The following is a 57,671-nucleotide window of genomic DNA, read 5'->3' on the forward strand; positions in this document are numbered from 1 at the left end:
ATGCCGGTGGTGTCACAATCCATCACCAGACCAATGGTGCCGGTCGGGGCAATCACAGAGGTCTGCGCGTTGCGATAGCCGTTTTTCTCGCCCAGTGTCAGGGCTTCGTCCCAGCTTGATTTGGCCAGCTCGACCAGCATTTGATCCGGACAATTGGCGATGTCCAGCGCCACAGGTTTGACCGCGAGGCCTTCGTAACCGTCGGTTTTGCCATAGGCGGCCCGGCGGTGGTTTCGGATCACGCGCAGCATATGCTGGCTGTTGCGGGTGTAGCCCGCAAAGGTGCCGAGTTCTCCGGCCATTTCGGCGGAGGTGGCATAGGCCACGCCGGTCAGGATCGCCGTCAGTGCCCCGGTCAGAGCGCGGCCTTCCACGCTGTCATAGCTGTAGCCCATATTCATGAGCAGGCCGCCGATGTTGGCATAGCCCAGCCCCAAGGTGCGGAAATCATAGGAGCGTTGGGCAATCTCCTTGGAGGGGAATTGCGCCATGGTCACGGAGATTTCCAGCGTGACGGTCCAGAGCCGGGTGGCATGGATATAGTCATCTGCCTGAAATTGACCATCCTTGAGGAAGGTCAGCAGGTTCATGGAGGCCAGGTTGCAGGCGGTGTCATCCAGGAACATGTATTCAGAGCAGGGGTTGGAGCCGCGAATCTCACCGTCTTCGGGGCAGGTGTGCCATGCATTGACCGTGTCATGGTACTGGATGCCCGGATCTGCACAGGCCCAAGCGGCATGGCCCACATCTTCCCAGAGTTTGCGCGCCTTGATGGTTTTGGCAACCTGACCATCCGTGCGGCGGATCAACTCCCAGTCGTCGTCGTTTTCAACGGCTTTCAGGAAGGCGTCGGTGACACGGATGGAGTTGTTTGAGTTCTGTCCCGCAACAGACGCATAGGCTTCGCTGTCCCAGTCTGTATCATAGGTCGGGAATTCGATGCTGGCGTAGCCCTGTTTGGCGTAGTCCAGCACACGCTTCACATAAGTCTCTGGAATGGCGACTTTCTTTGCAGCGCGGATCGCGGATTTCAGAGCTGGGTTTGTGTGCGTATCATAGGCGTCATGCTCTGCACCGTCCCATGATTTGATGGCGTCAAAGATGCCGTTGAGCTTCTCTTCGTGCATTTTGGAGCCGGCCACGATGGAGGCGACCTTCTGCTCTTCTTTGACTTTCCAGTTGATGTATTCTTCGATGTCCGGGTGATCGGCGTCCACGATCACCATTTTGGCGGCCCGCCGTGTGGTGCCGCCGGATTTGATGGCCCCTGCGGCGCGGTCGCCGATTTTGAGAAAGCCCATCAGGCCCGAGGACTGGCCGCCGCCGGAGAGGGATTCGCCTTCTGCACGCAGAGAGGAGAAGTTTGTGCCGGTTCCAGAGCCATATTTGAACAGCCGCGCCTCGCGCACCCAGAGATCCATGATGCCACCGTCGCCCACCAGATCATCGGAAACGGATTGAATGAAGCAGGCGTGAGGTTGCGGGTGCTCGTAAGCAGACTTGGATTTGGTCAGCTTTCCGGTTTTGAAATCGACGTAGTGGTGCCCCTGACTTGGCCCATCAATGCCGTAGGCCCAATGGATGCCGGTATTGAACCACTGTGGGCTGTTTGGCGCGGCGCGTTGGGTGGCCAGCATGTAGCGCATTTCGTCAAAATAGGCGCGTGCGTCTTCTTCTGAAGAGAAATATCCGGCTTTCCAGCCCCAGTAGGTCCAGGCACCGGCAAGGCGGTCAAAGACCTGTTTTGAGGAGGTTTCACCACCCAGTGCAACATCGTCATTGGCTGGAACGGAACGCCACAGAAACTCAGGCACGCCCTTTTCGCGAATTGTGCGCAGTTTGGCGGGCACGCCGGCTTTGCGGAAGTATTTTTGGGCAATCACATCAGAGGCCACTTGGGACCAACTGGCTGGCACTTCGACGTTTTCGAGACGGAAGACGATGGTGCCATCCGGATTGCGAATTTCGGATTCTGTGGTCACAAAATTCAAATCGGCGTAGGCGTCTTGTCCTGTCTTGGTAAAACGTCTTTGAATTTTCATTCCACTGTCCCGTCCACAGTTCCAAACTTTTCAATTTTGTCCCTGTCGCACATTCTGTGCGGCCAGAAATGCGGCTCTCGAACGTTCTTATGTCGCTCTGCAAATATCAGAGCGGCGCGTCAGACAAGGGTGAACCGCGCGGCGAACACGTGAACCGTGCCTCCGAGTGAGAGCCTTGGGTGGCTTGTTGTGGTTTTGTCCCCGTCCGGCGAAAAGTCACTATATGTAGTGTTGATCGTCGGCTGCACCCACAAATTGGCGTAATCGGACATACAGGGTCAACGAATTTATTTACCGAAAATCAGGAATTTTTGTGTTGACCTAAAGCCTGAGCATGACGACTCGGGTCGTGATTCCGATTCCTCCACAGGTCGATTGGAGTGCCCATTTTTTGCCATAATTTATAACTGTCTGATCTTTATGTACTTCTGATCAGAGGTGGCCGTATCGCTCAGGTTTATCCACAAGATTTGGTAGGACAGCGCATATGGCTGTGGAAAATATTGCGGTAATCTTCTGTGAACCTTTTGCAACGCTATTAGATTCTCAATCCCATAAAAAAGGCCGCCTTTGGCGACCTTTATTAAATTAACTTTTTGAAAAGCCAATGATTTAAGCTGCGGTGTTTTTGTTCGCAGCTTTTCGCGGGCCTGATTTCGGCGGTTTGGCGTTGGTGTCAATGAACTCCAACACAAGAGGGCGGATGTTGTTGCGCCAGCTCTTGCCCGCAAAAATGCCGTAGTGGCCCGCGCCTGGTTCCACATGGCTCGCCTTTTTGCTGTCCGGAAGCCCCGTGCAAAGATCAAGAGCTGCGATGCACTGGCCCGGTGCGGTGATGTCATCTTTGGCGCCTTCCACGGTTTTCACAGCAACCGTGGTGATTTTGCCAATGTCGACTTTGCGTCCGGCCACCACAAATTCATTGTTGGCGATTTCGCCATTTTTGAAGATGCGTTCCACCGTGGAGAGGTAGAATTCGGCGGTCATGTCCATCACCGCGAGATATTCATCATAGAACCGGTTGTGCGCGTCGTGATCAGAAGCCTCACCACGGGTGACGCGCATGATCTGATCGGTGAATGCTTTGGAGTGGCGGTCTGCGTTCATCGACATAAAGGACGACAGTTGCAGCAGGCCGGGGTAAACCATGCGGCCAACGCCGGGATATTTGAAACCGACCCGCTGAATCATGGTCTGTTCAAGATGCCCCATGGTGACGCGATGGCCAAAATCCGTGACTTCGGTTGCGGCGGCATTGGGATCAATTGGTCCGCCGATCAATGTGAGCGAGCGCGGCTGCGCTTTGGGGTCTTCCTCGGCCAGATACGCGGTGGCGGCAAGGGTAAGTGGGGCAGGCTGGCAGATAGCAATCACATGTGTATCTGGGCCCATCGCCTTCATAAAGTCGACAAGATAGAGCGTATAGTCTTCGATATCGAATTTACCCTCGCTCACAGGGATGTCGCGTGCGTTATGCCAATCGGTGATATAGACCTCACAATCAGCGATCAGGCTTTTGACTGTGGAACGCAGCAGCGTGGCGTAGTGGCCAGACATTGGCGCAACCAGCAGCACTTTGCGCGTCATTGGCTTGCGCCCGGAGACTTCAAAGTGGATCAGATCCCCGAAAGCGCGTTCCACAACTGTATTGATATTGACGATGTGGTCTTTACCGTCTTCGCAGGTAAAGCTGTCGATGCCCCAGTCAGGCTTCACGATCATACGTTGAAAGGAACGTTCTGCGACTTCGCCCCATGCGGCCATCCATTGCAAAGCGGGATTGGGCATCATGGCCATGGCAGGGTATGATGCCATCGCGGTTGCGGTTGCACCCAGCCATTGGTTGGTGTTGCGCATCGTTTCCATCAAATCATACGTGGCCATGTATCGCATGGGCGTGTTCCTTACGTTAGGGTATCCACTCACTAATTTCCCGAGTACACTTAAGTGGGGATCGAATTTTTCATGCTGCGTAGCAGCGAGGATAGGGCGATTGAGTTAATATGACAACAAATGAGACGGAAGCGGGCGAAAAAACGGATCGTCTGAACGCCAATCTGGCAAGAGTTGAAGAGTTGTCATTGCGACTTGCTGACGTCATGGGGCGTCACAAACCTCTGAGAAATCAATTGAATGGACCGGAGCCTGAGGTTTTCCTGAATGCGGCCACTGCCTATTGGAAAGGCCTGATGCATGATCCCGGCAAAATGCTGGAAATGCAGCTCGATCTCTGGAGTAAATCCGTCAAAAGCTTTGTTGATGCGCAAAACCTGATGTTGAGAGGGCAATTTTCTGCGCCGCAGGATGACACGCCAACGGATCGGCGATTCTCTCATCCGCTGTGGCAGACGCACCCTTATTTCAACCTGCTGAAACAACAGTATATGCGCAACGCGCGGGCCATTGAGGCCGCAGTGGATGCACTGGAAGGCCTTGGGGGCAAAGACAAACAGCGCATTGAGTATTTTTCCCGCCAGATCATCGATATGATGGCGCCCACGAATTTTCTGGGCACCAATCCTGAGGTGTTGGAAAAGGCTGTAGCCACCGAAGGGCAAAGCCTTGTGGATGGTCTTGAAAACCTGATCGCCGATCTCGAAGCCAATGATGGTGAATTGCTGGTAAAATTGGCGGATGAGAGCGCTTTTGAAGTTGGGCGCAACATTGCAACCGCCCCCGGTAAAGTGGTCTTTCGCAACCGCATGTTTGAGCTGTTGCAGTTTTCACCAACCACGGAGACTGTGCATGAGATCCCGCTGGTGATCTTTCCTCCCTGGATCAATAAGTACTATATTCTCGACCTCAAAGAACAAAACAGCCTGATCCGGTGGTGTGTGGCGCAGGGATACACTGTTTTTGTGGTCAGTTGGGTCAATCCAGACCGCTCTTACGCGGATGTTGGATTGGATGACTATATTGAAGAGGGCTTCCTTGAGGCTATTGCGCAGGTGAAAGCCGTCTGTGATGTGCCGCAGGTGAATGCCGTTGGGTATTGTATCGCGGGCACCACCTTGCATCTGACGTTGTCATTGATGAAGCAGCGCGGCGATACATCTGTGAAATCAGCGACGTTCTTTACAACGCTGACGGATTTCTCTGATCAGGGGGAGTTCACCCCGTTTTTGCAGAACGATTTTATCGACGGCATCGACGAAGAAGTCGCGGAAGAAGGGATTCTGCGCTCTTTCATTATGCAGCGCACGTTCAGCTTTTTGCGGTCAAACGACCTGATTTATGGCCCTGCGATCAAGAGCTATATGATGGGAGAGGCACCGCCTGCCTTTGATCTTCTGTATTGGAACGGCGACGGTTCTGGCTTGCCGGGGAAAATGGCGCATCAGTATCTGAGAGAGCTCTGCCAAGATAATAAGTTTGTCGGCGAGGGGATTTCGCTGTGTGGCACCACGTTGAAAATCAGCGATGTGGATTTGCCGATCTGTGCGGTGACCTGTGAGACGGACCATATCGCGCGGTGGAAAGATTGCTTCCACGGTTTCCAGCAAACCAAGAGCCGCTCCAAGACCTTCATCGTGTCTCAATCCGGGCATATCGCGGGGATCGTCAATCCGCCGAGCAAGAAGAAATATGGTCACTATACCAATACCAAATCATCGGGCACCGCGGATGACTGGATGGAGGGGGCTACATTTCATGAAGGTTCCTGGTGGCCTCGGTGGGACACATGGCTGTCAAAAAAATCTGGTAAAAAGATAGAGGCTCGGGAGCCGGGGCAGGGGGCGCTTCCGGCACTATGCGACGCACCCGGCACTTACGTGATTGAAAAAGCCACTAAATAACAGAGGCTTGAAATTTTTTCTGCGGTGCAGCAAGAAAATTCTTGAAATGCCGCATCGCAGCAATCATATTGTTTTCAGAGACTAGAAACACAGCCCAATGTCTTCTGAACCCGGGCTGCCCTTTATTTAAGGAACTGGAACGATGACTAAAGCAGCACAAGACGTGACCGCGATGTTCAAAGACGTACTGGGCGCCTTCCCAGTTGACACTTCTGCATTTGAAGATGCTTTCAAAAACTCCGCAGCTCTGAATGAGAAGCTGACAGCGGTTGCGCTGGGCGCGGCTGAGAAATCTTCTGAGATCTCTTCCAAGTGGACCAAAGACACGCTGTCCAAGTTGAGCGACATGTCCAAAGCCAAGGAAGAGCCTGCCGACTACGCCAAAGCGATGACCGACTTTGCTTCTGCACAGGCTGAAGTCGCGGCGGAAAACATGGCGGCCTTTGCTGAGGTGGCAAAGAAAGTTCAGATGGAAACTGTAGAGCTGCTGATGTCTGCAGGCAAAGAAGTCACCGAAGAGGCGACTGCTGCTGTGAAAAAGGCCACCGATGAAGTGACCGCAGCGGCCAAAAAAGCCACGACCAAATAAGACGACGACGCAATTCTTGCGCTCCCTCTCCTCCCCGGAGCGCAGATTGCGGGGGCAGGCATCACGCCTGCCCTTTCTTTTTGTTCTGCGCTCGCATAGGCTTTTCTGCAGCGCATAAATAATGGGGAGACTGACGTGGCTGAAGACAATAAACCACTGCTCATCAAACGTTACGCCAGCCGGCGACTCTACAACACAGAGACCAGTGATTATGTTACGCTGGAAGACATCGCTGGTTTTATCCGGTCTGGCCGCGAGGTTCAGATTGTCGACTTGAAGAGTGGGGATGATCTCACACGGCAGTATCTTTTGCAGATCATTGCGGAGCATGAAAGCAGGGGAGAGAATGTCCTGCCGGTCAATGTGCTCAATGATCTTGTGAGGGCTTATACCACCCAAGCCACATCTATGGTGCCGCAGTTTTTGCAGACCTCTTTTGACATGCTCCGAGAGAGCCAGGAGAAGGTCATGGAAAGCATGGGCGGTGGCATGAAGATGCCCGGGCTGGAGGCGATGCAGGCGCAGCAGGAAGCCTTCATGAAAGCGATGACTGGCGGCATGGCATGGCCCGGAAGTTCGTCTCCTGCGGCTGAACCGGAGCGGGACGGTGGAGAGGCGGAAGATCTGGATGAGATCAAGAAGCAGCTTGCGGAGCTTCAGGATAAACTGTCAAAGTTGAAATGACACCCAGCACAGCCAATTCCGGCTGTGCTTTTGTTTGTGGCGCTTCCTGTGAAGTGCGCAGACCACACCGGGCAAGGGTCAGTCGTGTGAGGCGCTGTTTGCCCGTATCCTTCAAAGATCGGAGGTGCCGAGATGGCGAAAAAAGCGTCAACCAGCGCAACACGTAAATCCACGTCGAGCCGCGCAAAAACCAGTACAACCCGCACGCGCAGCACAGCAACGCGCAAAACCAGCGCGACTCTGCAAGGGCAGGCGGAGGAGCCGTTGGAGCAGACGCAGACGCCCGATGTGCCCGTAGCCGAGGCCGCGCTCCGTAAACGTGCGTTTATTGAGGCGGTGGTGCTGCGCTCAGGTGTGAAGAAGCGAGATGCAAAACCAGCTGTAGAAGCGGCGTTGGCCATTCTGGGGGAGACTCTTGAAAAGGGGCAGGAGCTTAATCTGCCGGAACTTGGGAAGGTGAAAATCCAGAATCAGAAATCGGTAGAGGGTGCACATGTCATAAACATGCGTCTGCGGCGAAAGTTGGCATCGGCCGAAGACGCAAATGCAGAAAGTGACACAGGGGGCCTTGCGGAGGCTGCGGAGTGAGGATAGAAGCCGCGTCACCGGGTGATTAGCTCAGTGGTAGAGCGCTTCGTTCACATCGAAGATGTCAGGAGTTCAAATCTCTTATCACCCACCATAATTCTAACGGGCGCTCCCTTAAGTGGTTGAGTGCCCGTTTCTTTTTCTGGTTTTGTTACGTTTTGCACAGTGTCTGTCGCCGGTATCCGCTGGGCGGCGGCGGGCGCTTTGGGGGCTGTGATCACAGTGTTTGAAATGTCTCACCCATGGCCCGCGGAAAACCGATGTGGGGACATGCCATAGGCCTCCCGGAACCGCTTGGAAAAGTTGCCCACGGATTCGTAGCCACAGGCTGTGGCCACTTCCACAACCGCCATATCGGTTTCCGCCAAGAGGATTCGTGCCTTTTGAAGGCGCAGCTCCTGCAGGAATCGCTTGGGGGTGGTATTGAGGTGCTGCTTAAACAGGCGCTCCATTTGGCGGCGGGAGACGCCCATGTCCCGCGTCACGCTGTCCAGATCGACGGTCTCTTCCAGGTTTTCTTCAAAATAGGAAATGATGCGCACGAGTTTGTCGTTGCGATTGCCAATCAGGGCCGCGGTGGAGCTTTGCTGCCTGTCTGTTTCAGACCGCTGAACAGTGTGCAGGCACATATTCAAGACGGCACGGGCCAATTGAGCCCCATGTCGGTCGTAAATCAGCTTGAGAAACAAATCCATGGGCGCCACGCCGCCGCCAGAGGTCATGATGCGATCATCAATGGCATAGAGCTGCTCCAGCGGAGAGAGATTCGGGAACTGCTCACGAAAGGGGGGGATGTTTTCCCAGTGCAGCGTGAAACTCCGCCCTTCAAGGATACCTGCCTTTGCCAATGTGTAAGCGCCGGTGCACAGACCGCCCACACGCCTGCCCACGCGCCATTGCAGCCGAATCCAATCCGCCATCCTTTGACTGGCTGCGCGCTCTGGCTGTACGCCGGAGCAGATAAACACCGCCGCGTTGGCAGGGGTTTCCCCCAGAGGGGAATCAATACCGATTTCAATGCCGTTGGAACAGCGGACGTTTTCTCCGGTCTCAGACATCGTCGCCCAGCTGTAGAGATTCTGCCCGGTCAGTTGGTTGGCGATGCGCAGAGTCTCTATCGCTGAAGTGAAGGCCAGCATCGACAGGTTGGGCTGCAAGGCAAAGATAATGGGGTCTGGCGTTGTTACAGCGTCCACAGGAACATGGGCGACGCCCTTGGGAATGATAGGATCTTGCATGAGACCTCCGAGCAGAAATCGAGCGCCAATTTAGGGGAGAATGCAGGGGATGCAAAGAAAGTTCAAAAATGGGGTTGCATGCCCCGGCCAGAGGGGCTAAATCCCCGCTCACCGGGTCGTTAGCTCAGTTGGTAGAGCGCTTCGTTTACACCGAAGATGTCGGGAGTTCGAGCCTCTCACGACCCACCATAAAACTTCTTGAAAACATCAAAGTTCTACCAACGCCAAGCGCTGTTTGCGAAGTGTTCTTCTGTTCGTTGAACCTGACGTTTAGGCCCAGAAACGGGGTGAAGTCCTTCAATTTTGTGGTGGCTGACACGTGGGCTGGTGCGTGCGCGCATGTGTTTGTGTGTGATGGCCAAATTACGTTGCCTGCGGGCTGATGTGCGAACAAAAAAGAGCGGCCAAAACAGCCGCTCTTTAAGGTCGTCGTTTCTAAAGATCAGATTAGCTTGCTGGTGCGCATACGAGAGCGCCGGAGTCGGTGGTGGTGAGGTCGTAGCCACCTGGGCAGCTGGCATTGCCTGCTTTGTCAAAAGACGGCTGCGCGTAAACTGGGGTCGGCTCTTCCTGTTGGGAGCAAGCAGCCAAAGCCAGACCAGCAACACACAGGGCAGCGTAAAGAGGTTTCATCAGGGTTCTTCCTTCAAAAAGCATATGATTCAAGTGAGCTCATCTAATCACAGAAATGTCATACTGCAAAGTAAACTCACTGCGGTTCAATCTCATGAAAATAAGGGCTCCACAAAGGCTTTGAAAAAATCTTCCATTTTCCTGCGGATATCCGCTTGACGCGCCTGAGCGCTCAGCATAAACCCCACCACACGCTGAGGGGCACACGCCAAACAGCGAGCAGCGAGCGGTTGTAGCTCAGTTGGTTAGAGTACCGGCCTGTCACGCCGGGGGTCGCGGGTTCGAGCCCCGTCAACCGCGCCACCGCTGCCAGCCCAGACCTTGGGCGCCTTAGGGTAAATGGTCATGCCGAAAGGCGAAGATATATGCGCGGTTGTAGCTCAGTTGGTTAGAGTACCGGCCTGTCACGCCGGGGGTCGCGGGTTCGAGCCCCGTCAACCGCGCCACTTCTTCCCCCCTCCTTGAAAGACTGATGGAAATGTTTCCCTTCGGGGCGACCTATTTTAATGCGCGTGTCGTACGGTAGAAAAACGCGCCCGAAGGCGCGTTTTGATTTTGCAGATCTTTCAGGGGGTTATCGCGTCAGGGCGTCTAAGATTCGTGCCCACGAGCGGGTGCCTTTGTGAAAGCTGTTCATGTCGTATTTTTCGTTGGGCGAGTGAATTTGATCGTCATCACATCCAAAGCCAATCAACATCGAATCCATGTTGAGCATATCTTTGAAGAAGCCTGCGATTGGGATTGAACCGCCGCAGCCGACATAGGCCGCAGGATCAGGCCACTCATCGCTGAGGGCGAGGCGGGCCTTCTCAAAGGCAGGATCGGTGATGGACATTTGGGACGCGGAGGAGCCCTTTTCCGTGCGATACTCGACGGTGAACCCCTCGGGCAGCGCGCTTTCCAGATAGGTGCGGAAGGCTGTTCGGATCTTGTCTGGATCCTGCTGACCGACCAAGCGGAAAGACAGTTTGGCGGAGGCTTGAGAGGGCAGGACGGTCTTAAACCCATCCCCGGTATATCCGCCCCAAACACCGTTTACATCGCAGGTTGGGCGCGCCCAGATTTGCTCCAGAGGCGTGCGGTCCTGCTCTCCTGCTGGTGCTTTAAGCCCCACATCGCCCAAATAGCTGGCATGATCAAAATTCAGACCCTGCCATTGCGCACGAATGTCTTCTGGCAACTCTTCGACGCCGTCATAGAAACCCGGCACTGTCACGGCACCGGTGTCATCATGCAGACCTGCGAGGATTTTCGACAGGATGCGGATCGGATTCATCGCAATGCCGCCATACATGCCGGAATGCAGATCGCGGCTTGGCCCTGTGATAGTGAAATCTTCAGCGAGCAATCCGCGCAGCATGGTGGTGATTGCGGGCACTTTGCTCTGAAACAATCCGGTGTCGCAGATCAGGGCAATATCGCAGCTGAGTTCTTCGGCGTTTTCCTGGAGGAAAGGAACGAGGCTGGGGGAGCCTGATTCTTCTTCGCCTTCAAAGAGGAATGTGATCTTGCAGGGCAGGGCGCCATGTTCTGCTTTCCAGGCGCGGCAGGCTTCCACAAAGGTCATCAGTTGGCCTTTGTCATCAGAGGAGCCGCGACCACGGATGACTTTACCCGCAGCGGTGTCTTCCAGTGCCGGATCAAACGGATCGCGGTCCCACAGCTCCAGCGGGTCAACTGGCTGTACGTCATAGTGGCCATAAAACAGGATATGAGGCACGTCGTCTGCTGGGCCATCCACGTGACCAACCACCATTGGATGACCTGTGGTGAGGCGTTTTTCTGCTGCGATTCCGATGCTTTGTAGTTCCTGAACAAGCCAGTCCGCCGCAGCTTCGACATCTTTGTCAAAAGCGGGGTCTGTCGAAATCGATTTGATCCGCATCAGATCAAAGAGACGCTCAACGGCGTCTGGCATATTCTGATCAATGCGGGTGAGTACGGAATCGAGCGACATAAGGTCTCCTTTGGGTGCGACGATTTGCGGGAACCGTAACACTGACATTTGAAGTGTCCAGACTCGTGCTTTTCGGTATTGATCGATATCAATGTAGGACGGACTGACCATTTGGTAGCCATTGCCCAACGCGCAACAGAAGACTAAAAGAGCTCGGATACTTTTTGAAAGTGTCGCGACGCCAGGTCGCTCAGACCGGGAAGAAGGAAAGCCACTGTGGACTATACTGCAAAGCTAGATGACGCACTCGATCGTTTGCACGAAGAGGGGCGCTACCGGACGTTTATCGACATTGAGCGCACGCAGGGGCACTTTCCACACGCAACTTGGACCCGTCCTGACGGCACGCAGCGCCCCATTACGGTTTGGTGTGGCAATGACTATCTTGGCATGGGGCAGCATCCGGTTGTTCTGGAAGCCATGCATGAAGCTGTGGATGCGACCGGTGCAGGGTCTGGTGGAACGCGGAATATCTCGGGGACGACCATTTATCATAAGCGGCTTGAGGCGGAGTTGGCGGATCTGCATGGGAAAGAATCAGCCCTGCTTTTCACCAGCGCCTATATCGCAAATGATGCAACTTTAAGTACTTTGCCAAAACTCTTCCCCGGATTGATCATCTATTCGGATGCGCTCAACCACGCCTCTATGATTGAAGGCGTGCGCCGCAATGGTGGGGCAAAGCGCATTTTCAAGCACAATGATGTGGCCCATCTGCGCAGCCTGCTTGAGGCGGATGATCCGGCGGCACCGAAACTGATTGCCTTTGAATCTGTATACTCCATGGATGGTGATTTCGGGCCGATTGAAGAGATCTGCGATCTGGCGGATGAATTTGGTGCGCTGACCTATATTGATGAGGTGCATGCGGTGGGCATGTATGGCCCGCGCGGTGGTGGCGTGACAGAGCGTGATAACCTCGCGCACCGCATTGACATCATCAACGGCACCTTGGCCAAAGCCTATGGTGTGATGGGGGGCTATATCGCCGCATCTGAGAAAATGTGTGATGCTGTAAGGTCTTATGCGCCCGGCTTCATCTTTACAACCTCCTTGCCGCCAGCGGTTGCGGCCGGTGCGGCGGCCTCTGTTGCGCATCTGAAAACCGATCAGGCCCTGCGCGAACGTCATCAGACACAGGCGCAAATTCTGAAACTGCGACTGAAGGGGCTTGGCCTGCCGATCATTGATCATGGCAGCCATATCGTGCCGGTGATTGTCGGAAATCCAGTGCACACCAAAGTGCTTTCGGACCATCTTCTGGAAGATTACGGCATCTATGTTCAGCCGATCAATTTCCCGACAGTCCCACGCGGCACAGAGCGTCTGCGCTTCACGCCGTCGCCAGTTCACGGACCTCGTGAGATGGACGCACTTGTGAAGGCAATTGATGCGCTGTGGAGCCATTGTGCGCTGAATCGTGCCGATCTGGCGGGCTAGCTCTCGTTAAGGTTATCGAATCCCCTAGATATGGTATAGTTCTCCCTAACAAGGACTGGTTCGAATCGGGGATGACGAAGAACCGGCAGGGCGACATGGGGCAAGTGAGATGATCGGGCGCAAATCCAAGCGCGATACCATTGAGGTAGATGAAGGCCCGAAAGGGTATGATGACTTCACCATAAGTCTCGGCGATATGATGCGCGGTGAACGCGCCACCCTTGGCAAATCTCTATTGGATGTGCAGCGTGAATTGCGCATCCGTGCGAGCTACGTCTCTGCCATTGAAAACTGTGATCCCTCCGCCTTTGAAACCCCCGGATTCATCGCAGGCTATGTGCGGTCTTACGCCCGTTATCTGGGCATGGACCCGGATCTGGCTTTTGAGATCTTCTGTAAAGAGAGCGGTTTCAGCACGGCTCACGGCATGTCCGCCGAAGCGTCTGGAACGCGCAAGACCGAGCGGGTCGCGCCGGTGGCAAGCAACGCCGATCCATTTTCATCGGCCAATGCGCCGTTCACCCCCATTCAGGAATCCCTGTTGTCGCGCATTGAGATGCGGGCGGTTGGATCCTCGCTTGTGCTTGTGGCACTGATCGGGGCGATTGGGTATGGCGGCTGGTCTGTTCTCAATGAAATTCAACGTGTTACCCTTGCTCCTGTAGATCAGACACCGGTTGTCTTGAGTGATCTGGATCCGGTTGAAAGCGCCACCACACGCGCTGATGACACAGAGAGCGAAGCCGTTGCTGTGACCGCAGCAGGGGCGGGCCTTTTTGCCCCTGCGGAGGCGCTTGATCGTCTGTATCGTCCGCAGGCGCTGGACGTGCCTGTGCTGGTGGCGCGCGATGCTCCGATCTCCCAACTGAACCCGGACAACATTGGTGTTTTCACGCCGCAGATTCCTGACGTTGTGGCGCTGGCCCCGACAGAGGATAAGCTGCCGGTGCCCAAAGTCGTAGAAGATGACGCGCCTGAGTTGGTTGTCATGGCAGTGCGTCCGGCCTGGGTGCGCGTGCGCGCGGCTGATGGCTCGGTCTTGCTTGAGAAAATCCTTGATGCGGGTGAGGAATACGTCCTGCCTGCGACGGAAGAGGTGCCGACCCTGCGGGCGGGCATGTCCGGCTCTGTCTATTTCAAGGTGAATGGCGAGCTGTATGGGCCGGCGGGTGAGGGGACGAGCACCGTGAGAGATCTGGCGCTGGCCAGTGACATGGTGAAAGAGAATTTTGCTGTCGCCAACCTTGATGATGATCCGGAGCTGGCACGCATTGTCGCGCTTGCGGCGGCGGCATCGGTGGTCACGGCGGAAGAGTGATCTAACTTCCAGTCTGGACAATGGCTTGTGGTCGCCTTTCTATCCTGTAGGGGAGGCCTCTTGCGTTGTTGCGTGTTGAGCTGCCGAGGCGCTTGACACAAAAAAACGATGCGCAGCTGTCTCTGGGGTAATGATCTCAGATGGGCCAAATTTCACATCTTTATGGCGTCTGTAATCCGTCGGTATTGCGGAGGTGCAAAATCACGGCTCTTGCGGGTTATCGCAACGTACGTTGCGCGCGCCAACCCCAACAAAAAGACCGCGGCAGTGTTGGTGCCGCGGTCTGGGTTTACTGTGTCTGCATGGCGGAGAGGTTACCCGCGCTTTTCTTCCACGATGGCGCGCATGCCTTCCAGCGGGAGGTAGCCCCGCAGCATTTCATCTTCCATCACGAAAGATGGCGTGCCGGTGATGCCCATATCAAGGGCGAGCGCGCGCGTGGTGCGGATTTCCGTGGTCACCTCATGGCTGTTCATATGGGCGAGTAGCGCTTCGGCATCAAAGCCAAGGCCCTTGGACAGTTTGGTCAGGGACTTTGCCGTGACATCGCCACGCATTTTGATCAGGGCGTCATGTGCGAGTTTATAGGACTCCGCCCCCAAGAGCTGTTTGACTGCGATGGCGTAGCGCGCGCTTTGCTCAGACGCTTCGCCCAAAATAGGGTATTCTTTGACGATGAAGCGGATGTTGCCATCTGTTTCGATCAGCTCGGCCACCTCATCATGGGCTTTGCGACAATAGCCGCAGCGATAGTCGATGAACTCCACCAAGGTGATGTCCCCATCCGGGTTGCCGCCTTCCCAGCTGTAACCATCGTTAAAGAGGCGGTCTTTGTTGTCGGCCACAAGCGCGAGATCGTTGTTGGCCTGTTGTGCTTCACGGCGCTGTTCCAGAATGGCGACGGCTTCCATGATCACTTCGGGGTTGTCCAGAAGATAGGCCCGCACCTCGTCGCGAAAGGCGCTGCGCTCATCCGCTGACAGGCTGTCGATGTCAAAGGCGAGGGCGGAGGTGGTGGTGAGGGACAGGACCAGGGCGGCCGGGGCGAAGAAACGCATTATGGGGAACTCCATCATTTTCTCTTTTGAACGCGCTCTGCAGCGCTGACAATGTCTGCGGCCCGGCGCGCGGCGCTGGACCCTTTGGGAAGGCGCGCAAGGGCGCGCCGGGCGTGGATGTCGGCATCGTTGAGCCGGTTGGCCAGCGCATAGCGCTCTGCCGTCGCCAGAGAGGCGAGGCCGTGCTGACCGGTTTGTGCATAGGCGGAGCCAAGATCACGCAGCACCTTGGCATCCCGGAAATCCAGAGAGCGCGCCTTTTCCAGATAGGTGAGCGCCTCTTTGGGGCGGTTGACCGTCAGAAGTGCCCGGCCCAGACCGCCCAGAATGAGCGCGTTGCGTGGCGCCAGATCTGCGGAGGTGCGATAGGCTTTCACCGCGTTTTGAAACTGACGGTTTTCCAGCAGGATCTGCCCTTTGAGTTCATAATAGTAGGCATCCTTGGGGCGCAGCGCGAGGGCCTGATTGATGTGGGAGAGCGCCTTGGCGGCGTTTTGCTGGCGGTGGTAGGCCACCGAAAGGCGCATGTGCCGGATGTCTTCGGTTGTGCTCTCATCGGCGCGCTGGAACGTCCATTTGGTGGGCCGCAGGAAGGCCGTTGCCTTGGAGCGTGCCCGATCATACCAGTAATCCAGTTCCGGCTGTTTGCGGGATTTTCCCCCATAGGCGGTTACGAAGCCCTGCATGGCGCGCAGGCGGTCACGGGTGAGCGGGTGGCTGCGCATGTAGGGATCCTGACGGGAGACATTGAGCAGCTCCTGTCCGGCGAAGATTTGCTGCACCTGCACGGCGCCGATCGGATCAATGCCGGCGGCGGCCATGTAGCGCACGGAGGATTGGTCTGCGGAGGCCTCTTCGGCGCGGGTATGGGCGAGAAATTGCCGCAGGGCAGAATTTTGCGTGCCAAGGGCCACCGCGGCCCCCACGTCACCGCGCCCTGAGGCGGCGGCGGCGGCCAGAGCAAGGGCCAGACCGAGGCCGGAGGCGCTGCGGGCCGAATCAAGATTGGCCATGCGGCGGGTGATGTGCCCATTGGCGATATGGGCGGCTTCGTGGGCGATCACGGATTGCAGCATTTCCGGTGAGGTCATGCGCATGAGCATGCCGGTGTTGATGAAAATATGGCTGTGATCGACCACAAAAGCGTTCAGCCTTTCGTCGTTGACCAGCAGTATTTTAACGCTGTCTCCAAGGCCCGCGGCGTTTAGAATGGGCGCGGCCATCTTGCGCAGGGCATGTTCGATATCGGGGTCACGGGCCAGCGGCACAGCGCTGGCAAAAGGGGCGGAGAGAAACAGAACAAGCGCCGTCAGCAAAGCGACGGCGCGGGCGTGAAAACGGGTGATTGACGGCGCTGCCATTTCGCGGTGAAACCTCATGGTCGACACTAGGGAGCAATTTGATGCGGAACTCAAGACGTGGGGCGGTTGATCCCTTCATTGTGATGGATGTGATGGAAGCGGCGCGCCAGGCGGAAGAGGCGGGGCGTCACATCATCCATATGGAGGTGGGGCAGCCCGGCACGGCGGCACCGGAAGCCGCGCGCAAAGCGCTCACGGAGGCGATGACGCAGGATGCCATGGGCTACACGGTGGCGCTGGGATTGCCAGCGCTGCGGGCGCGGATCGCGCAGCTCTATGGGGAGTGGTACAATGTGGACCTTGATCCGGCGCGGGTGATTGTCACGCCGGGCTCATCAGGGGCGTTTCTGCTGGCGTTTTCGGCGCTGTTTGATGCCGGGGAACGCGTGGCGATTGGGGCACCGGGATATCCGAGCTATCGTCAGATTCTGAAGGCTCTGAGCCTGCAGCCGCTGGATGTGCAGACCGCGCCGCAAAACCGCTTGCAACCGGTGCCTGAGGATCTGCGGGCGCTGGATTTTGAAGGGCTGATGGTGGCCTCACCGGCCAATCCGACCGGCACGATGCTCAACAAGGATGCCATGGGCGCGCTGATTGATCTGTGCCGCGACAAAGAGGCCGCCTTTATCAGCGATGAGATTTACCATGGCATCGAATATGAAGCCAAAGCTGTCACGGCGCTTGAGCTTACCGATGAGTGTTATGTGATCAACAGTTTCTCCAAATATTTCAGCATGACCGGCTGGCGTGTGGGATGGATGGTGGTGCCCGAAGATCACGTGCGCAAGGTGGAGCGGCTGGCACAGAACATGTTCATCTGTGCCCCCCATGCCAGTCAGGTGGCGGCTCTTGCGGCGATGGATTGCCATGACGAGCTGGAGGCGAATATGGCGGTGTATCGCGCCAATCGCACCCTGATGGCGGAAGGGCTGCCCAAGGCGGGTTTCACCAAATTTGCGCCGCCGGATGGGGCGTTTTATTTCTATGTCGATGTGCGTGATTTCACCAATGACAGCCGGACCTTTGCGCGAGAGATCCTGGAAGAGGCGGGCGTGGCGGTGACGCCGGGGCTCGATTTTGACCCGGTGCGGGGCCATCAGACTCTGCGGTTCTCCTATGCGCGCAGCACGCAGGACATGGAGGATGGTCTCGCAAGGTTGCAAAAGTTCATGGCGGCGCGCGGCTTTGTCTGAGGCTTGGGGATAAAAAGAAAGAGAGGGGCCAGCCCCTCCGGCACAGCGGTGCTGTGCCTCCTCCCCGGGATATTTGGGTCAAGAGGAAGCCCTGGGGCGTGGCGGCGCGTGCCGGGGTGATGTAGGCTGGGCAAAAAGCAGGTGAGGCAGCAGGATGCGCAGGGATTTTTTGGCAGGTGTGGTGGCGCTCTGGGCGGCGTGTGGCGCTGTTTTGGGGGCGGAGCAGGCCATTGCGCAACAGTTGGGGGCGCAACAGACAGGGGGGCAACAGGGCGGCGCGCAGCAGGATGCGGCGTTTTCGGCTCTCGCGCGGGTGGAGATCGCCGACAGCGGTCTGTCTGAAGGCTGGCGCGGGGCGGCACAGCTGCGTCTGGCCTTGTCGCAGGGGGTGCCCTGGCGGGTGTTCACGCTGGATGCGCCACGTCGGGTTGTACTGGACTTTCGCGAAGTGGACTGGGGCGCGCTGACGGCAGCGGATCTTGGTGCGGCAGAGGGCATTTCTGCGGTGCGTTTTGGCACCTATCGCCCGGGCTGGAGCCGTATGGTGCTTGATCTGGAAGCAGCCATGACAGTGGAGGCGGCGGAGATGGCCATTGATGAGGGGCGGGGGACGGCGGTTTTGTCGCTCACCCTTGCGCCCGGCAATGCGGCTGATTTTGCCGCCGCTGCGGGCGCGCCTTATGATCCGCGTTGGGATTTGCCCGCGCCTGCGGTGGCGGCGCCAGAAGAAAAGACCGATTGGGCCGCCACCGTGGTGGTGATTGATCCGGGCCATGGCGGTATTGACCCCGGTGCGGAACGGGGCACGGTACAGGAAAAAGACCTGATGCTGTCTTTTGCTCGGGAGCTGCGAGATGTGCTGCGCCGGACCGGAGGGTTTGAGGTCGTTTTGACACGGGATGCGGATGTGTTTGTTTCGCTGGAGGGCCGCGTGGCGATTGCGCACCAGCATCAGGCGGATGTGTTTATCTCGCTGCATGCGGACAGTGTGAGCCAGGGCAATGCCAAAGGTGCAACCTTCTATACGCTGTCAGAGGAGGCCAGCGATGCGGCCTCGGCCCTGCTGGCGGAGCGCCATGATCGAGCGGATATCATTTCGGGTGTGGATCTGTCTGGAGCCGATGATGAGGTGACCGATGTGCTTTTGGATCTGGCGCGTATGGAAACGGAGCCGCGCACCTTCAAGCTGGCGCAGTCTCTGGTGGGGGGATTGAAAGACAGCACAGTCAGATTGAACAGCAAGCCTCTGAGAGAAGGGGCTTTTTCCGTTTTGAAGGCGGCGGATGTGCCCTCTGTTCTTGTGGAGCTTGGGTTTATGTCTTCCAAGCAGGATCTGGCCAATCTCAAAGATCCCGGTTGGCGGGCGGCCATGGCGGCGGGGCTGCGTGATGGGCTTGTGGCCTGGGTTGCGGAAGATAAGGCCACGCGGGCTTTGGTGCGCCAGTGACGCGTGGCATTTTCCTCAAGTTGCAAAGGCGTAGTGCCCGCTAGAAGTCGTCAGGGAGGCTGTCAGGATCCAGCCATCTTGCAATGTTGTCATGCAGTGGCCAGAGGGATGGCGCTGCGCAAGCTGGCTCTTGCGCGTCATTTGGGGTGAAGAAACACCATTCTTCTTCATCACAATGCCAGCATCCCAGTTTTTCACCTTCTATGGTCAAAACATCGCCTGACAGTTCTTTCGTGTGGTAGTTGAGCATAAGTATATTCAGGCGAAGCTGCGCGCCGTCGCTCATCCGCGCGGAAATACGCGCAAACATCTCCTGTGCGTCAGGCAGACTTTTCGATGTATAAGATCCCGCGTCAAAACCATTGTATTTCACGACCACACAGATGGTGCCGTCTTCTGCATTGGAGACCATGTCACAGGTCAAACCGGATTTGGGATATTTCTCATTTAGCATTATTTTTCTCCATTTGGTTGAAAGTGATGATTTTGAATCTCCCTTTCAAGACCTCGGAGCGCGGCGCAAATTCGCCTGCTGTCTCAGAGAGGTGTTTTGACCCCGCCAAGGCCACTCTGTATAGAGGAGCTTTGAGATGCGACTTCAGAAGGCCTCCAGCGTGATACGATTCATTCTCTCGTTCTTTGGGACCATTTTCACCTTTGTGACCATGGGGCTTGCCGTGGTGGCGCTTTCTATTGGGGCGGTGTTCTGGATCTATGGTCAGGAACTGCCCAGCCATGAAAGCCTTGCGCAGTATAAGCCGCCCACGATCAGCCGGATCTACTCGGGTGAGGGCCATATCATTGATGAATTTGCCAAAGAGCGGCGTCTGTTTGTGCCGGCGGATGAAATTCCGGATCTGGTGAAAGAGGCGTTCATCTCGGCGGAAGACAAGAATTTCTATTATCACTCGGGCTTTGATGCGCGCGGGATTGCGGCGGCGGCGGTGGAAGCGGTGCAGTCGCGTGGGGAAAGCGTGCGCGGGGCATCGACCATCACCCAGCAGGTGATGAAGAACTTCCTGCTCTCTGGGGATCGAAAAATTGAGCGTAAGATCAAAGAGATCATCCTTGCGACACGGGTGGAGGACACACTGAGCAAGGAGCAGATCCTGGAGCTGTATCTCAACGAGATTTTCCTTGGTCAGAACTCTTACGGTGTGGCGGCGGCGGCGCAGACCTATTTCAACAAGACCTTGGAACAGCTTGCTCCACATGAGGCGGCCACGCTGGCCTCCATGCCAAAAGCGCCCGGGCGCTTCCATCCGGTGCGCAACAAAGAGCGGGTGCTGGCGCGGCGTAACTTTGTGCTCAAGGAAATGGCGGAGAACGGCTATATCACGCAGGCGACCTATGAGGCGGAAAAAGAGCTGCCTTTGGCGTCGGTGCAGAATGGCGATTATGACAGTTTCAAATCCACCCTGCCGACGCGCGATTATTTCACCGATGAAATCCGCCGCCAGCTGAGCCGCGATTTTGGGGAAGATGAGTTTTTCAGCGGCGGAATGACCGTGCGCTCCACCGAAGATCCGGAGATGCAGGATGTGGCGGCGCGGGCCTTGCGCCGTGCGCTTGAGACATATGACCGTTCGCGCGGTGTATGGCGCGGCACCGGTGAGGTGATTGCGGCGGAGGCTCTGACGGATGAGGTGCGCTGGCGTGCCGCTCTGGCGGATGTGGCCATTCCGAGAGATGTGGATCTTGAGGGGCATTGGTATCCGGCGGTTGTGCTGCAGGTGGGCAGCAATGACGCGCGGATCGGGATTGAAGGCGTTGAGGAGGATGCCGATGGGCATTGGATCACGCCAAAGGATGTGACCTGGGCGCGCAAGCGGCGCGAGGATGGCTCGCTGGCACGGAAGGCGCGTGTGGCGGGGGATCTTGTCTCGGTTGGGGATGTGGTGCTGGTACGTGCCATCACCAATGACGACAGTGGCGATTTTGTGCGCTGGTCCCTGCGGCAGGTGCCGGAGGTGCAGGGCGGCTTTATGGCGATGGACGTGAACAACGGCCGTGTGATCGCCATGCAGGGCGGCTTTAGCTATCAGGATACGGTGTTCAACCGCGCGACACAGGCTAAACGCCAGCCGGGGTCAAGCTTCAAACCCTTCGTTTATGCCTCCGCACTGGACAGTGGCTATAGCCCGGCGACCATCGTGATTGACGCCCCGATTGAGATCAACACGCCCCAAGGTGTGTGGCGCCCTAAGAACTCGACCAATAAATTCTACGGGCCGACGCCGTTGCGGACCGGGATTGAGCAGAGCCGGAACCTGATGACCATCCGTCTGGCGCAGGAGGTCGGCATGGAGACCGTGGCGCGCTATGCGGAGCGTTTTGGGGTCTATGACAGTATGGGCGCGTTTCTGGCGAACTCGCTGGGTGCGGATGAGACCACGCTTTATCAAATCGTGGCGGCCTATGCGATGTTTGCCAATGGCGGGGAGCGCGTGGAGCCCACGCTGGTGGACCGGGTGCAGGACCGCTATGGCAAGACCATCTATCGCCATGATCAGCGTGATTGTACCGATTGTCTGGACCCGAGCATTCCAGAAAGCCGTGGCCCGCGCATTGTGACCAACCGCGAGCGGGTGATGGATGCCATCACCGCCTATCAGCTGACCTCGATGATGGAGGGGGTTGTGACACGCGGGACAGCCAGCAAGCAGATCAACCTGCCTGTGCCTGTGGCCGGAAAAACCGGCACCACCAATGAAGCCAAAGACGTCTGGTTTGTCGGCTTCACCTCCAACATTGTCGCCGGGTGTTACATCGGCCATGACCGTCCGCGCCCGCTGGGGCGGGGTACCTATGGTGGCACCACCTGCGGCCCTGTGTTTCAGGAATTCATGGAAGAGGCTGTGAAGAAATACGGCGGCGGCAAGTTCCGCGTGCCTCCGGGCGGGCGCTTTATCAAGATTGACCGTTTCACGGGGGCCCGTCTGGACAATGATGCCAGCGGCTCCAATGTGGTGGCGGAGTATTTCCGGGATGGGGAAGAGCCCGTGTTTGGCGTGGCCTTTGACGGTGGCTTTGCCATGGGCTCCAACCTGCCGCTGGTGGAAGAGGTCGCCAAATCCCGAGGGCGGGAGGTCACGACCTCATCGGGCGGCACCGGGATTGTCGGACCAAAGGCAGACTTCGGGACGGTCAGCTCGGGCGGGCTTTATTGATTGGTTCAAGGCAGCTCTGTTGCGGAGCCACGTTAAGCGCGTGATCTGATCGCCAATCTGGCGCGACACTGAAACCCTGCGTTCTTATTCGGGCGCAGGGTTTTCCTTTGTGGTGTGCCGGAGTTGCAAACGATGTCCTTAGAAGTTTGCAACGGGGCTTTTTTCAAAGCAGTGTGCAATTGATTGGCACTAAATTTTATATCGAAGTGAGAAGTGAGAAGTGAGAAGTGAGAAGTGAGAAGTGAGAAGTGAGAAGTGAGAAGTGCGAAGTGCGAGTAAGCAATGAGTATTTGGCAGGAAAAGGCGTCTGAGTTAGACGAATTGTATTCTCAAGAACCGGAAATTGCGAGGCGACAGCTCAAAAACCAGGTGCAATTGTTGGTTTTGGAAGGGACGGATCATCGGTTTTTCCCGATCCGGCGGTTGGCGGATGGAATGCAGGGCATGCCTATGAACAGCGCGAGGAGTGAGGCAGCGGAGATTATCCGCTACAGAAGCCAACTCGAAGCAGACGGTTTTGTTGCCGTACGACAAGACAGTAAGAGACATGACGCGTTGATGGGGACGTTGTGCGAATTGTTAGGGGAGCAGTTTGCCACCAAGCCGTCACTGTCAAAAAAGACATTTTGGATAAAGGCTGAGACACTCAGAGATGAAGTAGTATTGGCATTCCAGGCGTACGATGAATATGGAACTCCAGAGGGTTTTCGCGATGCGAAAAAGTGGTTTGTTCTTCATCCAGAGACATTCAGGTATTATCCAGCAAAGATAATCTGGGGTCTTACGACCGATGAGAAAGGGCGTGACTTCACCGCGCATCAGGCGCGTGATGCGTTGAGAAAACTTGACTTTCAGTGCGTTGATCGTAGTCGGGATGAGGTTCCTGCCTCGTCGGAGTCTGGGAAGTTTTATGAGGGAGCTGAAACCCTAGCAGTACAGTCTTTACGAGAGCGCAATACAGCGGCGCGCGTGCGGTGTATTGCGTACCATCGGCATATGAACAATGGAAAGCTTGCTTGTGCGGTGTGCGGTTTTGACTTCACAGAAGTTTATGGGGAGCTTGGTGAAGGTTTCATTAATGTTCACCATCTGCACCCGATGTCGGAAGCCAAATCGGAACGTCAAGTTGTACCTGAAAAGGACTTGGTGCCAGTTTGCCCTAACTGCCATGCCATGATCCACCGAGGGGGGATGACCAGAACACTAGATGACATGCGTGAGATCGTGAAAAAAGGGCGCATCGCGTAAATTTGTGCGATTGGTATATGCCTTTGGTTTCAAACCATAAGAAAAAAGCTCCCGCACCATGGCGGGAGCTTTTTGGTTTGTTGCACTGTTGCGCAAGGATCAGGGGGTGATCTGTTGGCGTAGGGCGCTGTTTTGGCTGGGCATGACGCCGTGGGTGTGGCCGCTGCCGTTTTCAAAGCTCACGTAGCTTTTGCTGCCGTAATAGCCAAGGAAGCGCATTTGTGCGGCGGCGTCCTCAAGATCATCGGCGGAGATGTAGAGCGTCATCTGGCCATTGTTTTCCTTTTCCAGCCAGACGCGGGCGGCCCCGTCTTGCGCATGGGGGAAAGCATGCCCTTTTTTGGCGGTATAAAAGGCATCGACCTGTGCCGTGGTACCAAAAATCAGATCGATGTCATGTGGGCGCTCTGGGCTCCAGTCGAGGGTGACTGTCAGGGTGTCCTCCAGAATGGCGCGGGTCTGTGCAGCGTCTTCGGCGTCTGGAGCGGCAAGGGCGGCGTTAAAGCCGCTACCGGCGAAGGCGTTGTCCAGCGTGGGGCTGAGTTCATCCTGAGCGGGCCAGCGGGCGAGTTCAAAATCCGGATCCACATGCACATGCAGCGGCGTGTCTGTCAGTGGCAGGGCGTAGCTCTGCGTGTTTTCTGACAGGCGCAGGGTGTGGGTGTCACGGCCCTTGGTGGTTTCCACCACCACAGGCACCAGCATGTCATAGACGGGACCTTCCTGTGACAGGGTGAGGTTCAGGCTGGCATCTTCGCTGATGTGCACATCGCGCAGATGCAGGCGCGGCAGGCTGGCGCGGGTGAGCCACTGCGCAAAGAAGGGGCTCAGATCACGTGCGCTTGCGGTTTCAAAGGCGGTTTGCAGCTCTGCCCAACTGGCTTCTTTGTGGATGTTGTCCTGATAGAACTGACGCAGGCCCGTATAAAACATCTCCGTGCCAAGCTCGCTGCGCAGCATGTGAAACACCAGAGCCGCCTTGCCGTAGCCTTCGCCCTGACCGCCGCTTTGATGGCTGGCGGAGCGGAAGGCGGTGAGCGGTTTCATGTCTTCCGGGGCGATCAGGGCCAATTGGCGCAGCCAATCCATGCGCATCTGGCGGGCCACATCGGCGCCTTTGTCCTCTGCCAGACCGTAGTCTGCCATGAAGGTGGTGAGCCCTTCGGACCAATTGCCCGCGTCATAATCCACCCGCACGGCATTGCCCCACCAGCTGTGCAGGATTTCATGGGCGAGGGAGCGCTCGCTCATATAGTCATGTGGCAGGATGGAGCGGCCCACATAGGTGAGACCGGCAAAGCCAAGCCCCACAGGAATCGGCGCGGAGACCACGGAGAAGGCCGCATAGGGGTAGGGGCCGATCTGAGCTTCGAAGCGGTCGATGTAGTGCCCGCTGGCGCGCAGGTAGATGTCTGACAGACCCGCCTCTTCGGCGTGAAAATAGGTGCGCAGGCTGATGGGGGCGTTCTGACCCTGATGGGGGCGTTCCTGAAGCTGGTAGCGGCCTGCAAAAATGCCAAGGGATGTGGCTGGGCCAGAGAATGTAAAGCGCAGGTGGCGCTGATCCTCCTCGATGCGGTCTTCCAGAATGGTGCCGGTCACCGCAACCTGATCTGTGGCGGGCACGGTGATGGTGATGTCATGGGGGCCGTTCTCTGTGCCATCTGCGGGCTGTGGGAGCCAGCCGCCGCCGGTGAGATAGCTTGCCTCCTCAGACCAGCCGTTGATCCGGGTGGGGGACTGGAGTGCGGGCAGTTGGCCGCTGAAATGCGCGCCCTCGTCGGTGAGCCAGTCCGCAGTTGGCGCGCCTGTCTGTTCAGAGGTGATCACTATGGCGCCGGTGGCGGTGTCCAGCGTGATCTGCGCAGTATTTGGTTCGGCGGAGGGTGCGCCGGCAAAGGCGATGAACAGCGCTGTGGAAAAACTCAGGGAGGGGCGGAGGCTGCGGGGCATGTGGATCTCCTACGTGTCGCAGGTGTCGAAGGAAAAAGTGGCGCATCTCGCGATGCGCCACCTGATATGTGTGAAGCTCTGGATTAGAAGGTCAAGTTTGTCCCAACCCAGACGGTGCGGCCGCGCACCCATGGGCTGGTGTCGCTTGAGGTCCCGGAGGGCATGCGGTCAAACAGGTTGTTGACCTGCACATCCAGCATCAGGTCGTTGCCGTTGCCAACCTCTGCCACCTTGAAAGACGCGTTCAGATTAAACAGCACATATTTCTTGAATCTGTGATCTTTGTACTCTGAATAAAGTGGGCCGTTTGGATCAGGCCGCGTCACGCCATCATAGAGGACACCGCTGTATGCATCGGTGAAATCCGCTACGAGACCGAGGCTCATACCGCCATCAAACCATTGAGACCGGATTTCCGCAGTTGCGCGGAAGGGTTGATCCAGATTGCCAAGGTTTTCGTCCCATGCGCTGCGGTTGTAGGCTTGGCCGTTGTACCAAACATCGCGGCTTTCTTGACTTGGGGTTGCGAAGTATGTGCCGCCAACACGGTTGCTGTCAGACCAAGTGAGCGAGGTATAGATGCCCAGATTGTTCAGATGCGGAATGTTGGTTGGTTGCCAGGTTTTCTGATATTCAAGCACCAAGGACTTGTAGTCACTTTCGCCGCCATTGGTCAGGGTCGGTGATGTCGAAGTGCCTTCATTGGTAAACAGATCCTTGCCTTTACGTTGCAGTGCGCGCACACGCCAGAAGCCATTTGTAAAGCGATCCTTGATGCCGAGCGCGACGGAGAGTTCATCGTTGTAAGGCGTGTCAAGGCCACGACCACTATAGGAGGTTTCTCCACCGTTGAAGGTTTCGTTCCAAGGCAGCGTTGGGTCGCCAAACCGCAGGCCCATGCGGGTTCTTGGCAAGGCGTCCTGCACTGCGTAGGCGAGATAATTGTCGTCATAGTACCGGTTGGCACCAACAGTCAGAGAGAAGCCATCCGAAGGCGCCCATGTTGCGCTCAGACGTGGGGCAATGTCGACATTCTCAAGGACGTCATTGTAATCCATGCGCAGGCCGCCGCGCAGGAAGAAATCCCCAAAAGTCTGATCGATTTCGGCATAAGCACCGACCTTGGACGCCGTCACATCCAGATTGTAGGCATCAATGGTCTGGCGTGCCCAGAAGTATTGCTCAGCTGTACAGCTCGGGTCGCCGGGATTGCAGTTGCCTGCGGTGTTTGCAAATGTGCTGGTATAGTACTCCACAGCTTCACCACGCCGGTTCACGTCGTAGTACTCAAGCTCAATCCCTGATTTGAACGTGCCGTTGCCCACTTCACCTGACACTTTTGCATCCAAGCCAATGCGATTGTCTTGGAAGTACTTGCTGCCGGTGCCGCCGGTCTGGCACATTTGTACACCGCCTCCGGCGACTGGATCGCAACCTTCTATGCCAGCGGAGAGGTCATTGCCGTTTCGATCCATGCCGATCCAGTTGAATTGCTGATTTTCGTCCTGCGTGTTTGCAATTTCATTGCGTTGCAGGTTTACGCCCAGATCCAGTGTGGCGTTGCGCATGAACCAGAGGTTTCCGATATCCCTCTCATAGCCCACTTCGCCCAGAAGTGCCTGGTTCTGGATATCCAGTTTCACATCACGCGTGTTTTCCAGATTCCAGTCCTGATCATAGTCCGTATAGTTCAGCGATCCTGTCAGCCGATCACCATTGTCGAGCTCATGTGTCAGGGCAAAGCGATAAAAATCGCTGCGGCTTTTGGAGTCGACCACTTCTGAGCCAAACTGCGGTGCGCGTTGCTTTTCAGCCGTTGCTCGCTGCGTGGAGTAACCAAACATGACGGCGGTGTTTTCAGAAACCGGGGTTGAGTAATCCAGTGAGAAATTCTGTTTGGTCCACTTGGGCTTTGCCCGATTATTGGGGTTCTCTTTGTCCTCTGTACCCAAGGAGTATTTCGCAAAATCATCACTTTGGAAGGAGTAGCTGAGTGCACCGCGCGCTTCTTCGAGGTCTGGTTTGCGCAGTTTATAGTTTACAGAGCCACCAAGGAAGCCGCCGTATTCTGCGGAAACATTGGAGTCCATCACCTCAACCTGTTCCACCATACTGGAAGGAACGTACTGTGTTTGGGAATGCCCTCCGTAAAAACCCAGCAAGTCGGGAACAACGCTTTCATCACCCTGAGTGGAAGGGCTTGCCGGTGTGACAACAGAGTTGATCCCGATCCCGTCGATCATGATGTTGTTCTCATTGACGCGTGCGCCCGAGATGGAAATTTCCTGCGGCTGGAGGTCAAGCACGTCATCGGTACCTTCGCCGACGTCGTCATTGACTTCACCATCTTCGTTCACATCAGAACGGTAGTGGACGTTGGGCAGACCGACGAGGGCGCTGTTGGCGTCTTGACCGTTGCCGCGCAGCAGGATTGAGTCTTGACCCAGAGTGGACGTGCCTGAGTTGGCAGGATCGTCTTCGTCGATGGTGTTGCTGGCGATGCCGCCGTCATCGGTGCCCTCACCAGAGGTCTGGCCCTCGGCCTCCTCTGTGGGAACGCCCACCACGATGTCATCAAGATCGGTTGCACTTTGCGCCATGGCAAAAGGCGCAGCAAAGGGCGCAGCCACAAGCATCGTGCTTGTGAACAGCAGCGCCCGAACAGAGGAATGCCGCATGAGGCCCACCCTTCGGAGTCGTTTTGAGAATGTGTTTTGATGTGGGCTAGCTCAGGTTCCTGTTGCGGAACTTTGGCATCGCTAACATGCCATGTGTCAGCCTTTTTCTGAGTCTACAAGAGGGAATGAGCGATTTTCCACTCATTCACGGGTTGTTCTTGGATTCGTGACTTGACAGTTGAGGTGCTTGAGACGAGTAGATCGACGCTTCGCCCGCCGTGCCACCCCTATGTGCACATGCCAGCCGCCTGACCTCGTGTGATCTTTGTGAGACAGCGGGGGTTGGTTTTTTTGGCGGCCTTGATCTCAGACCGCTTTTGTCTCCTTGAAGCGGGGTTAGATCGTTGAAAACAATTCAATTTACCTTGTGTCTGTGCCTTGCCATGGGGGTGCTGTTGATGGGGTTTGTTGTGCGTTTTCAGGGCGCGCCACAATCCTCCGGGGCGACGGGGCAGGCTGTTATGTCGCTCGCGGCGTCCTCAAAGGCGGTCAAGGCGATGGTGCAGAGTTGGGAGGCCCCTCCATCGGTGGCCGCCGCCGTTGTACAGCGTTTGAAGGCTGTGGAAGCTACGCCACTCGCTCTAGAGTTGCCAAGCCGGGCTCTGCGAGCGCAGGTAAAGCTGGTGGTGCCAGAGCAGACCAAGCTTGACATGCAGCCGGATCAGTTTTCCCCTCCGGAGATGGTGACGCAGCCACATGAGCCGCCGCCGGATGTGAAACCAGCCGCCGTGGCCTCTGTCAGTCACAGCAGCACCGCCACGGCTGTTCCGCAGCAGCAATCCGTGAGTGCGGCGACGCGGCAAAAGCAGCAGGCCAAGGGAAATGCGAAAGGCAGTTCCGCCGGGAAAACGGGGCGACAGTCTGTTTCATCCAGCAACAGTGCAGCGCAGGTTAGCCCAGAAAAACTCTGGGGGGCGGCGGTGCGTCAAATGGTGGAGCGCAACAAGCGGTATCCGGCCAAGGCCCGGGGCCAGACTGGACGTGTGCGGGTGCAGATCACGCTGGCAGCGAATGGGCGGTTGCGCCGGGTTGTGGTTGTGACGTCCTCGGGGGTGCGTGCGCTGGATCGGGCGGCGATTGCAGCGGTGCGCCATTCCAAGCGGTATCCCAAGGCACCTGAAGGGTTTGGCCGCGCGCAGCACAGCTTCAACCTGACCATTAGTTTTGCACAGAAATAGCGCCGTCTGGCGCGGCCAGAATACGGGCGGCTTCGCTTTGCAGCACGTCGGCGAGCACATCGCTGCCCGGGCGTGGTTGCGGCAGGTTTGGCTGTACAAGGGCGAGCGCGCGGCTGGCGGCGGGATCATTGATCAGATGCAGGCGCACATCGGTGCCTCGGCGCCGTTCGGTGGCGGCATAGATGGACGGGAGAATGGCCACGCCCGCACCGGTGGCTGCCATCAGGCGAATGGCGTCCAGACTGGTGCCCTCATACTCATCGGATACCCGCCCGCCAGCGCTGGCAGCGAGGCCCGCCACAATGTGTGACAGCCGATGACCGGACCCCAGTGTGAGCAGGGTCTGGCCTGACAGCGCGTTGAGCGGCAGGGTGCCCTGCGGACTGCGCAACGGGTGATCAAGCGCCAGCGCGGCCCAGAGCTGTTCGGTAAACAGATGGGTGGACTGGGCACCGGGATGGTCCTCGGGGGTGGAGATGATCATATCGAGCCGACCGCTGCGCAGACCTTCATCAAGATCACGGGTACTCTCTTCGCGTACAATCAGGCGGAAGTGGGGGTGCTCACGGTGGAGCCGTTGTACCACGCCGGGCAGAAGATAGGGGCCGATGGACGGCAAAACCCCCAGACGCAGGCGGCCCTGAAAGATCCCGCCGCCTTGAGCTGCGGCGCGCAAGTCTTTGTGTTCATGTAGGATTTGTCGAGCACGTCTGACCACATCCTCGCCCACGGGGGTTATTTTGGCACCGCTGCGCCCGCGTTGAAACAGCGGCGCGCCCAGATCCGCCTCAACCTCTGAGAGTTGAGCGGAAAGGCTGGGTTGGCTGACGTTGAGCTGGGCGGCGGCCAGACCGATCTGGCCGGTGTCCGCCACGGCAACGATGTATTCCAATTGGCGCAAGGTGGGGCGCATGCATAGCCTCAAACTATGAAAAACAGAGGTATCATATATTTGAATCTATGTATGTGGCAACAGATATAGCGGCCCACAGACCAAAAGATCCGCGCCACAGCTGGCCAGGGATCAGCACCGTCAGAAGGGACAGCTATGGAACTCTCAATCGCCGCTCTGGCGAGCAATCTGCTCGCGCCGACCATTTTGTTTTTTGTGCTCGGATTGGTGGCTGCCATCGCGCGCAGTGACCTGTCGATCCCTGAGGGGGCGGCGAAGTTCATGTCGATCTACCTATTGATGGCGATTGGGTTCAAAGGCGGGGCGGCGGTGGCCAAAAGCGGGGTGGATGGGCATCTGCTGTCTGCACTGGGGGCGGGGGTGGTGCTGTCGTTTGTGTTGCCCTTTGTGGCCTATGGGCTGCTGCGGGTGATGACCCGGCTGGATGGGCTCAATGCGGCGGCGGTGGCTGGGCACTACGGCTCTATTTCCATTGTGACCTTTGTCACCGCTGTGAACCTGCTGGAGGCGCGTGGGGTGGCCTCAGAAGGCTATATGGTGGCCGTGGCGGCGGCGATGGAGGTGCCTGCGATCATGTCCGCGCTCTGGCTGGCGGCGCGCAAGAGCGGGCAGGTGGTGATGGGCGGCGCGTTGCTGCGCCACATCCTTGGCAATGGTTCTATTGTGCTGCTGTTGGGCGCCTTTGCGATTGGCGCCGTCACGGGGGAAAAGGGGCTCAATGATCTGCATCCCTTTATTGTGGTGCCGTTCACTGGCGTGCTGGCGCTGTTCCTGCTGGATATGGGGCTGTCTGCGGGCAAGAGCCTGTTGGCAAACCGCAAAGATATCTCTGGCGGGGTGCTGATCTTTGGATGTGTGATGCCGCTGGTCGGGAGCCTGTTTGGATTGGCGGCGGCCAAGCTTGTGGGGCTGTCGGACGGGGGCAGCTTCCTGATGATGGTGTTGAGCGCCTCGGCCTCATATATCGCGGTGCCGGCGGCGATGCGGCTGGCGCTGCCACAGGCCAAATCGGGCATTTACCTGTCTCTGGCGCTGGGCGTGACGTTTCCTTTCAACCTGACACTGGGGATGCCGATCTACTATGCGCTGGCGACCCTGTTGTGACGCGAAAAGGCCCCATCATGCGGATGGGGCCTTGTTTCTCTGTGATTGAGGTGGCCTATCCGGCTTTCTTCGTCAGCGGCTCTGCAGCGGTGGTGTCGCTGTCTTTCGCGGTGTCGGGCGCATCCTGATCGCGCGCGTCAGGCAAGGCCCAAAGTTCACCGGGGGCTTCGCCATTTTCCAGAGTATCTGACAGCACAACCCGGTTCCGACCAAGCGCTTTGGCCTGATAGAGCGCGTCATCCGCGCTGCGCAGGAGCATCTGAGGCAGGGTGCCATGCTCCGGGAAGATCGCAAGACCGACGGAAATGGTCACGCGCGGCAGGGTTTTCTCACCGTAGCGCACCTTGATGTTTTCCACAGCGCTGCGCAGACCTTCGGCCCGCTCCTGTGCGGTCTCGCGGTCACAATTGGGCAGGATCACGGTGAATTCCTCACCACCGGGACGGCAGGCCACCTCGTCACCATCACAATCCTGTTGCAGCACCGAGCCCACGGCGCGCAGCACCATGTCACCGGCATCATGGCCATGGGTGTCGTTGAATTTCTTGAAGTGGTCCACATCAATGGCGATCACCGAGAAGGGATCTGTGCTGCGCTGGCTGTCATTGATGGCTTTGCGCAGGGTTTCTGTCATATGGCGACGGTTGAACAGGCCGGTGAGCGGGTCACGCACAGATTGGTCATGCAGTTCGTCGCGCATGCGCACATTGGCGATCGCCATGGAAATCTGTTCAGAGCACATCTGCGCCAGATCGCGGTTGGCATGAAAGATCTCCGCATCTTTGCTTTTGGCGCGTAGGTGCAGCAGGCCGACGGTTTCGCCATGCGCCAGAATGGGGAAGCAGAAGTAAGGGTGGTCATTGTGCGGCTCGGCGTGAGAACAGGTGAAGTTGATTTCACTGTCGCCGTATTCATAGGTGCGACCGCGGCGCAGGCCCCAGCATTCATCCGGGTGGATGTGATCTTTGTGATTGCCGCCATTCCAGCTGGCCCAGCCATCCAGCACATCGCGGGAGTTGGAATAGACGTAGATGCTGCCCTCGCTGTCAGGCAGGAGGTGGGTCATGAAGCGTTTGACCATGTCAAACAGCTCATCCAGAGAGCGGCTGGATTGCAGCCATTCGTTCAGCTCGCCCAGCAGTTTGACATTGCGGGCAAGTTTGAGCTGTTCGTTGAGGAGATCCTTCTCTTTGGCGCTGCGGCGGGTGAGGGCGCGGTACTGTCTGCGGTTTGAGCGAAACAACAGCACAGCCACCACGCCGACGGTGGCAATGGCCAATGCGGTGAGTGCAAACAGCAGGACGCGCACGCGCAGCAGGAAGGTTTTGCGCACGTCGGTGATGTCGGTATAAAATTCCATCGCGCCAATGACCGCGCCGCCCGAAATTACCGGTTCGAAGATTTCCGCAACCTCATGCGTGGAGACATCCTCAGACAATGCATGCAGGACCAGACCGTCAATTTCGGAGGCTGGTTTTTGCTCGCGGTGGTAAGATGTGATGCCGTTTTGCAGGGCTTCTTTGGGGAAGTGTTCGATATCGAGATAGCCGATGTCCTCTGGCCGGGTGGACCAGATTACCGTGCCTGAGGAGTTGTAGAGCTTGAAGCGATAGACATCGGAGGCTTCAGGCAGCAATTGCAGATAGGAAATATCCTCTGATGTCAGCCCGCCTGCGATGAATGAGTTGTCAGGATCTTCCAGATGGAGGATCACGCGGCGGTGCCAGAGCTCTGAGTGTTTGCGAATGTCAGACTCCATCAACCGTTCCACAATCGGGAGGGAGATCTGCAGCACGCCGAAGATGGCAACAGCCAGCCCGGAGAGGCCGAATAAGAGAGTGAAAGTGAGTTTGGCGAACCTGCGCATGGGAGGAATCCTAGACTGAAGATCACCTTCGATTTTCGCAACAAAGGTTAAGGGATTGGTAAAATCCCTTTTGGCTTTCCCTCGACAATTTGTGGTAAAACGCGCGTGGATTTGCCCTTGCCACAGCCAGAAGTTGACTGGATCGGCACAAGGGCTTTTGCGAGCCATCTTGCCCCCTTTGCGGCTCTGCGCTATCACCCTGATCTGAACCTCATAAAAGGCCAAGACCCATGCGCGCAGAAGCTCAAAACACTGTCACAGAGATCGAGAAATCCCTGACCCTTTTGCGCCAGCGTATGGATTGGGAAACTGCTGCCTATCGTCTGGAAGAGTTCAATGCGCGGGTTGAAGACCCGGATCTCTGGAATGATGCAGAGGGCGCGCAAAAGTTAATGCGGGAACGCCAGCTTCTGGTGGATTCCATGGACACAGTGAAATCCATCGAGACCGAGTTGAACGACAATGTCGAGCTGATCGAATTGGGCGAGATGGAAGAGGATGATGAGGTTGTCGCTGAGGCCGAGGCCGCGCTGAAGGCGTTGGCGGAAAAGGCCGCAGAGAAAGAGCTTGAAGCGCTGCTGGATGGCGAGGCGGATGGCAATGACACCTTCCTTGAGATCAACTCCGGTGCGGGCGGCACGGAGAGCTGTGACTGGGCCTCGATGCTGGCGCGGATGTATGTGCGCTGGGCTGAGAAAAAAGGCTATAAGGTCGAGTTGCAGTCGGAGACTGCCGGTGAAGAAGCGGGTATCAAATCAGCGGCTTATAAGATTTCTGGCCACAATGCCTATGGTTGGTTGAAGTCAGAGAGCGGCGTGCACCGTCTGGTGCGGATTTCGCCCTATGACAGCGCCGCCAAGCGTCACACCTCCTTCAGCTCTGTCTGGGTCTATCCTGTGGTTGATGACAATATTGAGATTGAGGTGAACCCGGCCGATATCAGAATTGACACTTACCGTTCCTCCGGGGCTGGTGGTCAGCACGTGAACACCACCGACTCTGCGGTGCGGATCACCCACAATCCTACGGGCATTGTGGTGACCAGTTCGGAGAAGTCGCAGCACCAGAACCGTGATATTGCCATGAAAGCGTTGAAATCGCGGCTCTATCAAATGGAGCTGGATCGGCGCAATGCGGATATCAACGCGGCCCATGAAGCCAAAGGGGATGCGGGCTGGGGCAACCAGATCCGCTCTTACGTGTTGCAGCCCTATCAGATGGTCAAAGATCTGCGTACCAGCCATGAAACCAGTGACACCAAAGGTGTGTTGGATGGCGATCTGGATGGGTTTATGGCGGCAACGCTGGCCATGGATGTGGCAGGTATGAGTCGTGCTGACGCGCAGGCGGATGAATGATCAGATGTCGCAATCAGAGGGTGAGCCTCTGAACAGGTTGCGGGATGTTTTGCACCAGATTGGGTGATCAGGATCCAAGGTGAAGATGTGAAGGCGTGCGCTAAAAAGGTGCGCCTTTTTCCTTTGTGACTTGCCCTGAGCGGAGCTTCGTGCTGCGATTGCTGCTGAGGGGAGAAGCGGATGAGCGCGTTTTTGGATTGGGATGCTGCGGTGCTTGTCGCCGCGCTCAGGGAAGGGCGGCTGACGGCAGAAGCGGTGATGGCGGCAACGCTGGATCGTATTACCGCGCGCAATGAGGCGGTCAACGCGATTGTGGATGTGCGTGACCCTTCGGCGTTGATTGCAGAGGCGCGCGCGGCGGATGCGGTGCCCTATGACGCGCGCGGTGCGCTGCATGGTCTGCCCATGGCGATCAAAGCACTGGCCCATGTCAAAGGCACGCGCAACACCGAGGGCAGCCCGCTTTATGCCGATCGCATTTCAGAGGGAGACAGTGTCTTCGTGGCCCAGTTGCGGGCGGCGGGCGCGATCTTCATTGGCAAGACCAATGTGCCGGAGTTTGGGCTTGGCTCGCACAGCTACAACCCTGTGCATGGGGTGACGGTAAACCCTTATGACAGCAGGCGGACGGCTGGGGGCAGCTCGGGTGGCGCCGGTGCGGCGCTGGCGCTGGGCATGGTGGCCTTGGCGGATGGCAGCGATATGATGGGCAGTCTGCGCAATCCGGCGGGATGGAACAATGTCTATGGGTTCCGGCCAAGTTGGGGCGTGGTGCCGCGTGAGCCGGGGGCGGAAAGCTTCTGGCAGCAGCTCTCCACCATTGGTCCCATGGCGCGCAGCCCAAGAGATTGTGCCCTGCTGCTGTCGGTGATGGCGCAAGATCACCCTGCTGTGCCCTTCAATATGCCAGAGCAGGACTGGGACATTGGCGATCAGGGGGATATGTCTGGCGCGCGCATTGGCTGGCTGAAGGACTGGGGCGGGGCGATGCCGATGGAAGCAGGGATCGTGACCCTCTGCGAAGCGGGGCTTGCTGAAATGGCGGCGCTGGGTGCGGAGGTGTCAGAGCTTCCGGCGCCATTTGATGCAGAAGAGATGTTTGAGAGCTGGAGCGTGTTGCGTGCCTTTGCGCTCGCAGGGGAGCTGGCACCGCTTTATCTGGACACGCGTAAACGCGACCGCCTGAAACCTGCGGCACAATGGGAGATCCAGCGCGGCCTTGATTTGAGCGCACTGGCGCTGCATCGCGCCACAAAAACACGCTCGGCATGGTTCGCACGAGCGGCGGCTCTGTTTGAGGAATATGATGTGCTGGCCCTTCCCGTGGCACAGGTGTTTCCTTTCCACGCAGACTGGGACTGGCCGCGCGAGATCGCCGGGGTGGCCATGGACAGCTATCATCGCTGGATGCAGGTCATGGTGCCTGCGAGCCTTCTGGGATTGCCTGCGATCAGCCTGCCGGTGGGGTTTGATCCGCGCGGATTGCCCATGGGCATTCAGTTGATCGGTGCCAAGGGGCAGGACAGGCGGGTGCTGGAAATCGCGCAAGCCTATCATGTTGCAACCCAGTGGCCGCAAAGACGCCCTCCGGTTGCGTCTGATGGTTGATTTTACCGTCCAAAGCCGCTTTGATCCTCTCTGAGGAGACATAACTGGGAGGAGCCGTCTTGGAGGAGACAGCACAAGCAACCGCGGATCGTGCAGCAGGCGCGCCGCAGGCAGCGGAAAACGAGCTGGAGCATGGTGTGCCTCCGCTGGGTGCTGTCACAACGGCCATGCTGGGCAAGGCCCTGCGCCGCGGGATCCGCGATTTTACACGCAAGCCGATCTATGGCCTCGGCTTTGCGTTGTTCTATGTGCTGGGAGGCTGGGCGATGACATGGCTGACGGTGGCCAGTGGGCAGAGCTACTGGTTGACGTTTGCGGCCATCGGCTTTCCTCTGATTGGACCATTTGCAGCCGTGGGGCTCTATGAGGTGTCACATCGGCTGGAGCAGGGGCAGGCGATGGATTGGCCGGACATTGCGGGCGTGGTGTTGCGCCAGAGCAAACGGCAACTCCCATCGATCTGCGCGGTGATCATCATCGTGTTTCTGTTCTGGTTCTTTCTGGCGCATATGATCTTTGCGCTGTTTCTGGGCCTGTCAACGATGACCAATGTGTCCAGCTCCATGGAGGTCTATCTGTCGGCCAATGGGCTGATGATGCTGAGCTTTGGATCTGTGGTGGGATTTCTCTTTGCGCTGCTGCTGTATATGATCACGGTGCTGTCTCTGCCGTTGCTGCTTGATCGTGAGGTGGATTTTGTGACCGCCATGATCACCAGTTTCCAATGCGTACAGCAGAATTTTCTCGTTATGATGCTTTGGGCTGCGGTGATTTCTGTGAGCACATTTGCAGCGATGTTGCCAGGTTTTCTGGGGCTGTTTGTGGTGTTGCCTGTGCTCGGCCACGCGAGCTGGCATCTATATGCACAGGTGAAGGCGGCAGGGAGTCCTGCGGATTGAGGCGTGTTCAGGTGAACGGTTTGTCGAGCTGTAGATAGTTGGCGTGAAATTTCGGCAAACCCTCCACCGTGGTATATCCGGTTTGACGCGCGGCTTTCATGACGTCAGCAAAGGGGCAGTTCAGATGCTCATAGACAACCTGTGTCACGCGGCGGCCTGACATGGTGGCACGCGTCGGCAGTGCGGTGTAGCCAAGCCAGTAGCTGTTGTGAAAAGTGGCTGCACGGCTGAGGTAATTGAACGTGGTGGCGGCATTGCTGCGATGGGCGACGGTAAAAGAGACCCCGTCATCTTGTGGCGACACCACGCCTCTGAATTCACGCAGTTGGCTTTGTAGGGGCAACCCCTGCGCCCGCATGGCGCTGCGTGGTTCAAAACCGCGTACAAACACATAGCAATCCTGTCGAAACACATGGATCATACCAACGAGCAGTTGGTCGGGTTCAATGAAGCTTTTGCGGGAGAAGCGATAGAACCCCGATGGGAAAATCTCCTCTGGCAGGCTGCGTGAGCGCAGACCGAGGAATTCATAGAGATAGGGATGATTATATACGCCTGGCTTTTCCAGAACGCTGGATATCGGCTCCAGAAGGATGCGGGCATCGACGTCAAAGAAAGCACAGATCTGAGCCAAAACATCAGGTCGTGGAAAACTGTCGCCGGACAGATAGCGATTAAATTGCGTGCGATTGATGCCAAGATCGCGGCACAGGCTGGCGACAGAGCGATAGGGGGCGGCCAGTTCACGCAGATTGCGACCAAACATCTTGCGCAACTCCAGAGGAGGAGAGCTTAGACTGGTTGGGCCTTCTGGGTCTTGCATAGTGCATGCCTGTGTTTGGGGGTGCAATTTACGGTGTTCTGGAGGATATCGGGATCGAATTGCAACTATTGAAGATGTTTTTTGATAAAAAAATGATGCCAACTAGCGTCATAATGCTCCTAGGTTGACACAAAATGCAACCTGTGGTGCAACCCAATAAGGAGTTCGAAAACGTTCTCAATTTCGGGGACGACAGAGTTGCGTGTTTTTAAGCGACATAGCATGGGGCATTTAACAACTGGGGAGAAAACATGTTTGGTGTGGTACTTTGGAGTGATCCAGAGCGCTGCAAAGCCGTAATTTGGTGTGAAGATCATCGTGACCTTGCCTATTTTGATGGGGCCAAGGAGGGTGTGATGGATCATGGACCCAATGAAGAGACCGCCTCTGTGGCGCTTGGGGTTGGGGATATGCTTTTGTTTGATGTGTGTGTGACTGAACAGCGGCGAACGGCGTATAATCTTCAACGTGTGGCGGTGGCTGCGGCAGAAGATTTGGTAAACAAATGCAGTTTGAGGGACACAAGCTGCGCATGACACAGGGGAAAGGCACAAATGTCGTTCCTCTGGCCCAAGGAACAGTTCAGAGCCGCCAGCAGTGAAATGACGGCCTTTGAACGGGTTGTGAACGATCTGCGGTGCTTTGAAATATTTATGCTGTTTTGGTGGAGAAGCCCCGAAACGGAAAAGCACAAAAAAACGGGAGGCCATGAGCCTCCCGTTTGCGTTTTGACTATAGATAATTTCGCGTTGAAATCGCCTCTGGTCGGTTACTCTGCGCCACGTGAGAGTGCGGCAACCCCGGTGCGCGCCACTTCTACCAGACCAAGCGGGCGCATCAGCTCTGCGAAGGCGTCGATTTTTTCCGGCGCGCCGGTGAGTTCAAACACGAAGCTTTCCAGCGTGCTGTCCACCGCATTGGCGCGGAAGATGTCCGCAAGGCGCAGCGCCTCCACGCGTTTGTCCCCAGATCCCGTAACCTTGAAGAGCGCGAGTTCACGCTCAACCGCAGGGCCTTCGACGGTCAGGTCATGCACATCATGCACCGGCACGATGCGGCCCAGTTGCGCCTTGATCTGTTCAATCACCTGCGGGGTGCCGGTGGTCACAATGGTGATGCGCGACAGTTTACCGGTGTGATCCACCTCGGCCACGGTGAGACTTTCGATATTGTAGCCACGGCCCGAGAACAGGCCAATCACCCGCGCCAGCACGCCCGGTTCATTGTCGACCAGAACTGCCAGCGTGTGGGTCTCAATCTCATCTGAGAAATTCGGACGTAGGTTATAGGCGGAGTGGCTCGTGGAGCCTTTTTTGATTTTTAGAGCAGCCATGATCTTTCTCCTTACACCAGAACCGCGCCGCCGGCCTCGATCGCGCCCTGCGTGCTGGCTTCGCCCAGAAGCATTTCATTATGCGGCTTGCCTGATGGGATCATCGGGAAGCAGTTTTCATGTTTCTCAACCAGACAGTCAAAGATCACCGGGCCATCGTAGTTGATCATTTCCATGATCGCCTCGTCCAGATCATCCGGGTCAGAACAGATAATGCCCTTGGCGCCGAAGGCTTCGGCGAGCTTCACAAAATCAGGCAGCGCCTCAGACCAGCTGTGGCTGTAGCGTTCGCCGTGCAGCAGCTCCTGCCACTGGCGCACCATGCCGAGGCGTTCGTTGTTGAGGATGAACTGTTTCACCGGCAGGCGGAACTGCACTGCGGTGCCCATTTCCTGCATGTTCATCAACCAGCTTGCCTCACCCGCCACGTTGATCACGAGGCTGTCGGGATGGGCGACCTGCACACCGATGGAGGCCGGGGTGCCGTAGCCCATGGTGCCGAGCCCACCGGAGGTCATCCAGCGGTTTGGATCTTCAAAGCCGAGGTACTGCGCCGCCCACATCTGGTGCTGGCCCACTTCGGTGGTGATGTAGCGGTCATGCTCTTTGGTCAGCGCTTCAAGCCGTGCCAGTGCGTACTGCGGCTTGATGGTTTTGCCTTCCTGCGTGTATTTCAGGCATTCGACCTTGCGCCAGTCGCTGATCTGCTCCTGCCACTTGGCAATCGCCTCGCGGTTCACAGCGCGGCCACGGGCCTTCCAGACTTTCAGAATGTCGGTCAACACGCTTTCCACATCGCCCACAATCGGGATGTCCGCCTTGATCACCTTATTGATCGAGGAGGGGTCAATGTCGATATGCACCTTGGTAGAGCCCGGCGAGAAGGCCGAAATCAGACCGGTGATGCGGTCATCAAAGCGCGCGCCGATGTTGATCATCAGATCACAGTCATGCATCGCCATATTGGCTTCATAAAGGCCATGCATGCCCAGCATGCCAAGCCAGTTTTCGCCCGATGCCGGATAGGCGCCCAAACCCATCAGGGTGGAGGTGATCGGAATGCCGGTGGCATCGACCAGTTCCCGCAGCAGTTTGGAGGCTTTGGGGCCGGAGTTGATCACGCCGCCGCCGGTATAAAACACCGGGCGTTCGGCTTTCTCCAGCGCTTCCACCAGCTCGTTGATCGCGGTGATGTCGCCTTTGGTTTCCGGCTCATAGATCGAGGTGTCCGATTTCTCTGGCGCGGTATAGGTGCCAGAGGCGAATTGCACATCCTTTGGAATGTCGATCAACACAGGGCCCGGGCGGCCGGAGCGCGCCACATGGAAGGCCTGATGCAGGGTTTCGCTCAGGGTGTCGGTCTCTTTGGCGAGCCAGTTGTGTTTGGTGCAGGGGCGGGTGATGCCCACGGTGTCCGCTTCCTGAAAGGCATCCGAGCCGATCATGAAGGTTGGCACCTGTCCGGTGAGCACCACTAGCGGGATCGAATCCAGCAACGCGTCCGTCAAGCCGGTCACCGCGTTTGTGGCGCCGGGGCCGGATGTCACCAGCGCCACGCCCACTTTGCCGGTGGAGCGGGCGTAGCCTTCGGCCGCATGCACCGCACCCTGCTCATGACGTACGAGGATGTGACGGATGTCATTTTGCTGAAAAATCTCATCGTAAATCGGTAGGACGGCGCCTCCGGGATAGCCAAAGACTGTGTCCACACCCTGATCCTTCAGGGCTTGAACCACCATTTTTGCTCCGGTCATCTGACGTGTCATCATTCTCTCCGTTACCGACGACATATTTTACTGCCACAAAAAAGCCCCCGCTTGTGGGCGAGGGCGCATGGGGTACCGTTATGGTGTCCGTTACCGGCCCATGCGCCTATTTCCAACAATGACGACTAGCCTCTGCATCGTCTGGATCCTTTAATGTGTTCGAAGCGGACCTTATGGGCGCTGCGGCGCGGCGTCAACCGCGAAAAGCTCCGAAAGCTGATGTTTTGGGGTGAAAATCTTTGCGATTGTTGCGTCACGAGGGGGCTTTGGGGAAATTTGATGAAAAATCACGGTCCCATGGTGACTGATTCAGAGTGTGTGGCTCTGGCCCGCGTGACTGTGTCGCTGCCGCGCGCGCCATTGCGCGCGCCGGGCGCAAGGCTTTGATGGGCACAGCTCTGCTGTGTCGCAAAGGCGCGTGAGCACTTTGCTTTGGATTTCAAAGAGGGTCTGAAGGCGCGGGAGCTGCGCTTAGAGGCGCACGCCGGTGCCCTGCAGCACGCCGTGTTCCATAGCGTAGCGGGTCAGCCCGGCGGTGGAGGAAATGCCGAGTTTGCGTTTGATGTTCTTGCGGTGGGTTTCTACCGTACGCACGGAGATATCGAGATCGATGGCGACCTGTTTGTTGGACTTCCCCTGCGCCAGTTCCAGCAGAACGGTTTGTTCCCGGCTTGTGAGCGGTTCGCGCTCTGAGGTTTTTGACGGAGCCAGAGAGCCTTGCGCCCCGGTGCAGAGATAGCGCTCGCCGCGCATCACCGCGTCAATGGCGGTTTTGATTTCCTCGGTGGGCACATCCTTGAGCACATAGCCCATGGCGCCATGGCTCAGCGCGGTTGAGATATACTCGGGGCTGTCGTGCATCGACAGGATCAGAACCCGCAGATCCGGGTCCCGTTCCAAAAGCATCTCTGTGGCCGTCAGTCCACCGATTTCAGGCATGTTGAGATCCATCAAAACCACGTCGGGGCGCAGTTTTGGCAATTGATCAACCGCTTCGCGCCCATTGCTCAACGTGCCGACCACAGCGATTCCCTCATAGCTTTCCAGAATGGATTCGATGCCTTCCGCGACCATGGGGTGGTCATCGACGATCACAACTTTCACAGCACTATCAGGGGTATGCTCTGGCAGCTCATCTGGGGCGTGGTCGGTCATGCGCGCGCCTTTCTGGTATTGTCGGAGCCCTCAGTCTGGGGCGTCAGGATGTGACTTAGCGGCACTTCTGCCACAATTACGGTGCCAGAGCGAGATGAGAAGATGCGCAGCGTGCCTTCCAGCTGTTCCACACGTTCCTGCATGTTGCGCAATCCAAGGCCCCCCAGCGAGGCGCGCTCACTTTCCTGAGGCAGGCCGCAGCCATTGTCGGCAATGCGCAATGTGGCGCCTTTCTTATGCCCGCGCACATCCATGGTCACGGCGGTGGCGCCCGCATGACGTTCGATATTGGTGAGCGCTTCCTGAGCGATCCGGTAGAGGGCAATTTTTGCGTCCTGATCGAGCCGGTTGCGGAACACTACGGTGTTGAAATCCACGGAAATGGCCGTGCGTGTGGAGAAGTCATCAGTCAGCGCCTTAAGCGCCGGACCCAGCCCCAGATCATCCAAGACGCCGGGCCGCAGATCGCGGGAGATGCGGCGCACTTCCTGAATGGCCCCGGAAAGGTGGCCGATGCCTTTCTCCAGCGACTCCAGCCCGCGGTCGTCCCCGGATTTCAGTCGGCGCCGCGCGCTGTCCAGCGCATAGCGAACGCCGACCAGCAATTGGGAAATGCCGTCATGCAGTTCGCGCGCCACACGCCCGCGCTCTTCTTCCTGAGCGTCAAACACGCGTTGTGTCAGCGCCTTGAGCTTGGCGTCGGCCAGGCGGCGCTCGCGCACGGTGATGACAAAGCCGGAAAAGAACACCAAGAGCAGCGCGGCCACGGTGATGATCAGGATATAAAGCGAGGTGCGCTGTACGCGCTCTTCCACATCCGCACGGGCGGCGGCCACGCTGTCGAGCACGTCGTCAATGAAGATGCCGGTGCCCACAACCCATTGCCAGTCCTGAAGGCCGACCACATATGTGACCATGCGGGCGGTTTCCAGCGTGGAGGGCTTGGCCCAGTCAAAGCTGTGATAGCCGCCTCCGGTGCGGGCGATTTCGATCAGGGGATCAATGATCTCTGTGCCATTGAGATCGGTCATGCCCCGCCAGTTCTTGCCAATCAGATAGGTCTGGCGCGGGCTGACCAGATTGTTGCCGTCATAATCAAACACAAAGAAATAACCATCCTGCCCATAAAGCATAGAGGAGAGGATCTGCGTGACCGCAAGCTTGGCCTCTTCATCATCGGGGGCGGCGCGGCCGTAGATATTCACGAAAGCGGTGCGGGCGATGGAGATATAGTTCTGAAGCTCGGCTTTCTTGGCTTCGATCAATTGGGTTTCCAGCGCGCGGATTTCGCGTTCGGCCAATTGGCGCGATTGATTGGCCACCAGCCAAGAAATCGCTGCCACAGCCAAAAGCAGGGGCAGGGTGGCCAGCAAAAAGAGTTTCTGGCCATAGGAGGGTCGCAAACGGGTCAGCAAAGAGCGCATATTTGATTCGTTACGGAAGTTTTACCGCGAATCAAAGGAGAGATTCGCAATTTTTGGCGCTACCAATCCGGCGGGTGGCAAGTTTCAAAGCCAAATTGGTTCGACTTTTTTGCCATTTGATCGCTTTCTACGCGGTAGTGGGTATTTCTTCTACGTAGGGTCAGAGCTAGGCTCGCGCCACTTCAACGATCCGCCCGGAGTCTCTTTGCAGGTGTCGGGCTGAACAATTTCTGGGAGGAAAACCTATATGGATCGTCGTTCTTTTCTGAAAACTTCTGCTCTGGGCGGTACCGCAGCCGCAGCCACCACTCTGGCCGCACCGGCATATGCAACCGGCAAGCGTACCCTGACCATGGTGACCTCTTGGGGTCGTGGTCTGGCTGGCGTGTTTGACGCGGCTCAGTATGCAGCAGACACCATCACTGCGATGTCCGGTGGTGACCTGACCGTGGAAATCAAAGCCGCTGGCGAACTGGTTGGCGCGTTTGAAGTGTTTGACGCTGTGACTGCAGGTCAGGCTGACATGTATCACGCGGCTGACTACTACTTCGTAAGCCAGCACCCAGGTTACGCTTATTTCACCGCCGTGCCTTTCGGCATGACAGCGCAGGAACTGGTGAACTGGTACTACCACGGTGAAGGCGCGGCTCTGCATGATGAGCTGGGCGAAATCTTCGGTCTGAAATCCTTCCTCGCAGGTAACACCGGTGCGCAGGCAGGTGGCTGGTTCTCCAAAGAGATCAATGGCCCTGAAGACTTCCAGGGTCTGAAATTCCGTATGCCAGGTCTGGGTGGTCAGGCGCTGGGCAAAATGGGTGCCTCCGTTCAGAACCTTCCAGGTTCCGAGGTGTATCAGGCGCTGGCATCTGGTGCGATCGACGGCACCGAGTGGATCGGCCCATGGGCGGATGAAAAAGCTGGTTTCCAGGAAATCACCAAGTTCTACTACACCGCAGGCTTCCACGAGCCAGGCGCGGGTCTGTCGCTGGCGACCAACCGCGAAGTCTATGACAGCCTGTCTCCGGCACACCAGAAGATCATCGAAACCGCAGCAGCTGCCGCGCACCAGTGGAACCTTGCACAGTTCCTCAACAACAACGGTGCCGCGCTTCAGCGTCTGCAGGCCGGTGGCGTGAAAACTCTGGAATTCCCAGACAGCGTTTGGGACGCAATGGGTGGCGCAGCCAAGGAAACTCTGGACGGCTACATGGATGACGAGCTCTTCGCCAAGATCCGTGCCTCCGTTGAGACCTCCATGCGTGCCTCCTCCGGCTGGCTGGTGAAATCTGAAGGCGTCTACCGCGCGCAGCGCGACCGCGTTCTGGGCTAAGGCCTGACAAGCAAGACAAAACGGCCCCCCGGAACTCTCCGGGGGGCCTTTTGCAAAACCGGACAGTTGGTCGTGGGAGCGCGCTGTCTGACCACTCAAACAATAAGGGGATGAGGGGCAATGCTGGACGGTCTGGTCTGGTTCTTTTCCAACATCGGCCAAGCTTTTGTGAATGCGGGCTACGCGCTTTTGCATCCGGGCATGTGGCTGAGCTGGATTGGCGGCCTTGAGACCACCGAAGACAAACAGGCGCTGATGCGGTTTGTCTATTATGGTGGCTCGGTCGAATTTTTCTTTGCGGTGTTTACACTCTTCCTGATCGTGACGGCGATCGGGATGTGGCGCACCAATATCATGTGGGGCTGCGTGCGCGTGCTGGAAGGCTTTGCCAACACCGTGGGCCGCTTTTTTGCCTGGGCAGGCCTGCTGATGGTGTTACAGCAGATCGTGATCGTTTTCATGCAGCGGATCTTTACCGTGGCGGAAATTTCACTGATCTGGAATGTCGATTTCCTGACCGCGGATGTGAGCTGGTGGGCGGAAGAGCTCAAGCTTTATAACGCCATGATCGTTTGTCTTTGTGCCACCTACACTTTTGTGCAGGGCGGTCACGTGCGGGTGGATCTGATCTATTCCGGCATCAGCCACCGCGCCAAGCGGGTGATTGACATGGTTGGATCTCTGATCTTCATGATGCCTGTGGCTGTGCTGACATGGATGTATGGCTGGTACTTCATGTGGCGCCATCTGGTGACGCCAAAAGTCTCCGCTTCCGACAAGCTGGAATTGTTGCTCAAAAAGGCGCGTATTCTTAAGTGGAACGTAGAAACCATTGGTTTCTCTCCCAACGGCTTTAACGCGTATTTCCTCTTCAAAGTGCTTCTGGTGGCCTTTGCCGCCATGGTCTTCCTGCAGGCGATTGCCTTCTTCTACCGCTCCTACCTGGAGTTCAAAGAAGGTGCCGGCAGTGCAGGCAAGTACCTCGACCGCGATACGCTGGGCGAGGGCGAAGAAGCCTATGAAGGCACACACTGAGTATAGGGGCAGAACCAATGCTATTTGGACTTGATGGGGTCGAGATCGGCCTGATTATCGTCTTTCTCTGCCTCTTTGGGGGCATTCTCTCCGGCTTTCCGGTGGCCTTTGCCATCGGTGGGGCAGGGGTGATCTCTTTTGCGATCATCGCCGCGCTGGACAGCGCCGGCATTCTTATTCACCAGGCCATTGATACCGGCTCGGCCATGTATGCCGATCTGATCGCGCAGGGTGTGAAACCCGACAAAATATCGATCTTCCGATATCCGGACCTCCCCACCGAAGCCTATCCTGTTTTTGCAGGCGGCTGGGAGCAGGCGCTGAACCGCAACATCAGTTTTGTGGTCAACCGTATGAACGAGCGTGTGCTTGCGGGACAATCCATCGAAACGCTGCTGGCGGTTGTGATGTTTGTTCTGATGGGGATCACGCTGGAACGCTCCAAGATCGCAAACGATCTGCTGACCACCATGGCGCGCGTCTTTGGCCCGCTGCCCGGCGGTCTGGCGGTCTCGGTTGTGGTTGTGGGGGCTTTCCTTGCAGCCTCTACCGGCATCGTGGGGGCAACCGTTGTGACCATGGGGCTGCTGTCGCTGCCCACCATGCTCAAGAATGGCTATAACCCAAAGCTGGCGACCGGTGTGATTGCGGCCTCCGGCACATTGGGGCAGATCATTCCGCCCTCCATTGTGATCGTGCTTCTGGGCACGCTGGCGGGGGATCTCTACTCTGCAGCGCAGGAAGACCGCGCACAGGTTGCCGGATGTTCGGATGCACTGACCTATCTGGGTGAGCCTGCGGTGGTGTCCGTTGGCACCTTGTTCCAGGCGGCGCTGATCCCCGGCATCATGCTGGCGGTGCTTTATGGGCTGTATGCCTTTGGCTATGCGCTGTTTAACCCGAAAGAAGCCCCAGCGGTGGAGTTTGGGGAGAGCACAGGTGAGGTAATCACCCGTGGCGAAGGTCTCACATGGTTCCTTGGCGTGCCTGCGGCACTGATCGCGGGTGTGATCCTGCTGGGACAGGTCAATGTGATTGGCTCTCAGAACGTGATTGTGGACAGCTTCTCGGATGCGGGTAAAACCGCAAGCCTGCGCACCAATGTGAGTGCCGAATGTCAGGCCTCCATGATTGACCTGCATGGTCAACTTGCCTGGGACACCGCGGTTGCGGAGCAGGCGGAGATCGATGCGGCAGGTGGTGTGGCGGAAGCGCGTGCACTGACCGAAGAAGAACGCGCCACACAACGTGTCGAGAAGATCGCGGCGGCAGCGCCGATCGGCTCTGGCATTGCGATTGGCTTCTTGCTGCTGGCACTGGTTTTGACCACAGCACGGGGTGTTTCTCCGAGCGCGGACAGCCGTCCTCTGCTGATTGGCGGGGCGGGTGTTCTGCTGGCGCTGGGTGTGGACATTGCATTGATCTCGCCGGTAACCACGCCGGGCTGGACGCTGATCTTTGTGGCACTGCCTCTGGCGATGACCCTGTATGGGGTGCGCTATGCGGCGGGTCTGCTGAGCAAAAATGATCTGCTGCGTGTGGTGTTCCCGCCGCTTGTGCTGATCATTGCGGTGCTTGGGTCCATTTTGGGTGGCATCACCAACCCGACGCCGGCTGCGGCGCTGGGCGCGGGTGGGGCCATCATGCTGGCGGCCTATCGCAAGCTGAAGGATCAGGAGAAATCTGGCGCAATCATCATCTGGTCCACTTTTGCCGTGATCATCATGATCCTGGTCGGGGTGAACTTTGATCTGCGGGTGAACCAGACCGATGTGGCCACAGAGAACCTGATTGCATTCTTCGTTGCAAAGGGCGCCTATCTCTTTGCGATGTTTGGTCTGCTCTATGGGTGCTGGGTGCTGTTCCGCGGCAAGGTGCTGTCTCCGATTGTGCGGGAAACGGCCAAGGTGACCTCCATGGTCTTCACCATTCTGATCGGCTCGCAGCTGCTCAATCTGGTGGTGATCAGCTTTGGCGGGGAGCATTATATCCAGCAGTTCCTGAAGTCCTTTGACAATGAGCTCAAAGTCTTCCTGATCGTGATGGTGGTGCTGTTTGTGATGGGCTTTGTGCTCGACTTCCTGGAGATCATCTACATCGTGATCCCGATTGTCGGCCCCGTGATCTATGGCTCTTATTTCGATCCGAAATGGGTGACCATCATGATTGCTGTGAACCTGCAGACCTCCTTCCTGACGCCGCCCTTTGGCTTCGCGCTGTTCTATCTGCGCGGCGTGGCGCCCAAGGAAGTCACGACGGGGCACATCTACAAGGGCATTATCCCCTTTGTGCTCATTCAGGTGCTGGGGCTTGCGATCCTCTGGTTCTTCCCATCGATCGTGACCATCCTGCCTGCGCTGATCGGGAACTGATCACCGCGCAACAGACATAAAGAAACGGGGGCCTTTGGGCCCCCGTTTTGCGTTCTGCGGACATATGCGGCGGGATCAGTAACGCGCGGCGCGGTTTATGGCGACTGTGCCCATAACATGATCGGTCAGCCCCTGTTTGCGTGCCGAGGTGAGCATCAGCACGATGGAAATGATTTGCAGGATCGGGAACATGACAGAGACGCGATAGCCCAATGTATGCAAAAACGCAGCGCCCAGATCAAACCGCGCGCCATCGGATTGGCGCATTTCAATCGACATCAGCCGCATGCCCCATGTGGCCGACCCTGTGGTCAGGGTGACCACGCGATAGGCAAACCCAAAAACAAGCACCAGCCCGCCAAAAAACAACAGACCTGTGAAGGCGGTAAACGGCAGAACCAAAACGCAGAGCACAAAGACCAGCGCGCTGTCGGTGACCCAGGCGAGAGCGCGCTTGAAGGTCACATCCTGATAAAACTCAGATTGGGTGTCAGGATCAGGCAGCGCATAGCTGCGTCGATCTGTGGTGGCTTGGGTCATTGGGGTCTTTCTTGAAATATGTGCAGAGCAGGCAGGCGGAGAAAAACGGTGCAGAAGGGGCTCCTGCACCGCGTTTGCATTTAAGAGAGATCAGGCCTCTTCGGTTTCGCGGCGCGCATCAGCGGCCTTGTGCGCACGCTCATCCATAAACTGATCAAACTCTGCTTTGTCTTTGGCGGCGCGCAGGCGTTCGAGAAAGTCCTCAAAGCTCTTCTGCTCGTCTTCCAGACGGCGCAGGGTCTCATCACGGTAGCTGTCAAAGGCGCTGTTGCCGGTGGAGGTCATCACATGCATGCGGCGCGAACAGCCACGGCTGCGGGAAGATTTTTTGAACATATCTTTGCTCCAGATCATGTAGAAAAGCAGGGCCAGTCCGACGGGCCAGAAGAACACAAAGCCAAGCACCATGGCAGCGATCCAGGCGCCTTTGCCTTTGCTGTCGAGCCAGGCCTCGCACTTGCCAAACCAGCTCAGGTGCTGTGTGTCGGCGTTATGGGCGGTTGCGGCAGGGGTCATGGGGGTCTCCGAGATTATGTGTCTGTGTGCGGTGTGAGGCTATATGTAAATCGCTTTCACATTATCTAAATTGGCACCGGTCGGTGAGAATGCAAGCATGAATGTGAATTCTTTTTACATTTTGACGTTAGCCTGTTGATAAAAATTATTATTTTACTCTGTATTATTGCTGCATTGGGCCGGATTTCGGCGCAGGCTGCGGTTTTTATACGCCGTCCCCTGCGCCGCTGGCGCGTAAAATTTCAGTTCTGCTGTGCTCAAAGTGGATTTGCGTTTTTGTCAAAAGCAGGGAACTGTGCGGCCATGATACACGAGAAAGATATGAAATCTCGACTTGTTGCGCTGGAAACTCAGGTCTGGGAGGCCTTGGTGCGTGGCGACAGCGCAGCCGATGGTGCCCTGTTGACCGATGATTTTCTGGGGGTTTATCCCGACGGTTTCGCCGGAAAAGAGGCCCATACCGGGCAAGTGTCAGATGGCCCCAGCTTTGCAGCTTATGACCTGAGTGATCTGCATCTGCGTCAGATTTCAGAGCGTGCCGGGCTTTTAAGTTACAGGGCGGCCTATCAAAGGGTCGATTCAGAGGTCTGGGAGGTCATGTTGATCACCTCGCTCTGGGAACTGCGGGAGGGGCAATGGCGCAACAGCTTCAGTCAGGACACGCCACTGCGCAAATAGTCGCTGCCGCGCTTCATTTGGCCAAAAATATCCCGGGGGTGAATTGGCGCAGCCAAGAGGGGGCTGGCCCCCTTCACCCCCGGGCGGCTTGCCCGCCCTGCGGCAGCGCAGCGGATTGACCTCGCCTGACGCGCTCTGCAAAGTCCGCCCATGTCTTTTGAGTCGCATATCACCCGCCTGCCACATGCCTATGATCCTGCCCTTGGGGCCGAAGCGCTGGAGGCTGTGCCCGGCCTATCAGGCGATCTGGCCAAGCTGATTTATGGGGTGGGGGGCTCCAGCCCCTATCTGAAGAGTCTGATCCATAAAGAGGCGACATGGCTGCCTGAGGCCTTGCAGGATGCGGATGCCGCATTGGCCGCTTTGATGGCAGAGCTGCGGGCCGGGGCACCGGATCAGCGGCCCACCGCCTTACGTGCGGCCAAGCGCAGGGTGGCACTGTTGACGGCGCTGGCAGATGTGGCTGGGGTTTGGAGCTTGGAAAAGGTCACCGGGACCTTGACGGATTTTGCCGACCTAGCCAGCCAGCTGGCGCTGGAGGCCACCATTGGTGCGGAAATCCGGCGCAAGAAACTGCCGGGGGCCACCGAAGATGATATCCCCACAGCGGGGGGGATGGTCTCTATTGCCATGGGCAAAATGGGCGCGCATGAGCTGAACTACAGTTCTGATATTGATCTGATCTGCCTGTTTGACGAAACCCGCTTTGATCCGGATGACTATCACGATGCCCGCGCCAGTTTCATCCGGGCCACACGCAAGATGGCCGCGATGCTCAACGACATCACCGGCGATGGTTATGTGTTTCGCACCGATCTGCGGCTGCGGCCTGATCCGGCGGTCACACCGGTCTGTATCGCCATGGAAACTGCGGAGCGCTATTATGAAAGTCTGGGGCGCACCTGGGAGCGGGCGGCCTATATCAAGGCGCGGCCTTCTGCGGGGGATCTGGCGGCAGGGCAGCGGTTTCTCACCACGTTGACGCCTTTTGTTTGGCGCAAACATCTGGATTTCGCGGCCATTCAGGACGCCCATGACATGCGGCTGCGCATTCGGGAGCACAAGGGCCTTGGCGGCGCGCTGGAGCTGGATGGGCACGACATGAAGCTTGGGCGCGGCGGCATTCGGGAAATCGAGTTTTTCACCCAGACCCGTCAGTTGATTGCGGGAGGACGGGATCCTTATCTGCGGGATCGTCACACAGTGCCGGGCCTGCGCAAGCTGGCGGCGCGCGGCTGGGTGCCTGAAGAAGTGGCTGAGGGGCTGGCGGATCACTACCGCTTTCATCGCGAGGTGGAGCACCGGATACAAATGGTGGGGGATGCGCAGACGCACCGTTTGCCCAAAGGGGCGGAAGGCTGGGGGCGCATTGCCGGCCTGATGGGGCGCGATGTGGCGGACATCCAAAACGAGCTGCGCCGCCGCATCGGCGAAGTGCATGAGATGACCGAAGGCTTTTTTGCGCCAGATGCCGCCTGTGCTGCGGATGCGGGGGAGGTTGCGCCGCATGCCTTTGATGAGCGCATTCTTGAGCGCTGGCAGACCTATCCGGCTCTGCGCAGCCCGCGGGCCGTGGAAATCTTCAAACGTGTACGCCCGGAGATGCTGCGGCGGCTGGCGCAGACGGCGCGGCCGGATGAGGCGCTTTTGGCGCTGGATGGCTTCCTGCGTGGTCTGCCCGCCGGGGTGCAGCTGTTTTCCCTGTTTGAAGCCAATCCGCAACTGATTGATCTTTTGGTGGATATTGTTGGTACGGCACCAGCGCTGGCCCAGCATCTGTCGCGCAACTCGGGCGTGTTTGATGCAGTGATTGGGGGCAGTTTCTTCACCGGCTGGCCCGGTGTGAACGCCCTGACGGAAGACCTGACAGAGCGGCTGGCGCGGGAGAGCGATTATGAGCATCAGCTTGACGGCGCGCGGCGCTGGGCCAAGGAATGGCAGTTCCGCATTGGCGTGCATCATCTGCGGGGGCTGATTGGTGCGGAGGAGGCCGGGCGGCAATATGCGGATCTGGCGGATGCGGTGCTGGCCGGGTTGTGGCAGCCGGTGGCGGATCATTTTGCTCAAAAGCACGGGCCGATGCCGGGGCGCGGGGCCATGGTGCTTGGCATGGGGTCTCTTGGGGCGCAGCGTTTGAATGCGACCTCGGATCTGGATCTGATTGTGATTTATGATGCGGATGGTGTGGAGGCCTCTGAAGGTCGGCGGCCTCTGGCGGCGCGGCCTTATTATGCACGGTTCACACAGGCCTTGGTGACGGCGATCAGCGCGCCTATGGCACAGGGGCGGCTCTATGAGGTGGACATGCGCCTGCGCCCTTCGGGCACACAGGGGCCGGTTGCCACCTCCTTGCCCTCCTTTAAGAACTATCAGGAGAACGAGGCCTGGACCTGGGAGCATCTTGCGCTGACGCGGGCGCGCCCTGTGACCGGGGCACCGGCGTTGATGGCAGAGGTTGAAGCCTTTCGCCAAGAGGTGCTCAAAGCGGAAACTGGCACTGGCACTGAGGCTGGTGCGGGTACGGGGGCTGCGTGCGTGGGTGCCGATGTGGCAGAGATGCGGGGGCGGATTGCGGCGGCGAAGGCTCCGGATGGGCCTTGGGATGCCAAGATTGGCGCTGGGCGGCTTCAAGACATCGAACTGCTCAGTCAGACAGCCGCGCTTCTTGCGGGCAGCCCGCGCCGCACAGTGACGCAGGGATTGCAGGCAGGTGTCGCAATTGGGTGGCTGAGCGCCGCTGAGTCCTCAGACCTTGCTACCACCTATCGGCTTTGTTGGCAGGTACAGCTGGCCTCCAAACTTCTGTCTGGCCAAACCATTGATCCGGACAGTATTGGGGAAGGTGGCCGCGCCTTCTTGCTGCGTGAGACTGGGGCGCAGGATATGGAGGCGTTGATGGCACATCTGCAGACGTCCTGCAGCACGGCGGCCAAGCTGATTGAAGATGCGCTCGCGCGGTGCGATGCGCTGCCCACTGGGGAGGTATAATATGGACCTGTCGCACTGCGATCCCAAAGGATTGATACACGAAAGCTATCGCATCGAAGGCATCACTGCGGCGGAGTGCCGTTCCATTTTTCTGGATTGGGCTTTGTCGGTGCCGGAGGGGATCGACAGTCGGGATGCGATTGAGGTACTTTTGTCAGCATTCGCTGCACAGGCACCTGACCATCCCATGACACAGGTCCTGCAAGACGGCCGCGTAAAGATGGCGAACCCTCGCCGTCGTGGCGGCTGGCGCAGCCGTCCAAGAGATTGAAAATCAAATAACTTAAATGACCTAAACCCAGCCAATTAAACGCCAGGCATTTGGTCCTAAGCCGCAAGTGTTTTGGGAGTAACTTGATGTCTCAAGCGCGTTGCGACGTGTTTGAGTAAAACTTTAACAATTCCCCCGAATGGTCCCTCAGCTGTCGCAATCCCGCCCCATTTCGTCAGCATTGTGACGATGGAACTAACAGAGACCCAAACGGTCTGAGGAGTGGGAAATGACTTTAGTACGTGTGATCGCAGCGATGGTTTTGGGGCTGGGTGTGAGCGCTTGTGCCTCGGTCGAAACCGCGAGCCGGAACCTGCCCTATGAGGCCGCGCCCAGCGGGCTTGTGGCGCCGGCGCCGTCCTATCAGTTGGCCGGTTTTGACGTTTCTGTACCCAAGACACTCGTGGTGTCGGAATCCAATATGTATTACCCGGGGGGCGATATCGTCTGGCGCGGTGAAGCCTATGGCAATCGTCATGAGCAGGTGCAGGCGATCTTTGAAGAGAGCCTGCGTCTAGGGGCGGGGCCTCTGGATGGGATCAAACCGGTCAAAGTAGAGATCGAAGTGGCCCGCTTTCACGCTTTGACCGAAAAAACGCGCTACACCGTGGGCGGTGTGCACTCCATCAGCTTTACCATGACCATTATCGACCCTGATACCGGCGTGGTCCTGCGCGGCCCCAAGCCGATCAAGGCGAGTCTTGTGGGCTATGGCGGGCAGAAGGCCGTAGTGGCGGAATCCCGTGGTCTGACACAGAAGTACCGTATCACACAGCATCTGGCACGGGTCGTGCGCGAAGAGCTGACCAAAGCGGAGGGCTTTGTGGCCCCTGAGCGCGGCGTCACGCAATCTATTCGCCCGTTGGAGCCGATTGGCACGCAGCTGACATCCCCATCCCCAGCCGCATCCTCGGTGGCCGCACAGGGCTGAACGCGGCCCAAGAGAGAGGAGCGTGAGGCGCCAACAGGGCTTTTCACACCTCAAAGAACACAGTAGGAGGGCGGCATGTCTATGCCGTCCTCTTTTGCGTCTGAACGCCCCGTCGTACGTCTGAAACCCAAAGCCAATGCTCGTGCCATCCGGCATGGGTTTCCTTGGGTCTATGACAATGAGCTGGTCACCGATCGGCGCACCAAAGCGCTGGCGCCGGGCACCATTGCGGTGCTGGAAGATGACAAGCGTGACCCCATGGGGCTTGTGGCCACCAACAGCCACAGCAAGATTTTCTGTCGGATGCTGGAGCGCGATTTGGACGCGCAGATCGATCAGGCCTGGTTTGAGGCGAAGTTTGCCCGCGCGCTTGCGATGCGGGAGCGGCTCTATCCCAGCCCGTTTTACCGCCTGATCCATGCTGAGGCTGATGGTCTGCCCGGTGTGGTGGTGGATCGTTTTGGCGAGGTTTGCGTGGTGCAACCCAATGCCGCCTGGGCGGATACGTTGATTGAACCGCTAGTTGCGGCGCTGGTTGCGGTGACCGGGGTGTCCTGTGTGATTATGAACGGCAGCGGGCGTGCGCGCAGTCTGGAAGGGCTGGAGGAGCGCATGGAGGTCATGGTCGGGCAGGCCCCGGCAGGCCCCGTGCCGGTGAAAATGAATGGGGCCACCTATATGGCCGACCTGACCGGAGGGCAGAAGACCGGGCTGTTTTATGATCAGCGACCCAACCATGCGTTTGCGGCACAGCTTTGCAAGGATGCAAAGGTTTTGGATGTATTCTCCCATGTGGGCGGGTTTTCTCTGGCCGCTCTGGCCGGTGGTGCAGCCCATGCCACCGCGGTGGATGGCTCTACGGCGGCGCTGGAACTGGCGCAGGCGGGGGCTGCGGCGGCGGGCGTGGAGGCGCGTTTTGACACGCGTAAGGGCGATGCCTTTGAGGTTTTGACAGCGCTTCAGGAAGAAGGGGCGCAGTTTGATGTGGTGATTTGTGATCCGCCAGCCTTTGCGCCCTCCAAAGCGGCGCTGGAAAAAGGATTGCGGGCCTATGAGCGCGTGGCACGTCTGGCTGCGCCGCTGGTGGCAGAGGGGGGCTATCTGGGTTTGTGTTCCTGTTCACATGCCGCAGATGTGGCGCGCTTTCGAGGCGCAAGCCTGCGCGGGATTGGCCGGGCCGGGCGGCATGCGCAGCTTTTGCACACCGGCTTTGCGGGGGCGGACCACCCTTTGATGCCGCAGCTTGCGGAAAGTGGTTATCTGAAATCTCTGTTCTTCCGTCTGTGAGCCTGATGTGAAACGTCTTCTGCTGGACACCTGCGTGCTTTATCCGACCGTGATGCGGGAGGTGCTGTTGGGGGTGGCGGCGACAGGAGCGTTTGAGCCGCAATGGTCGGTCCGGATCTTGGAGGAGTGGGCACGGGCCGCGCGCAAGATTGGCCCCACAGGAGAGCCGCAGGCACGCCGTGAGATCGCGCTTCTGACGGCGGCCTGGCCCAAGGCGGCAATCACCTGGAAGCCCTCGCTTGAGGCGCGTCTTGTTCTGCCTGACCCGCATGATGCGCATGTGCTGGCGGCGGCCATTGCGGGCTCCAGCGATGCGATTGTCACGGTCAACGCGAAAGATTTTCCACGTCAGACTTTGGCCGAAGAAGGGCTTTTGCGGCTTGCGCCCGATGAGTTGTTGCGCGGGTGTTGGGCCGAGGATCCGGACGGGGTGGCACAGGTCTGTGAGGCGGTGCGACTGGAGGCGGAGCGGCTCAGCGGGGCCACATGGGGGATGCGCGCGCTGCTGAAGAAAGCACGCCTGCCCAAACTGGCCAAGGCAGTGAGTGCTGCGGGGTAACCTCGGAGAGGGCGCGTGCAGCGCAGGCGTGCGATGAGGAGGGGCTTTGCCCCGTCACAGCAGGCTGTGCTCCCCAGGATATTTTTCTCAAGAGGAAGGCTCAGGGTGTGGGGATGCCCCAGTCCGATTCGAGTTTTTCGATGGCTTTGATGCGCTCTTCGGTTTTGGGGTGGCTGAGCAGCCAGGCGGGGGTGGTGGCGCCGTGGGCACCTGTGAGATGGGCCAGCTTGTCAAAGAGGCTTTTCTGCGCAGAGGTGCCAATGCCTGATTTGACCAGCAGGGCGGCGGCATAAGCATCTGCTTCAAATTCATCTGCGCGCGAAAGCCGTGCCATCAGCAGAGATAGTGCGGCCCCTGATAGCAGCGCGCCAAGGCCGGGCAGGAAACGGTTGAGTACCATGGCCAGCGCTGTGCGTAGGGCGTTTTGCCCAGAAAAATCAATCATGCGGCGGCGGGCATGGCCCAAGGCAACATGGCCGAGCTCATGGGCAATGACGCTGGCCATTTCCTCGGCGGTGACATCGCCTGCGCGATATTTTTGATAAAAGCCGCGGGTGAGGTAGATTTTGCCATCGGGCGCGGCGAGGCCATTCACCGGCTCGATCTCATAGATGTGTACGCGGATGCGGGGCAAATCGAGCGCCTTGGCCATGCGCGCGATCAGCGGCGCAAGCTGGGGATCTGCCAGTTCCGATGACTTTGCAGCCAGCTCTTTATTGGTACGCCATGCGGAAAACCTGAAGGTCAAAATCCCCATGACAAGGGCCAGCAAAATGGGCGTCAGTTTGATCATGGGAGAGATATGGGCCTCAGGGCGGTGCGGTGCAAGCTATGTGAAGCGGCAGGTGGTCTCTACGTCACATGCTGTGGGATGTTGACGCTGTTTGAAACGGCTGCCTAGGGTGGGGGCATGAAGGATATAAAAACAACGTGTGAGTGTGGGCGGACGCACATCAAATTGCATGCGGCGCCGCGTGTGCGATTTCGCTGCCATTGTACAAAATGCCAGGCTGTGTATGGCGCGCACTATGCGGATGCTTTGCTGTTTCGTCGAGGACAGGTGCGGGCGGAAGAGCCCGACAGTTTGAAGTGGATCAAGACCATGCGGCCGTCGCCTCTCTCGCGTGGGGTGTGTCGGCATTGTGATCAGCCGATGTTGGGCCTCCTGTTTGGGGTGTTCAATATTGTGCCCTCGGACAGGCTTTCTGATCTGGCACTGCCGCCGGTGTCTTGTGACATCTACTATGGCACGCGGGTGCGCGATCTGGCGGATAATATCCCAAAACATCTCGGTGCGGTGGCCAGCTATGTGGGGCTGACACTGCCAGTGATGCAGGTTTTG

Annotated in this window: 45 protein-coding genes and 4 tRNA genes (2 of these 49 running past the window's edge); 30 read left to right on the top strand and 19 right to left on the bottom strand. The window is 57.6% G+C overall.

The annotated features are described in order from the left end of the window. Together SHM7688_RS11890 and phaZ are read right to left on the bottom strand one after the other, a co-directional pair. On the bottom strand, window positions 1-2,042 hold the 5' portion of the coding sequence (locus tag SHM7688_RS11890) for a vitamin B12-dependent ribonucleotide reductase (protein ID WP_058240150.1). It extends 1,624 nt beyond the left edge of the window; 2,042 of the gene's 3,666 nt are visible here — the first part of the coding sequence; its start codon is at window positions 2,040-2,042; its stop codon lies beyond the left edge, outside the window. Window positions 2,043-2,654: 612 nt separating this feature from the next. Further along, a complete protein-coding gene (gene phaZ / locus SHM7688_RS11900) occupies window positions 2,655-3,935 on the bottom strand; it encodes a polyhydroxyalkanoate depolymerase (protein ID WP_058240152.1) in 1,281 nt (426 codons plus the stop codon). A 110-nt stretch (window positions 3,936-4,045) separates the two neighbouring features. Between phaZ and SHM7688_RS11905 the strand changes: the two genes are divergently transcribed. From SHM7688_RS11905 to SHM7688_RS11925, 5 genes are all read left to right on the top strand, one after another. Then, window positions 4,046-5,839, top strand: coding sequence for a PHA/PHB synthase family protein (locus SHM7688_RS11905; protein ID WP_058240153.1), 1,794 nt, complete (start codon window positions 4,046-4,048; stop codon window positions 5,837-5,839). A gap of 142 nt (window positions 5,840-5,981) precedes the next feature. Further along, on the top strand, window positions 5,982-6,428 hold the full coding sequence (locus SHM7688_RS11910) for a phasin family protein (RefSeq protein ID WP_058240154.1): 447 nt from the start codon (window positions 5,982-5,984) through the stop codon (window positions 6,426-6,428). 135 nt (window positions 6,429-6,563) lie between these two features. Next, window positions 6,564-7,112 carry a polyhydroxyalkanoate synthesis repressor PhaR gene (gene phaR / locus SHM7688_RS11915; protein WP_058240155.1) on the top strand — a complete coding sequence of 183 codons (549 nt, stop codon included), beginning with the start codon at window positions 6,564-6,566 and terminating at the stop codon, window positions 7,110-7,112. 132 nt (window positions 7,113-7,244) lie between these two features. Then, window positions 7,245-7,700, top strand: coding sequence for an HU family DNA-binding protein (locus tag SHM7688_RS19440; protein WP_083499031.1), 456 nt, complete (start codon window positions 7,245-7,247; stop codon window positions 7,698-7,700). 19 nt (window positions 7,701-7,719) lie between these two features. Further along, window positions 7,720-7,794, top strand: a tRNA-Val gene (locus SHM7688_RS11925). A gap of 142 nt (window positions 7,795-7,936) precedes the next feature. Here the strand turns inward: SHM7688_RS11925 and SHM7688_RS11930 are convergent. Then, the gene (locus tag SHM7688_RS11930) at window positions 7,937-8,938 is read right to left on the bottom strand and encodes a GlxA family transcriptional regulator (RefSeq protein ID WP_058240156.1); all 1,002 of its coding nucleotides are present in this window, start codon (window positions 8,936-8,938) and stop codon (window positions 7,937-7,939) included. Between the two features lie 113 nt (window positions 8,939-9,051). Between SHM7688_RS11930 and SHM7688_RS11935 the strand changes: the two genes are divergently transcribed. From SHM7688_RS11935 to SHM7688_RS11950, 3 genes are all read left to right on the top strand, one after another. Further along, window positions 9,052-9,127 (top strand) — tRNA-Val (locus SHM7688_RS11935). A gap of 670 nt (window positions 9,128-9,797) precedes the next feature. Further along, window positions 9,798-9,874 (top strand) — tRNA-Asp (locus tag SHM7688_RS11945). 66 nt (window positions 9,875-9,940) lie between these two features. After that, a tRNA-Asp gene (locus SHM7688_RS11950) sits at window positions 9,941-10,017 on the top strand. A gap of 128 nt (window positions 10,018-10,145) precedes the next feature. Here the strand turns inward: SHM7688_RS11950 and SHM7688_RS11955 are convergent. Further along, the gene (locus SHM7688_RS11955; protein WP_058240158.1) at window positions 10,146-11,528 is read right to left on the bottom strand and encodes a M20/M25/M40 family metallo-hydrolase; all 1,383 of its coding nucleotides are present in this window, start codon (window positions 11,526-11,528) and stop codon (window positions 10,146-10,148) included. 216 nt (window positions 11,529-11,744) lie between these two features. Between SHM7688_RS11955 and hemA the strand changes: the two genes are divergently transcribed. Beyond that, a complete protein-coding gene (gene hemA / locus SHM7688_RS11960; protein WP_058240159.1) occupies window positions 11,745-12,968 on the top strand; it encodes a 5-aminolevulinate synthase in 1,224 nt (407 codons plus the stop codon). A 109-nt stretch (window positions 12,969-13,077) separates the two neighbouring features. Then, window positions 13,078-14,286: a helix-turn-helix domain-containing protein gene (locus SHM7688_RS11965; RefSeq protein ID WP_058240160.1), complete on the top strand. Its 1,209-nt coding sequence runs from the start codon at window positions 13,078-13,080 to the stop codon at window positions 14,284-14,286. 314 nt (window positions 14,287-14,600) lie between these two features. Here SHM7688_RS11965 and SHM7688_RS11970 read toward each other — a convergent pair whose 3' ends face one another. Further along, on the bottom strand, window positions 14,601-15,344 hold the full coding sequence (locus SHM7688_RS11970) for a DsbA family protein (protein WP_058240253.1): 744 nt from the start codon (window positions 15,342-15,344) through the stop codon (window positions 14,601-14,603). 14 nt (window positions 15,345-15,358) lie between these two features. Continuing rightward, window positions 15,359-16,705 (bottom strand): M48 family metalloprotease, encoded by a 1,347-nt coding sequence (locus tag SHM7688_RS11975; protein WP_058240161.1) that lies wholly within the window; start codon window positions 16,703-16,705, stop codon window positions 15,359-15,361. A 41-nt stretch (window positions 16,706-16,746) separates the two neighbouring features. On the opposite strand from SHM7688_RS11975, the gene SHM7688_RS11980 reads away from it, so the two are divergent. Both SHM7688_RS11980 and SHM7688_RS11985 read left to right on the top strand, forming a co-directional pair. After that, on the top strand, window positions 16,747-17,898 hold the full coding sequence (locus tag SHM7688_RS11980) for a pyridoxal phosphate-dependent aminotransferase (RefSeq protein ID WP_058240254.1): 1,152 nt from the start codon (window positions 16,747-16,749) through the stop codon (window positions 17,896-17,898). Window positions 17,899-18,052: 154 nt separating this feature from the next. Continuing rightward, window positions 18,053-19,345, top strand: coding sequence for an N-acetylmuramoyl-L-alanine amidase (locus SHM7688_RS11985; RefSeq protein ID WP_083499032.1), 1,293 nt, complete (start codon window positions 18,053-18,055; stop codon window positions 19,343-19,345). 40 nt (window positions 19,346-19,385) lie between these two features. Here the strand turns inward: SHM7688_RS11985 and SHM7688_RS11990 are convergent, their stop codons facing one another. After that, a complete protein-coding gene (locus SHM7688_RS11990) occupies window positions 19,386-19,799 on the bottom strand; it encodes a hypothetical protein (protein ID WP_058240162.1) in 414 nt (137 codons plus the stop codon). Between the two features lie 160 nt (window positions 19,800-19,959). On the opposite strand from SHM7688_RS11990, the gene SHM7688_RS11995 reads away from it, so the two are divergent. Beyond that, window positions 19,960-22,515: a penicillin-binding protein 1A gene (locus SHM7688_RS11995; RefSeq protein ID WP_058240256.1), complete on the top strand. Its 2,556-nt coding sequence runs from the start codon at window positions 19,960-19,962 to the stop codon at window positions 22,513-22,515. Between the two features lie 282 nt (window positions 22,516-22,797). Then, window positions 22,798-23,763, top strand: coding sequence for an HNH endonuclease (locus SHM7688_RS12000; protein WP_058240163.1), 966 nt, complete (start codon window positions 22,798-22,800; stop codon window positions 23,761-23,763). A 99-nt stretch (window positions 23,764-23,862) separates the two neighbouring features. On the opposite strand, the gene SHM7688_RS12005 is transcribed toward SHM7688_RS12000, so the two are convergent. Further along, on the bottom strand, window positions 23,863-25,716 hold the full coding sequence (locus SHM7688_RS12005; protein ID WP_058240164.1) for a M1 family metallopeptidase: 1,854 nt from the start codon (window positions 25,714-25,716) through the stop codon (window positions 23,863-23,865). 83 nt (window positions 25,717-25,799) lie between these two features. Then, window positions 25,800-28,394, bottom strand: a complete 2,595-nt coding sequence (locus SHM7688_RS12010) for a TonB-dependent receptor plug domain-containing protein (RefSeq protein WP_058240165.1) — start codon at window positions 28,392-28,394, stop codon at window positions 25,800-25,802. 344 nt (window positions 28,395-28,738) lie between these two features. On the opposite strand from SHM7688_RS12010, the gene SHM7688_RS12015 reads away from it, so the two are divergent. Continuing rightward, complete coding sequence (locus SHM7688_RS12015) at window positions 28,739-29,572, top strand: energy transducer TonB family protein (protein WP_144432574.1); 834 nt, start codon at window positions 28,739-28,741, stop codon at window positions 29,570-29,572. Here the strand turns inward: SHM7688_RS12015 and SHM7688_RS12020 are convergent. After that, complete coding sequence (locus SHM7688_RS12020; RefSeq protein WP_058240167.1) at window positions 29,553-30,485, bottom strand: hydrogen peroxide-inducible genes activator; 933 nt, start codon at window positions 30,483-30,485, stop codon at window positions 29,553-29,555. The two genes, SHM7688_RS12015 and SHM7688_RS12020, sit on opposite strands and share 20 nt — an antisense overlap. Before the next feature lie 135 nt (window positions 30,486-30,620). Here SHM7688_RS12020 and SHM7688_RS12025 point away from each other — a divergent pair, with 135 nt between their 5' ends. Beyond that, complete coding sequence (locus SHM7688_RS12025) at window positions 30,621-31,589, top strand: sodium-dependent bicarbonate transport family permease (RefSeq protein WP_058240168.1); 969 nt, start codon at window positions 30,621-30,623, stop codon at window positions 31,587-31,589. A 55-nt stretch (window positions 31,590-31,644) separates the two neighbouring features. Here SHM7688_RS12025 and SHM7688_RS12030 read toward each other — a convergent pair whose 3' ends face one another. Beyond that, entirely contained in the window at window positions 31,645-33,456 is a 1,812-nt protein-coding gene (locus SHM7688_RS12030; RefSeq protein WP_058240169.1) for a sensor domain-containing diguanylate cyclase, read from the bottom strand. Window positions 33,457-33,686: 230 nt separating this feature from the next. Here SHM7688_RS12030 and prfB point away from each other — a divergent pair, with 230 nt between their 5' ends. The 3 genes from prfB (at window position 33,687) to SHM7688_RS12045 (ending at window position 37,321) form a co-directional block, all read left to right on the top strand. Beyond that, a complete protein-coding gene (gene prfB, locus SHM7688_RS12035) occupies window positions 33,687-34,814 on the top strand; it encodes a peptide chain release factor 2 (RefSeq protein ID WP_058240170.1) in 1,128 nt (375 codons plus the stop codon). Window positions 34,815-34,994: 180 nt separating this feature from the next. Beyond that, window positions 34,995-36,422: an amidase gene (locus SHM7688_RS12040; RefSeq protein WP_058240171.1), complete on the top strand. Its 1,428-nt coding sequence runs from the start codon at window positions 34,995-34,997 to the stop codon at window positions 36,420-36,422. A gap of 167 nt (window positions 36,423-36,589) precedes the next feature. Further along, window positions 36,590-37,321 (top strand): DUF2189 domain-containing protein, encoded by a 732-nt coding sequence (locus SHM7688_RS12045; RefSeq protein WP_058240257.1) that lies wholly within the window; start codon window positions 36,590-36,592, stop codon window positions 37,319-37,321. Between the two features lie 7 nt (window positions 37,322-37,328). Here the strand turns inward: SHM7688_RS12045 and SHM7688_RS12050 are convergent, their stop codons facing one another. Beyond that, window positions 37,329-38,144: a helix-turn-helix domain-containing protein gene (locus tag SHM7688_RS12050; RefSeq protein ID WP_058240172.1), complete on the bottom strand. Its 816-nt coding sequence runs from the start codon at window positions 38,142-38,144 to the stop codon at window positions 37,329-37,331. 251 nt (window positions 38,145-38,395) lie between these two features. On the opposite strand from SHM7688_RS12050, the gene SHM7688_RS12055 reads away from it, so the two are divergent. Continuing rightward, entirely contained in the window at window positions 38,396-38,680 is a 285-nt protein-coding gene (locus SHM7688_RS12055) for a hypothetical protein (RefSeq protein WP_058240173.1), read from the top strand. Window positions 38,681-38,913: 233 nt separating this feature from the next. On the opposite strand, the gene ilvN is transcribed toward SHM7688_RS12055, so the two are convergent. The 4 genes from ilvN to SHM7688_RS12075 all read right to left on the bottom strand — a co-directional run bounded on the left by ilvN (window position 38,914) and on the right by SHM7688_RS12075 (window position 43,822). Next, on the bottom strand, window positions 38,914-39,477 hold the full coding sequence (gene ilvN, locus SHM7688_RS12060) for an acetolactate synthase small subunit (RefSeq protein WP_058240174.1): 564 nt from the start codon (window positions 39,475-39,477) through the stop codon (window positions 38,914-38,916). Window positions 39,478-39,488: 11 nt separating this feature from the next. Further along, window positions 39,489-41,243, bottom strand: coding sequence for an acetolactate synthase 3 large subunit (locus SHM7688_RS12065; RefSeq protein WP_058240175.1), 1,755 nt, complete (start codon window positions 41,241-41,243; stop codon window positions 39,489-39,491). Window positions 41,244-41,714: 471 nt separating this feature from the next. Next, window positions 41,715-42,398 carry a response regulator transcription factor gene (locus SHM7688_RS12070; RefSeq protein WP_058240176.1) on the bottom strand — a complete coding sequence of 228 codons (684 nt, stop codon included), beginning with the start codon at window positions 42,396-42,398 and terminating at the stop codon, window positions 41,715-41,717. Then, the gene (locus SHM7688_RS12075; protein ID WP_058240177.1) at window positions 42,395-43,822 is read right to left on the bottom strand and encodes a cache domain-containing protein; all 1,428 of its coding nucleotides are present in this window, start codon (window positions 43,820-43,822) and stop codon (window positions 42,395-42,397) included. Before SHM7688_RS12075 ends, SHM7688_RS12070 begins: the two co-directional genes overlap by 4 nt. A 247-nt stretch (window positions 43,823-44,069) precedes the next feature. Between SHM7688_RS12075 and SHM7688_RS12080 the strand changes: the two genes are divergently transcribed. From SHM7688_RS12080 to SHM7688_RS12090, 3 genes are all read left to right on the top strand, one after another. Continuing rightward, window positions 44,070-45,152: a TRAP transporter substrate-binding protein gene (locus SHM7688_RS12080; protein WP_058240178.1), complete on the top strand. Its 1,083-nt coding sequence runs from the start codon at window positions 44,070-44,072 to the stop codon at window positions 45,150-45,152. A gap of 120 nt (window positions 45,153-45,272) precedes the next feature. Beyond that, window positions 45,273-46,187, top strand: a complete 915-nt coding sequence (locus SHM7688_RS12085; RefSeq protein ID WP_058240179.1) for a TRAP transporter small permease subunit — start codon at window positions 45,273-45,275, stop codon at window positions 46,185-46,187. A gap of 17 nt (window positions 46,188-46,204) precedes the next feature. Next, complete coding sequence (locus SHM7688_RS12090; protein WP_058240180.1) at window positions 46,205-48,559, top strand: TRAP transporter large permease; 2,355 nt, start codon at window positions 46,205-46,207, stop codon at window positions 48,557-48,559. Window positions 48,560-48,634: 75 nt separating this feature from the next. Here SHM7688_RS12090 and SHM7688_RS12095 read toward each other — a convergent pair whose 3' ends face one another. Then, window positions 48,635-49,099: an RDD family protein gene (locus SHM7688_RS12095; protein WP_058240181.1), complete on the bottom strand. Its 465-nt coding sequence runs from the start codon at window positions 49,097-49,099 to the stop codon at window positions 48,635-48,637. Between the two features lie 90 nt (window positions 49,100-49,189). Beyond that, window positions 49,190-49,615 (bottom strand): DUF2852 domain-containing protein, encoded by a 426-nt coding sequence (locus SHM7688_RS12100; RefSeq protein ID WP_058240182.1) that lies wholly within the window; start codon window positions 49,613-49,615, stop codon window positions 49,190-49,192. Between the two features lie 321 nt (window positions 49,616-49,936). Here SHM7688_RS12100 and SHM7688_RS12105 point away from each other — a divergent pair, with 321 nt between their 5' ends. From SHM7688_RS12105 to SHM7688_RS12130, 6 genes are all read left to right on the top strand, one after another. After that, window positions 49,937-50,293, top strand: a complete 357-nt coding sequence (locus SHM7688_RS12105; protein WP_223229208.1) for a nuclear transport factor 2 family protein — start codon at window positions 49,937-49,939, stop codon at window positions 50,291-50,293. Window positions 50,294-50,443: 150 nt separating this feature from the next. Next, entirely contained in the window at window positions 50,444-53,281 is a 2,838-nt protein-coding gene (locus SHM7688_RS12110) for a [protein-PII] uridylyltransferase family protein (protein ID WP_058240184.1), read from the top strand. Between the two features lies 1 nt (window position 53,282). Then, the gene (locus tag SHM7688_RS12115; protein ID WP_058240185.1) at window positions 53,283-53,552 is read left to right on the top strand and encodes a hypothetical protein; all 270 of its coding nucleotides are present in this window, start codon (window positions 53,283-53,285) and stop codon (window positions 53,550-53,552) included. Window positions 53,553-53,781: 229 nt separating this feature from the next. Continuing rightward, a complete protein-coding gene (locus SHM7688_RS12120) occupies window positions 53,782-54,483 on the top strand; it encodes a DUF6778 family protein (RefSeq protein WP_188128110.1) in 702 nt (233 codons plus the stop codon). A gap of 81 nt (window positions 54,484-54,564) precedes the next feature. Beyond that, the gene (locus SHM7688_RS12125) at window positions 54,565-55,770 is read left to right on the top strand and encodes an RSP_2647 family RNA methyltransferase (RefSeq protein WP_058240186.1); all 1,206 of its coding nucleotides are present in this window, start codon (window positions 54,565-54,567) and stop codon (window positions 55,768-55,770) included. Between the two features lie 7 nt (window positions 55,771-55,777). Continuing rightward, on the top strand, window positions 55,778-56,329 hold the full coding sequence (locus SHM7688_RS12130) for an RSP_2648 family PIN domain-containing protein (RefSeq protein WP_223229209.1): 552 nt from the start codon (window positions 55,778-55,780) through the stop codon (window positions 56,327-56,329). A 100-nt stretch (window positions 56,330-56,429) separates the two neighbouring features. Here SHM7688_RS12130 and SHM7688_RS12135 read toward each other — a convergent pair whose 3' ends face one another. Then, complete coding sequence (locus SHM7688_RS12135; RefSeq protein ID WP_058240187.1) at window positions 56,430-57,122, bottom strand: M48 family metallopeptidase; 693 nt, start codon at window positions 57,120-57,122, stop codon at window positions 56,430-56,432. A 117-nt stretch (window positions 57,123-57,239) separates the two neighbouring features. Here SHM7688_RS12135 and SHM7688_RS20155 point away from each other — a divergent pair, with 117 nt between their 5' ends. Then, window positions 57,240-57,671, top strand: partial view of a GFA family protein gene (locus tag SHM7688_RS20155; protein ID WP_083499033.1) — the 5' portion only. Its footprint extends 33 nt past the window's final position; only the first 432 of its 465 coding nucleotides appear in the window; its start codon is at window positions 57,240-57,242; the stop codon falls past the right edge of the window.

Origin of the sequence: Shimia marina, assembly GCF_001458175.1 — a bacterium.
GTDB classification, from domain to species: Bacteria; Pseudomonadota; Alphaproteobacteria; order Rhodobacterales; family Rhodobacteraceae; genus Shimia; species Shimia marina.

Bases quoted from the DNA above. Each gene is read 5' to 3' on its own strand.
- phaZ (WP_058240152.1), bottom strand. From the start codon at position 3,935: ATGCGATACATGGCCACGTATGATTTGATGGAAACGATGCGCAACACC.
- SHM7688_RS11905 (WP_058240153.1), top strand. From the start codon at position 4,046: ATGACAACAAATGAGACGGAAGCGGGCGAAAAAACGGATCGTCTGAAC.
- SHM7688_RS11910 (WP_058240154.1), top strand. From the start codon at position 5,982: ATGACTAAAGCAGCACAAGACGTGACCGCGATGTTCAAAGACGTACTG.
- SHM7688_RS19440 (WP_083499031.1), top strand. From the start codon at position 7,245: ATGGCGAAAAAAGCGTCAACCAGCGCAACACGTAAATCCACGTCGAGC.
- SHM7688_RS11930 (WP_058240156.1), bottom strand. From the start codon at position 8,938: ATGCAAGATCCTATCATTCCCAAGGGCGTCGCCCATGTTCCTGTGGAC.
- SHM7688_RS11955 (WP_058240158.1), bottom strand. From the start codon at position 11,528: ATGTCGCTCGATTCCGTACTCACCCGCATTGATCAGAATATGCCAGAC.
- SHM7688_RS11965 (WP_058240160.1), top strand. From the start codon at position 13,078: ATGATCGGGCGCAAATCCAAGCGCGATACCATTGAGGTAGATGAAGGC.
- SHM7688_RS11970 (WP_058240253.1), bottom strand. From the start codon at position 15,344: ATGCGTTTCTTCGCCCCGGCCGCCCTGGTCCTGTCCCTCACCACCACC.
- SHM7688_RS11975 (WP_058240161.1), bottom strand. From the start codon at position 16,705: ATGGCAGCGCCGTCAATCACCCGTTTTCACGCCCGCGCCGTCGCTTTG.
- SHM7688_RS11980 (WP_058240254.1), top strand. From the start codon at position 16,747: ATGCGGAACTCAAGACGTGGGGCGGTTGATCCCTTCATTGTGATGGAT.
- SHM7688_RS11985 (WP_083499032.1), top strand. From the start codon at position 18,053: ATGCGCAGGGATTTTTTGGCAGGTGTGGTGGCGCTCTGGGCGGCGTGT.
- SHM7688_RS11990 (WP_058240162.1), bottom strand. From the start codon at position 19,799: ATGCTAAATGAGAAATATCCCAAATCCGGTTTGACCTGTGACATGGTC.
- SHM7688_RS12000 (WP_058240163.1), top strand. From the start codon at position 22,798: ATGAGTATTTGGCAGGAAAAGGCGTCTGAGTTAGACGAATTGTATTCT.
- SHM7688_RS12005 (WP_058240164.1), bottom strand. From the start codon at position 25,716: ATGCCCCGCAGCCTCCGCCCCTCCCTGAGTTTTTCCACAGCGCTGTTC.
- SHM7688_RS12010 (WP_058240165.1), bottom strand. From the start codon at position 28,394: ATGCGGCATTCCTCTGTTCGGGCGCTGCTGTTCACAAGCACGATGCTT.
- SHM7688_RS12020 (WP_058240167.1), bottom strand. From the start codon at position 30,485: ATGCGCCCCACCTTGCGCCAATTGGAATACATCGTTGCCGTGGCGGAC.
- SHM7688_RS12025 (WP_058240168.1), top strand. From the start codon at position 30,621: ATGGAACTCTCAATCGCCGCTCTGGCGAGCAATCTGCTCGCGCCGACC.
- SHM7688_RS12030 (WP_058240169.1), bottom strand. From the start codon at position 33,456: ATGCGCAGGTTCGCCAAACTCACTTTCACTCTCTTATTCGGCCTCTCC.
- prfB (WP_058240170.1), top strand. From the start codon at position 33,687: ATGCGCGCAGAAGCTCAAAACACTGTCACAGAGATCGAGAAATCCCTG.
- SHM7688_RS12040 (WP_058240171.1), top strand. From the start codon at position 34,995: ATGAGCGCGTTTTTGGATTGGGATGCTGCGGTGCTTGTCGCCGCGCTC.
- SHM7688_RS12045 (WP_058240257.1), top strand. From the start codon at position 36,590: ATGCTGGGCAAGGCCCTGCGCCGCGGGATCCGCGATTTTACACGCAAG.
- SHM7688_RS12050 (WP_058240172.1), bottom strand. From the start codon at position 38,144: ATGCAAGACCCAGAAGGCCCAACCAGTCTAAGCTCTCCTCCTCTGGAG.
- SHM7688_RS12055 (WP_058240173.1), top strand. From the start codon at position 38,396: ATGTTTGGTGTGGTACTTTGGAGTGATCCAGAGCGCTGCAAAGCCGTA.
- ilvN (WP_058240174.1), bottom strand. From the start codon at position 39,477: ATGGCTGCTCTAAAAATCAAAAAAGGCTCCACGAGCCACTCCGCCTAT.
- SHM7688_RS12065 (WP_058240175.1), bottom strand. From the start codon at position 41,243: ATGACACGTCAGATGACCGGAGCAAAAATGGTGGTTCAAGCCCTGAAG.
- SHM7688_RS12070 (WP_058240176.1), bottom strand. From the start codon at position 42,398: ATGACCGACCACGCCCCAGATGAGCTGCCAGAGCATACCCCTGATAGT.
- SHM7688_RS12075 (WP_058240177.1), bottom strand. From the start codon at position 43,822: ATGCGCTCTTTGCTGACCCGTTTGCGACCCTCCTATGGCCAGAAACTC.
- SHM7688_RS12080 (WP_058240178.1), top strand. From the start codon at position 44,070: ATGGATCGTCGTTCTTTTCTGAAAACTTCTGCTCTGGGCGGTACCGCA.
- SHM7688_RS12085 (WP_058240179.1), top strand. From the start codon at position 45,273: ATGCTGGACGGTCTGGTCTGGTTCTTTTCCAACATCGGCCAAGCTTTT.
- SHM7688_RS12090 (WP_058240180.1), top strand. From the start codon at position 46,205: ATGCTATTTGGACTTGATGGGGTCGAGATCGGCCTGATTATCGTCTTT.
- SHM7688_RS12095 (WP_058240181.1), bottom strand. From the start codon at position 49,099: ATGACCCAAGCCACCACAGATCGACGCAGCTATGCGCTGCCTGATCCT.
- SHM7688_RS12100 (WP_058240182.1), bottom strand. From the start codon at position 49,615: ATGACCCCTGCCGCAACCGCCCATAACGCCGACACACAGCACCTGAGC.
- SHM7688_RS12105 (WP_223229208.1), top strand. From the start codon at position 49,937: ATGAAATCTCGACTTGTTGCGCTGGAAACTCAGGTCTGGGAGGCCTTG.
- SHM7688_RS12110 (WP_058240184.1), top strand. From the start codon at position 50,444: ATGTCTTTTGAGTCGCATATCACCCGCCTGCCACATGCCTATGATCCT.
- SHM7688_RS12115 (WP_058240185.1), top strand. From the start codon at position 53,283: ATGGACCTGTCGCACTGCGATCCCAAAGGATTGATACACGAAAGCTAT.
- SHM7688_RS12120 (WP_188128110.1), top strand. From the start codon at position 53,782: ATGACTTTAGTACGTGTGATCGCAGCGATGGTTTTGGGGCTGGGTGTG.
- SHM7688_RS12125 (WP_058240186.1), top strand. From the start codon at position 54,565: ATGCCGTCCTCTTTTGCGTCTGAACGCCCCGTCGTACGTCTGAAACCC.
- SHM7688_RS12135 (WP_058240187.1), bottom strand. From the start codon at position 57,122: ATGATCAAACTGACGCCCATTTTGCTGGCCCTTGTCATGGGGATTTTG.